Raw genomic sequence first — 57,671 nt, forward strand, 5'->3', positions numbered from 1 at the left:
GTAAATTTAAGCTTACATTAATACTTTTATCAAAATACAAAGCTTTTAAAGGAGCAAGAGCAAGATCATGATACATAGCTATTAAGCGATTGCAGTTTTTTAAACCAGCCTTGGTAAAAGCTGTATCAGCTACTAAAGGATAGGGCAGATAAATACCCTTGCCTTTAAAATTTAAAAGCAGTTCTTTTTGCAAATTTTCATCTTTTAAAGCTTTTTGAAAAAATTTCTCATCTTTTTTTGAATATAAAAAAGCATTAACAAAGGCTATGGCTTTTTCCATGATTTTTTCTTCTTCTCCGCCTATAACTCCATAATCTCCAGCATGAGGATTAAAACCTAAAAGTCCAATTTTCTTAAAATGTGTTTGTTCGTAAAAGTCTTTTAAAAAGATGCTTAAATTTTTAAAAGTGATTTTTTTACTCACTTTAGCTAGAGGCACATGTTCGCTAAAAAGTCCTACAAAAAGTTCTTTACAACCTAACATCATAATGGCATTTTTTTTAAAAAAATCCCTTAGAGCATCAGTGTGTCCTTTGTATTTAAGTCCCGCATCTTCCCAAGCTTTTTTATGTATGGGTAGGGTAAGTAAGGCATGAGCATGTTTTTCATAGACAAAATAACTTGCTGCTTTAAAACTCAAAAAGCTATAAAGCCCACTTTTTGAGTCTATTTTTCCAGCTTTGATTTCAAAATTTTCATCCACTTTAAAGCCTAAAGGAAGACAAAAAGAATAAATTTCAAGAGAATTTTCATTCTTAAGGAATTTAAACTCATAATCTTTACTATCCTTGAAAACTATGATTTTCGCATTAAAAAGTTTTAAATTTAAAAGTTTTAAAGCTTTATCAAGCAAGCTTTCGTGGATAAAATAAAAAGGTGTACAGATTTTACTTAGTTCTTCATGAGAACGCACTAAAATTTCAAGCCCTATGCCGTTTATATCGCCTATACTAATGGCTAGTTTTTTCATCTTTTAACAAGTTCTTTCATTTCTAAAATAGCGTTTTGAAGTCCTGTAAATACAGATCTTGCTACAATGCTTTGTCCTATATTTAGCTCACAAATTTCTTTAATTTTTACTATAGGTTTTACATTTTTATAATTTAAACCATGTCCTGCAGCTACTTTCAAGCCAAGCTCTATGCCTTTTTTAGCACAGAGTGTTAAATTTTGTAATTCTTTTTCAAATTGAGTTTGTAAGGTTTTTTTATCTTGATCAAGTTCTTTTAAGGCAAAAGCAGTATGAGAGATATTGCTAAAAAGTGTGTTGTGTAAATTTGCATAATGTCCTGTATGAAGCTCTATAAATTCGGCTTTTAAAATTTTTGATTTTTCTATATTTTCTAAACTAGGATTGATAAAAAGTGAAACTTCAATGTTTGCATTTTGAAGTTTTTCTATGCTTTGTTTTAATTTAGCATGATTTAAACAAAGCCCCCCTTCTGTAGTAAGCTCTTCTCTTTTTTCAGGCACTAAAGTAACGCGGTGGGGTTTGAGTTTAAGAGCTAAATTTAAAATTTCATCATTTAAGGCACATTCTAAATTGATAGGGCTTTTGCAAAATTTTATAATATTTTCCAAGTCAAAATCTTGAGCATGACGGCGATCTTCTCTTACGTGTAAAGTGATCTGATCACCCCATTTAGCCGCTATAAAAGCAGCCTCTAAAAGATCAGGATCATTTACCATTCTAGCTTGTCTTAACACTGCGATATGATCGATATTTACACCTAAAAGCATATTTTTCCTTTAGAACTTTTTTGGTATTATACTATAAAATCAAACAAGGAAAGTCATGTTAGGTATAGATCTTGGTTCAAATACTTTAAGAGCAGTGCAAATGGATGAAAAATTAAATAAATTAAAAGAATATGAATTTGTCATTACTGCAGCGAAAAATCTAAATCAAAGTGGAGAAATTTCTAAAGAAGCTATACAAAGATTAAAAAATGCTTTGAGTATTTTAGCTAAAGATCAAGATTTAAGCAAAGCAAGAGCTGTAGCGACTGCAGCTTTTAGAAAAGCAAGCAATACAAATGAAATTTTTGCCAATCTCAAAGAAGAGTTTGGGATCGATTTTAAGCTTATAGATGCCAAAAGTGAAGCTAAGATCAGTGTTTTAGGTATGCGAGCAGGCTTGATAAAGCTTGGAATTTTGGGAGAATTTGCATATTGCGATTTAGGGGGTGCTTCTTGTGAGCTTTCTTTTAAGAAGAGTTTTAAAAGTTTTGATTTTGGTATTATTAGTTTTTATGAAAAAAACTATCTTTCTTACTATAAGTCTTGCATTTCTTATAAAAAATTGATAAAAAAATATCCTAAGTTTATCATAAATATTAAAGATAAAAAACTTAAAATTCATTTTTTAATCACAAATCCTTCTTTAAAATATTTAGCTTTTAAGGCTTTTGATGAGGTAGTAAAGATTAAAAAAGAACTTCATTCTTTAGGGGTTAAAACAGTGGTTTTAAATTCCGGAGTTCCTACTACACTTAGCGCATTAAAACAAAATATAAGTTATGAAAAGTATGAAGCAACTAGAGTAAATGGTAAAAAACTTTGCCATAAGGATTTTTTAAATTATGCTATTAAACTTTTTCATATGGAAGAAAAAAAGGCTATAAAAGAAGTAGGTATGATGAGAAAAAATTATTTGAGTGCAGGTTGTTTGCTGTTTTATGCTTTGTTTGATAAACATAAACTTCTAGTCATTGATGAGGGTTTAAGAGAGGGGGTTTGTTTAGCGAGTATGAAAAATATAAAATTTTAGTTTTTTTGAAATTCGAAAAAATGAAATTTTTCATCAAAATTAAAAAATAAAATTTTAGCTTGAGATAAAAAGCTTTCATAAGTTTTAATGTTTTTATTTTTTGTGTATTCTAATAAATCTTCAAAATCAAAATCCATTAAAGCAAGACTTTGTTTTTTAAAAGCTAAAAGTTTAAAATCATATTCTTTGGTGAGTTTTTGAAAATGAGTAAAATTAACATTATAAGTTAGATCGCTTTTACCGAAAAAATCTTTTAAAGATACTTCAAAAGGGCTAAAAACTTCGTGCTTTTGATAGATTCTTAAGCTAAAATTTTGCGCATTGAAAATTCCATAGTCAAATCCCGCAAATATAAATCTCTCGCAAGCTTGATCTAAATCTTTAAAAAAATTTTCAAGCTCTAAACTTAATTCTCCTTTTTTAAGCCCTAAAGCTTTGCATTTTGTGATCAAATTTTCATCCATATTTTTAAAAATAAGTTTAAAATTTTCTACAAATGCCATTTTATCATGATCTATAAGTTCGCAAGTAAAACTATCAAAAAGTTCATTGCAAAAGAAAAAAGCGTTTTTAAAATGGCATTCTTTAAGACTATTTTTGTGAGTAAATTCCACTCCTTCTAAAGTCTTTTTCTGTAAAGTTCTTAATTTTTCATGCGGTTCTATGATGAAAAAAGAAATTTGAGAAAAAATTTCAGGTCTTAATTCAAGCAAAGCGGCTAAAAAATCACGACTTAAATAGCCTTCATTAGCTCCTATTTCTACAAGTTCTAAAGGGGGTTGTAAAATTTTTTTATCTATTAAATTTAAAAAATGCTTAGCTAAAAGTGTGCCAAAAAGATTTCCTACACTTACAGCAGTAAAAAAATCTCCGTTTTTTCCTATACTTATGGCATTTTTATAGTAGCTTTCATGTAGCCAAACATGGAAAAAGTCACTAAATTTCATTGAAAAATAGCATTAAATTTGGATACAAAATCCAAAGGATCGACTTGTTTGCCTCCAGCTGAAATTCCAAAATGCAAATGCGGCCCACTTACCCTACCACTAGCCCCGCTAAGTCCTATAAGATCACCTTTTTTTATCTTTTGTCCTACTGTAACATCGATTTTAGAAAGATGATAGTATTGTGAATAAATTCCAAAACCATGATCAATGACTACTGAATTTCCTGCAAAATAACGATCTTTTGCAATTTTTACTATGCCTGAATTGGCTGCATAAATAGGTGTTCCTATAGCGGCTCTAAAGTCTGTTCCGCTATGATAACTTGCTACTTTTTCATTAAAAGTTCTTGCTTTGCCAAAATCACTTGTGATAAAAGAATTTAAGGGCATATTAAAAGCACCATTAAATAAAGCTTTTGGAGTATAAGAACTATAAATCGCATTGGCTTCTTTTAATTCTTTAGCAATGCGTTCTTGTACGGTTTTTGGCGGAAAAATCTTTTTGTTTTCAACTTGCAATTTTTCACTTTTATAATTGCCTTCTAAAGTTTTTATGAAAATTTCTTCTTTTTTATCTTTATAAAATGCGATAAGTTTGGCGTTTTTCGGGGGATTCTTGTAAGGTAAGGAAAAAATAGCTAGAATTTTTTCTTGATTTTTAGGATGTGCAAAGGTGAGAATATTTTTATCATTATTTTTCAAAGATAAAAAATCTTTCTTATCTAGTTCCAAAAATAAAGCTTGACCTTTAATGAGCTCTAAATTTTGAGCTCCAAAAAGCCAAAGAGTAAGGCTTAAAAAAAGCCATAAGGCTTTCATAGGCTTAACTCTTTAAGATCAGCGATTTTTAAAAACTCCGCATAAATTTCATAAACTAAAGCTTGGCGATTATTTTTAAGTTTTTCATCTTCAGCATTAATCATCACTTGATTAAAAAACTCGTCGATAAAAGGCTTAAGTGCAAAAAGATTTTCAAGTTTTTCTTGTAAAGAATTGGCTTTAGTTTTTTCTTGAAAAGCTTTGTAAAGTTTGCTTTCTGCTTCTTGAACAAAAAGACTTTCATCAACTTTGTGAGGATTTTTAGTGGCAATATTGGCTAGTCTTTTAAAGGTTGCAAAATTTTCATTAAAATTATCTTTTTTGCTAAGTTTTATAAGAGTATTTACACTTTGATTGATATGGATCAGATCTGTATTTTGTGAGCTTAAAACCGCTTTTACAAAAGAAGCATTGACCGTATAAAAAGTATAAAGTCTTTCAAAAATAAAATCTTTTAAAATTTGCATATCAAAGCTTTTATAATGGCTTGAAAGTTTTTCTAATAAAATTTGGATATCAAATTCTTTATTTAAATTTAAAGCGATTTTGATAATCCCGTTAGCAGCACGCCTTAAAGCATAAGGATCTTTTGTTCCACTTGGGATTTTTCCTATACTAAAAAGCCCTACAAGAGCATCAAGCTTGTTTGCAAGGGCTACTATGCTTGAAAATTCTGTACTTGGAAGTGGAGCTTGTTCCGAATTAGGAAGATATTGTTCTTTGATGGCTAAGCAAATTTCATAATCTAAGCCCATTTTTTGTGCATAATAACTTCCCATAATGCCTTGCAAATCAGTAAATTCATAAACCATTTGTGTAGCTAAGTCTGCTTTAGCGTATTTTAGTGCTGTGCTGATATTTTCGATTTTATCATTATGAAGCATTTGACATAAAATTTCAGCAATTTTAATCTCTCTTAAACTTTTATCTTGCATTGTGCCCAAACCTTCAAGATAGGTCATTTTGGTAAGTTTTTCAGGTTTTAAGCCAATTTGTAAATCATTTTGATAAAAAAACATTGCATCGCTAAGTCTTGCACGCAAAACTCTTTCATTTCCATATACGATTTTTGAATAATCTTTACATACTGCATTGCTTACTACTATAAAATGATTGCTTAAGCCTTTATCGTTAAAAACTGCGAAATAACGTTGATTTTCTCTCATTGAAGTGATGATTACTTCGCTAGGAATTTCTAAAAAATTTTCTTCAAAGCTTCCTAAAAGTGCATTAGGGTATTCTGTGATAGCAACTACTTCAGCTAAAAGTTCTTCATCCTCTCCAATTTGTATATTTTTTTGACTTTCTATGAGTTTAAATTGCTCAAGTATTTTTTCTTTTCTTTTGATTGGATCAAGGATAACATAATTTTTTTCTAGTAGTTCAAAATATTCTTTTGCATTGTTAAAATCTTGCAAATCATAGCTTACACTTCTGTGAATGAAAGTTTTTTTAGTACTTTTTACCCCATAACTTTGAAAATTTACAAGCTTATCATTTAAAATGCAAGCTATAGAACGGATCGCACGGATGAATTCAAAAGAATTTGCACCCCAGCGCATACTTTTGCCAAAACTAAGACTTTTTAGAAATTTATTTATCATTTCTCCTAAAATTTCTTGACTTTGTAAACCTTTAATAGCTTTTTGATGATATAAAACTTCTTTGCCTTTGATTTCTTTGAAAGTGAGTTCATTTTCACTGATGTTTGCTTTTTGCAAAAAACTTTGTCCCGCAGGAGTTAAAACCCCATCTTTATAAGCGACATTTTTAGGTGCTCCTATAAATTCAGCAAAGCTATCTTCTTGTTTGTCTGCAAAATTTTCATGAAAAAAAACTAAACGACGTGGAGTATAATAAAATTTAAAATCACTCACTAAGTGGTATTCTTCTAAAACATTTTTCCATTTTTTTTCTATGTTGTTTAATTCTTTTAGTAAAGGAATAGCAGGTAATTCTTCTGTGCCAATTTCTATTAACAATTCACTCATAATTTACTCTTTTTAAAATTTATTTCTAATTTTAACTAAAATTTCATTAAAAAACTTATAAATACTTTTGCAAAAAGCCTTTAAGTTCATTTGCATTGCTAAATTCATTTTCTTTTAAATCTTTTTGATACCATTTGGCATGAAAATAAGGCAAATTAGCATTTTTAGCACATTCTTTATCTTTTTGACTATCTCCTATAAAAACGCTTGTTTTATATGGAGCCTCGCTTTTTAAAAGCTCTAGCATCATAGGATGAGGTTTGGGTTCTATGCCTAAACTTACGCCTAAAATTTTATCAAAATAAGGAATGATTTGATGTTTTTTAAGTATGTTTGAAAGTGAGCTTTGTGGAGCATTAGTAGCAATAGCTAAAAAACAATTTTTGCTTTTTAAAAATTCTAAAAGCTCTTTTACTCCTTCAAAAAGCACCACGCTTTGTTCATAGTGTTTGACAAAATATTTTTCATAGCCTTCTTTAAAACTAGAATGATGGAAATTTTCTATATTATAAAGTTCTTTTGCCCAGTCTATATTTGGAGTATTGATGGTTTGCATAATGATTTCTCTTGAAAGTGGGCCTAGGTTTAAATCCTGTCTTATTTCATTAACTGCACAAGAAATGGCGTTTGCGCTATCAATTAAAGTTCCATCCATATCAAAAAATACATTAATCATTCATAATCCTTTAAATAATTTTTATGTTTTTCTTTTTTCTCACCTTGTTTTTTTTGCTTATCCAAAGCATTGGCAAGATTTAAAAGTTCGCTTTTTTCTTTGGAAAAATCTAAACAAGCATTGACAAAAAATTCAAGATTTTTTGCATAGGTTGAGTTAAGATTTACCGCGGGATTTTTTTCAAAAAATTTAGCATTTTTTAACATTCTTTCTTCAAATTTAGTTTTATCAAAATCTTCTTTTTTAAGTGCAGATATAGCACCATTGAAAAATTTTTCAAGATTTCTTAGGTATTTTACGCGTAAGGCTTTTTCTTCATTTTTTGTCAAAATTCTTCCTTAGGTATTTTTGTGAATACGGCATTCTAGCGCTTCTTGAACTAAATTTCTAGCGATTACTTTTTCAGAGCGAATGATGCGTATATTTTCATCTATGCTTGAAAAAAGCATCTTTTTCAAAGTTCCATTTACATGAATGATGGTGTCTATAGGTTTTGGATAATTAGCTAGTACTTGACATAAAATTTCAAGTTTAGTTTCATTTGTAACTGTGATAATGGCTACGGCACATTCTTCTATGTTAGCAATTTTTAAGGTTTCTTCTTGAGCAGCATTAGCAAAAACGACATTTTCACCCCGACTAACTCCAAGTTCTACTAAATTTAAATCACTTTCTAAAACAAGATAAGGCACACCTGTGTTTTTGAGTTTTTGTACGACTTCTTGCCCCAAGCGTCCGTAGCCAAAAACAACAAGATGATTTTTAAGCTTGATATTACTGTCAATATTTTGCACAGCGTTGGTATTAAGTGCTATATCTTCTACAACATTAGTAATTTTTCTTATATTGTTTAAAATAAAAGGCGTGATAATCATGGTTAAAATAGAAACAACAATTAAAATTTGTGAAGTTTTGATATCAAGCATATTTTTTGCTTGCAAAAGAGAAAAAATTGCTAGTGCAAATTCGCCAATTTGTGCTATAGCAAAAGCTGTTTTAAGCGCTACTCTTTTTTTGGTGTAAAGAAATAAAAAGCCAAAAACTATACCAAATTTTAAAGCCATTACAAGAAGGGTTAAAACTACAATTAAAAACCAATTTTGCGCTACTACATCAAGTTGAATTTGCATACCTACAGTTATGAAAAAAAGTCCTAAAAGCAAATCTCTAAATGGGATTAAATCTGCTTCAATTTTATGCTTATATTTTGTTTCTGCTATTAAAGCTCCCGCTATAAAAGCTCCTAAAGAATAAGAAAATCCAAAATAATTTGCTAAAAAACTTGCTCCAATAATCATAAATAAAACAGTGCTAATAAAAATTTCTTGAGAAGAAGTGCGGATAATAAGTCTAAAAATTTTATCCACTAGATATTTACCTATGAAAAATAATAAAGCAATTAAGATAAGTGCTGAAATTAAAGTAGTAAAAAGGAGTTTTTCTATGTTTTGATTGTTGGATGAAAAAATATCTACAAGCAAAAGCAAAGGAATAACAGCTATATCTTGAAAAAGCAAAATTCCCAATGCTTTTCTGCCATATTGTTCATTTATATCGCCATTATCATTTAAAATTTTAAGTACCACTGCGGTTGAAGAAAGTGCTAGTGCAAAGCCTACTATGGTAGCGCTTTTATCTCCAAGTCCTAAAATTCCTATGACAAGTAGCATAAAAACAAAGCCACAAGTAAGCATCTGCAAAGATCCGTTTAAAAAAACTTCTTGTTTCATTGCCATTAAATGCTTAAAAGAAAATTCAAGCCCTATGGTAAACATTAAAAATACTATACCAAATTCGGCTATATGGGTAATTTCGCCTTTGCCACTTAAATGATAAATTTCAGAAATAATTTCTCCAGCAGCTATATATCCAATGATAGTTGGAATTTCAAATTTTTTAAATATGACATTTAAAACTATAGCTATAGCAACGGTAATTAAAAAAATTTCTAAAAAATTATCCATTGTTTTTTATTTTTTCTCATAAAAAATCAAATCAAAGCTATTTTTATGCTTGACAATGGCTTTGCTAGCCGCTTCTTTATCTTGTTGTTTACTTAATTCTAAGCGTAGTTCATCGATTAAATTTTCAAATTCGTGAAGCTGGTTTTTCAATTTTAAGATAACATCTACTCCAGCAAGATTGATTCCCATATCTCTTGTTAAACGCAATATAAGTTTAATACGGTCAATATCTCTTTGAGAATAAAGTCTTATTTTGCCATCAGTTCTACTTGGTTCTATCAATCCTTCTCTTTCGTATTGTCTTAAGGTTTGTGGATGTATGCTTAAAACTTTAGCCACAACACTGATTAAATATACAGGTTCATCATAATGGTGTTCCATATTTTATTCCTTTCTTTAAGGTAATTTTTCTTTTAAGAGTTCTATAAATTTTTCATCAAGAGTATCTAAATTTGGTAAAACAACATTTAAAATCAAATACATATCTCCATAAATATCACTTTTTCTATTTTGCACCCCATAACCTTTTAAACGAATTTTTTGGTTATTTTTTGAATTAGGCGTTATGTTAATTGTCGCTTCTTCCTTGCCTTCTTTGAGTGTTTTTATATTTATTTTTCCACCAAAAAGTGCAGTTTTTAAAGAAATATCAACCTTTTGATATAAATCATCATCTTCTCTTGTGTAGATAGGACTTTCTTCTATTTTTACAATAATGATTAAATCGCTTCTAGATCCATTTCTACTTTGTTTTCCTTTAGAGCGAATTCTTAGTTTCTCGCCTTCTTTTATACCGTGTGGAATTTTAAATTTAATGGTTTCGCCTTGAAAATTAAAACTATGTTCTCCGCCTTTAACAGCTTTTTCGAAAGGAATATGAAGTTCTAGATTGCTGTCTAAATTTTCTTCTTCAAATCCTCCAAATCCTCCAAAACCACTGCTAAAACCTTTTGAAGAAAAGCCGTTAAACCCCCCTCTTGAGCGTCCACCAAAACCTCCTCCAAAGAGATCTTTTAAAATATCGTCTAAATTTACCCCGCCAGCATTTCTTGAAAAATCATGAAAACTTTGTCCACCAAACATAGAATCGCCGTATTGGTCATACTGAGCTCGTTTTTTTTCGTCGCTTAAAATTTCATAAGCAGCATTAATTTCTTTAAATTTTTCTTCCGCACCTTTTTCTTTGTTGATGTCAGGATGATATTTTCTAGCTAGGCGACGGTAAGCTTTTTTTATTTCATCTGCACTAGCGTTTTTGCTAACTCCAAGAGTTTCGTATAAACTATTCATGTTATATTTCCTTAAAAATTTTTACTTGATTATATAAAGGATTAAATTATAACATAAACTTTAGCCTAAGTCAATCAAGTTTTATAAATTTTTATCACTCAAGGTTTTATTTACAATTTTGTAAATTTTCGGTTTTATACTATGAAGACAGTAAAATATTTTACGAGATAATTTATCTTTAAAAACAAAAGGAAATGAAAATGAAAAAGATTTTTTTATCATTAAGTTTAGCGAGTGCTTTATTTGCTGCAAGTATTAATTTTAACGAATCAACTACGATGGCTAATCGTGTGAATCCTGCTGCTGGAAATGCAGTGCTTTCTTATCATGATTCTATTAAAGATGCAAAAAAATCAGTGGTTAATATTTCCACTGCAAAAACTATTACAAGAGCGAATCGTCCAAGCCCTTTGGATGATTTTTTTAATGATCCTTATTTTAAACAATTTTTTGATTTTGATTTTCCTCAAAGAAAAGGAAAAAATGATAAAGAAGTAGTAAGTTCTTTAGGATCAGGAGTGATTATTTCAAAAGATGGTTATATAGTAACTAATAATCATGTTGTAGATGATGCTGATACGATTGCAGTAAATTTACCAGGAAGCGATACAGAATATAAAGCAAAACTTATAGGTAAAGATCCAAAAACAGATTTGGCTGTTATAAAAATAGAGGCTAATAATCTTTCAGCTATTACTTTTACAAATTCTGATGATTTAATGGAAGGAGATGTTGTTTTTGCACTTGGAAATCCTTTTGGAGTTGGTTTTAGCGTTACAAGTGGGATAATATCTGCTTTAAACAAAGACAATATAGGCTTAAATCAATATGAAAATTTTATACAAACAGATGCTTCTATTAATCCAGGAAATTCAGGCGGAGCTTTGGTGGATAGTCGTGGATATTTAGTAGGTATTAATTCAGCTATTCTTTCTCGTGGCGGTGGAAATAACGGCATAGGCTTTGCTATACCTTCAAATATGGTTAAAGATATAGCTAAAAAACTTATTGAAAAAGGCAAGATTGATAGAGGATTTTTGGGTGTGACTATTTCAGCTTTGCAAGGTGATACTAAAAAAGCTTACAAAAATCAAGAAGGAGCTTTAATCACTGATGTTCAAAAAGGTTCAAGTGCTGATGAAGCAGGGCTTAAGCGTGGAGATTTAGTTACTAAAGTTAATGATAAGGTTATAAAAAGTCCTATTGATCTTAAAAATTATATAGGAACTTTAGAGATTGGTCAAAAAATTTCATTAAATTATGAAAGAGATGGGGAAAATAAACAAACAAGTTTTACCCTTAAAGGTGAAAAAGAAAACCCTAAAGGTATGCAAAATGATCTGATTGATGGTCTGAGTTTGAGAAATTTAGATCCAAGACTTAAGGATCGTTTGCAAATTCCAAAAGATGTTAATGGTGTTTTGGTTGATAGTGTTAAAGAAAAGAGCAAAGGAAAAAATTCTGGTTTCCAAGAGGGTGATATTATCATAGGTATTGGACAAAGTGAAATTAAAAATCTAAAAGATTTAGAACAAGCCTTAAAACAAGTTAATAAAAAAGAATTTATTAAAGTTTGGGTATATCGCAATGGCTTTGCAACTTTACTTGTGCTTAAATAAAAATAACGGAAGGATTTTCCTTTCGTTATAAATTTTAGTTTAAAATTAAAATTAACTTTAAAATAAAGGAAAACTATGACAAATATCCTTATGATAGAAGATGATTTAGAATTAGCAGAAATTACAGCTGAATATTTGGAAAAATTTGATATGAAAGTTGATATAGCACATGAACCTTATATAGGCCTTTCTAAGCTCGCATTAAAAGAGTATCAGCTTATCATTTTAGACCTTTCTTTGCCAGGGCTTGATGGGCTTGAAGTGTGTGAAGAGATTCGTAAAAAGTATGATACGCCTATTATTATTTCAAGTGCAAGACATGATATTACAGATAAGGTTAATGCTTTAGAGCTTGGAGCAGATGATTATTTACCAAAACCTTATAATCCAAAAGAATTACAAGCACGTATTAAAAGTCATTTAAGACGTATTTCAAATACAAAAAGTGCTATAGCAAAAAGTGTAAAAGATCTTGTTTATGATCAATATAAACATATTATTACCATGAAAGGACAAGAACTTACTTTAACTAATGCTGAATTTGATATTTTAAGCTATTTGATTAAAAAAGAGGGTGGGGTAGTAAGTCGTGAAGAACTTGTTTATAATTGTTCTTCTATTAGTGAAGATTCTAGTAATAAAAGTATAGATGTTATTATTAGTAGAATTCGTCAAAAAATGGGAGATGATCCAAAAACTCCAAAATATATTCATTCTATCCGTGGAATAGGTTATAAACTTACTCAATGAACAAATCTTCAATTTTTTATACTATAACTTTTATTTTTATTTTTGCTGGAGTTAGTGTTATACTCGGTTTTTTGTGGCTTATAGAATACGATCAACAAAATTATACTAGAGAATTAAACACTAAATATTCTTTGATAGCTAATGCAAGGCTTTTAAATTTTGCAGGAGTTATCAGTGAAAAAGAATTTGAAGAGCAGACAAAAAATTATAATAAAATGGATGAAATAATAGAAGCAAAACAAATTCGTAGAATTCTTTTTAGGGGTGAAGTTTTGGCTAGAGTTGAGGTTAATAATGGCTTGATCGAGATTATTTCTTATAATAGACAAGTATATTTAAATATCATTTATGATGGAAAAGTCTATCTTTATAAAGATCAAGATTATCAAACCTATAGGTATTTTATTATCAAAGCTATAGCTGTAGCTGTGATTTGTATTCTTGTGTTGCTTTATATTTATATATTTAAAAAATTAAAACCACTTAAAAGACTTAAAAAACAAATTGATAAATTTGCCCAAGGAAAGCTTAATGATATAGAAGATGTAAGCACTGGAGTGGATGAAATTTCGCAAGTAAGTGAAGCTTTTTATCAAGCCATTGTTCAAATTCGGAAGTTAAACCAATCTCGTCAGTTTTTCTTAAGAAATATTATGCATGAACTCAAAACTCCTATTACCAAAGGTCTTTTAACCTTAGAAATGATAGAAGATAATAAATATAAAGAACGACTAAATGGAGTTTTTACTAGGCTTGAAATTTTAATTAATGAATTTGCTGCAATTGAACAAATTACTTCAGGTGCAGCTTTTATAAATAGAAAGAAATATAATATTTTGGATGTTTTGGATGAAGCCAAAGAAATTGCAATGCGAGATGATAGCAATATACGTATTTTTATGGAGGAAAGTTTTTTTGTAAATGTGGATTTTAAACTTTTTACTACAGCGATTAAAAATATGATAGATAATGGTATTAAACATTCTGAAGATGGGTTTGTGCAAATTGATATTATAGATGATTATATTTGTTTTAAAAATCGTGGTCCTGAGCTTAACAATACTTTAGAATACTATACTCAAGCTTTTACTCAAGGATCAAAACAAAAATCAAGTTTTGGATTAGGGCTTTATATTGTAAATACTATTTTAGAAACACATGGAATGAAGCTTGATTATTTATATGAAGATGGGGTAAATTTGTTTTATTTTAGAAATTTAAAAAGTGTTATTGTTAAGGAGTAAATTAATTTTTTGCATAAAAAATGCATTTTTGTGCAAAAACCCTTGACAAAGTTTTTTAATTTCACTATAATCACATTTTACTTTTAAATATTCCGGATTAGCTCAGCGGTAGAGTAGTCGGCTGTTAACCGATTGGTCGTAGGTTCGAATCCTACATCCGGAGCCACTTTTTTAACTCCATTTTTAATATTCATAAATGTATTTTAATATAAAAAATTAATAAGTCTTTATCACAAAAAATTGTGATAAAGTTTTTATTTTATTTGTTTAAGGTTTTTGACAATCTTGTCTATTTTTTTACTCGCCTTTTGATAATCCCCATCTTTAAGTTCTTCTAGGGCTTCAATAGCAAAATCAAAATCACCAAGTTCGTTATCGTTAGAATCTTCTTGGAGGTTTTTGACAATCTTGTCTATTTTTTTACTCGCCTTTTGATAATCCCCATCTTTAAGTTCTTCTAGGGCATTAACAGCAAAAGAAAAATCTTCAACTTCATTAAGATAAGCCTCTATGGCTTCTTTTACTATGGCTGATTTTGGCTTAGAAAGATTTTTACTTAAATTATCCAAACGCTCCTTAAGCTCTAAAGGCATTCTAAAAGAATAAGTTTTTACATTGTATTTCATTTTATCCTCCTTAAGAATGTTTTTTATAAAATTTTATAGCTTGTTTACAAGTTTTACAAGTAAATTTGTGACCTTGTAGTTCTATTTTTTGATGAATATTATAAGGAACATCATGAAATTTACTTGGACAATTACAAGTGTAAAGATAAAATTGTGGACGCTCATTATCTTCATCTTCTGCTGCTTCAAAGCTAACATCACCACCATCATCTGTAGATAAAGAAGAACTTCTCCATTTTTCAACTTTCATGTCTTCATATAGTATGTGCTCTAAAAGCCACTTTTTAGCGACTATATAAAGTTTTTCTTTAAGATCATTGGTTGATTTGATATCTTTGATTAAATTAATCATGGTTTGAATGATTTCTTTATGTGTTTTTCGATGTTCTTCTAAATTTGGATAGCCTATTAGCTGCATGTATTTTTCTTCATCATTAAAGTGATCTTTCATATAATTAAAAAATTCAGCTAGAAGCTCTTTGACTTCATTTTTACTTACAGATCTATCTGATACAACTTCAACTTTTGCAGCAAGTTCAAAAAGCTTTTTATGTTGCTCATCAATTTTAGCATTGTGCACACTATAGCTGTTATCCCATTTTGGAAGCATTTTAACTCCTTAAGGAAAAATTTATTTATATAAAAGGATTATAGATAAAAATAAATTAAATAAAAATGAAATTTTATTAAATAATTGATAAGAATTTTGATACAATGATATATATTTAAGAGATTTGAAGTTAGAAAGATTTAAATTATGGCTGCTAAAATTTTACTTTTAGAAGATGATTTGAGCTTGAGTGAGATCATTGAAGAGTTTTTAAACGATGAAGGATATGAAGTATTTTTATGCGATAATGCGCAAGAAGCTTTAGATATGGCTTATGAAAGATATTTTGATCTTTGGATTTTAGATGTAAAAGTTCCTTTAGGGGATGGATTTTCATTGCTTAAAGAATTGCGAAAAAGTGGAAAGCAGACCCCAGCAATTTTCATGACTTCTTTAAACACAACAAACGATTTAAAACAAGGCTTTGATGCAGGTTGTGATGATTATATAAAAAAACCTTTTGAACTTGCCGAATTATCTATTAGAGTTAAAGCTTTGCTTAAAAGAGCTTTTTCACATAAAAATGAAGATTTTGAAGATTTAGGGGACGGATTTAGATTTGAATTTACTGCACAAATTCTTTACCATAATAATAAAGCCTTGACTTTACCGAGTAAAGAAATTAAACTTTTGTCTTTATTGCTTAAAAATAAAAACAACTTTTTAAGCACAGAGAGAATTTTTGAAGAACTCTGGGATTATGATGAGGAGCCTAGTGAGTTAAGTTTAAGGGCTTATGTGAAAAATTTACGTAAAATTTTGGGAAAAGAAAAAATTATAAATCAAAGAGGCAGAGGATATTGCTATGGCTAAAAAAGTTATTAGGCAAATTTTATTAATCTACTTAACAACTACAGGTATTTTTTTAACTATTTTGTTTGCATTATGGTATCAAAAATTATATGAAGAATTGGTTGTTTTAAAGGGTGCCACTTTAAGAGAAAATCATAGAAATATTGTTATAAGCATCTTAAATTCTCGTTTCACCCCTATAGATATAAGTGCAAAAAATATTGCTCAAAGCACAGCATTAAAATTTGCTATATTTGATGCTAAAAAGATTATTTTTAGTAATATAGATTTTGATTTAAGAAAAGCAAAGATAGAGCTTAAAGGTAGAGGTATTTGCGATAATAAGGTTTTTTTCCTTGCTCCTATGAGTGCGGATCATTATTTTCTAAGACATGCTAGCAATGAAGAAGTAAATACTAACGATGGTTTGCAAATTTTAATACAGGGTGAAGATGTTGGCAAAGATCTTTTTTGGATTAGAACGAAAGTTTTTGGTTTTACTATTATGGCTTTTTGTATATTGGGCTTAATATCTTATATTTTAGTAAAAATTGCTCTAAAGCCTTTAGAGGATAAAATCAGCACACTAAATCGTTTTATTAAAGATTCAACTCATGAGCTCAATACCCCATTAAGTGTTATTTTGATGAGTATAGAACAACTTGAGCATCAAAATTTAGGAGATAATGCTAAATTTACAAGGATTAAGCTTGCTGCAAAAAGTTTGTCTCAAGTGTATTCTGATCTTGTTTTTTATAATTTCCCTAATACTTTAGAAACAGAAAAACAAAAATTTGATTTAAGAATACTACTTGAAGAAAGATTGGAATATTTTAAAGTATTTTTTGATCAAAAAAAAATTATGCTAAAGCTTGATTTAAATCAAGCAAATATTTTTGCTCCTAAAAGTCAAATTTCTAAATTGATTGATAATCTTATAAGCAATGCTATTAAATACAATAAAAAAGGTGGGGTAATTTCTATAATTTTAAAAGCCAATTTTTTAAGTATTGCGGATACAGGTTGTGGAATTTCAAAGTCAAATTTAAATCATATTTTTGATAGGTATACAAGATTTAATACCGATCAAGGAGGATTTGGCATAGGGCTTTCTTTGGTAAAAAAAGTTTGTGATGATAATAATATTAAGATTATTTGTAAATCTATAGAAAATCAAGGGAGTGTTTTTAAATTAAATTGGTAATCAGCAAGGATTTTCCTTGCTGATAAGAGATTAGAGCAGATATTACATCATTCCGCCCATGCCACCCATTCCTCCCATACCGCTCATATCTGGCATAGCAGGTTTATCTTCTTTAATTTCGCTAATTGTTGCTTCTGTGGTTAAAAGCATACTAGCTACAGAAACTGCATTGAGTAAAGCTACTCTTTCTACTTTAACAGGATCGATAATTCCACTTTCGAGCATATTAACATATTCACCTTTTGCAGCATCAAATCCTGTATTTTCATCTTTGGCATTTTCTACGCTATTTACAACCACACCTGCATCAAATCCTGCATTTTCAGCAATTTGTCTTAAAGGTGCTCTTAAAGCTCTTTCAACGATAGCTGCGCCGATTGCTTCATCACCTTTTAAATCAAGTTTGATTTTAGCTTTTGCTTTGATAAGCGCTGCACCACCACCGATTACTATACCTTCTTCAACTGCTGCTTTAGTAGCACTTAAAGCATCATCAACGCGATCTTTTTTCTCTTTCATTTCAGTTTCAGTTGCTGCACCTACTTTAATAACTGCAACACCGCCACTTAATTTTGCAAGTCTTTCTTGTAATTTTTCTCTATCATAATCTGAAGTTGTTTCAGCAATTTGTGCTTTGATTTGATTTATTCTTGCATCGATATTTGCTTTTTCACCTGCGCCATTTACTATGGTTGTATTGTCTTTATCGATGATTACACTAGAAGCTTGTCCAAGATCTTGTATAGTTGCACTTTCAAGAGTTCTTCCAAGTTCTTCAGAAATCACTTCTCCGCCTGTTAAAATCGCTATATCTTCAAGCATAGCTTTTCTTCTATCGCCAAAACCTGGAGCTTTTACTGCTGAAATATTAAGAACACCGCGAAGTTTATTTACAACCAAAGTTGCAAGTGCTTCACCTTCAATATCTTCAGCGATAATTAAAAGTGGCTTGCCTGTTTTTTGAATTTGTTCTAAAACCGGTAATAAATCTTTTAAATTTGCAATTTTTTTATCAAAAAGCAGGATATAAGGGCTTGAAAGTTCTACTGTCATTTTTTCTGCATTAGTGATAAAATAAGGGCTTAAATAACCTCTATCAAATTGCATACCTTCAACTACATTTAATTCATCATTGATTGATTTTGCCTCTTCAACAGTGATAACACCATCTTTACCCACTTTTTCCATAGCATCAGCGATTAAATTTCCGATTTTTTCATCAGAGTTGGCTGAAATTGTAGCAACTTGTGCAATTTCTTTTTTATCTTTTACTTCACGAGAAAGTTTTTTAAGTTCTGCTACTATAGCTTCGCAAGCTTTATCCATACCTCGTTTTACTTCGATAGGATTTGCACCTGCTGTGATATTTCTTAAACCTTCTTTGAAAATTGCATGAGCTAAAACCGTTGCAGTAGTTGTTCCATCGCCTGCTTGATCAGCTGTTTTACTCGCTACTTCTCTTACAAGTGAAGCACCCATATTTTGAAGACTATCTTTAAGTTCTACTTCTTTAGCAACACTTACGCCATCTTTAGTAATACTTGGAGCACCAAAGCTTTTTTGGATTAAAACATTGCGCCCACGTGGTCCCATTGTTACTTTTACTGCATCGTTAAGTTTTTTAACACCTTCGTAAAGTTTGTTTCTTGCTTCATCTGAAAAAATAATTTCTTTTGCCATTTTCTATCCTTTTATAAATTATTTTAAAATTCCTAAAATATCATCTAAATTTAAAACTAAATATTCACTATTGTCAAGTTTGATTTCTGTTCCGCCGTATTTGGCAAATACGATTTTATCACCATTTGCGATATCAGCAATTTCTTTGCTTACTGCTACTACTTCACCCATTAAAGGTTTTTCTTTAGCATTATCTGGTATAATTATGCCTGAGGCTGTTGTTTTAGTTTCTTCTACGCGTTTAACTAGAACACGCTTTCCTAAAGGTTGAAAATTCATTTTTGTCCATCCTTAAAAATATTGATTTTAGCACTCTTTTATTTAGAGTGATAATATCATACTATAAAAAATGAATTTTGTCAATACTTTAAATTAAAATATTTATAAAAGTTTAGTTTTATAGACTAAAGTTATTTTATAAAATAAACTAAAGGATAAAAATGAAAAAGATTTTTTATGGAGCTATAGCTTTTGTTGTTGTACTTTTAATTGTTATTTATACCATACTTTTCACAAGTTTTGGTAATAATATAATGGCAAATATAGCGCAAAAAAAGATCAAAGAAAGTGCAGGATTGGATGTAAATATCACGCATTTTAATTTGCGTTTTTCAAGTCTTGAATTGCAAGCAAATATCGCAAATATGGCAGATTTTAATCTTAAAGGAGCTTTGAGCCCTTTTAAACTTGGGTTTGATCTTGATTATATCATCTCTTTAAATCAAAATTATGCTAAAAATTTAGGTTTAAATTTAAATCAAAACCTTTCTTTTGGCGGTAAAATTCAAGGTAAAGCAAGTGATTTTACTTTAGATGGAAAGGGTTATTTGTTAGGTTCAAATGTACTTTTAAATGCAAGAATGTATAATTACAGCCCTATTGCTTTAAATTTAGATGCACAAAATCTTAAGATAGAAGAAATACTTCATCTTTTATCTTACCCTAGTTACGCTAAAGGTTTTTTAAATGCTCAAGCAAAAATTTCAGCACAGAATTTAAAACCTGATGGAAATATTATCATAAAACTTGATACAAATTATATAAACTATGAGGCGATAAAAAAAGATTTTTCTTTAGACTTGCCTTTAAATTCTAATCCTAAAGTAGAAATTTTGGCCAATGTTAAAGAAGATAAGATTTATGCTGTAAGTAAAATTTATAATGATTATCTTAACTTACAAATCCAAAAAACTCTTTATGATATTAGTAAGAATACTTTAAGTACGGATTTTAATTTAAGCATTCCTTCTCTTGCAAAGCTTGAAAAACTTACAAAAACTAGACTAAATGGTAGTTTGGGTGTGATAGGTCAAACAAGTGTTGTAAATAATGCCTTATCAAGTTTCAATGCTCAAGTTATCGGACTTGGTGGTGAGGTAAAGGCAAGTTTGAAAAATAATAAAATTTTTGCAGATATTAATGAAGCAAGCTTGGAAAAATTATTAGCTCTTGCAGGATATGGAGCTTTGGTTTCTGGAAATTTAAATGCTAAACTTCTAAATGCGGATTTGGATTTTTCTAATTTCGATCTTGAAGCAAAAATAAACAATGCAAAGATTAACACCAATGAGCTTAAAAAAATAGCTAAAATAGAACTTCCAAATGCAATTTTTAGTCTTGATGCTAAAGCAAATGCAAAAAATAGCAATATTTCTTACAATGCTTTACTTGCTTCAAATTTGCTTAATATCAAAAAACTTCAAGGAACTTATAATTTAAAAAACAGTGAGTTAAATACAGATTTAAATGCTTTTATTGATGACTTGTCTCAGTTTAGTGCTATAGCAGGGCAAAAATTACAAGGTAAGGCAAATCTTAATGCAAAAGCTCATATTGTAGGCACTCAAATACAAAATTTAAATGCAAATGCAAATTTGGCAGATGGTGTAATCAAGGTTGATTCAAATGGTAAAAAACTTGATTTAAACATTGATAAACTTGATTTATCTAAACTTTTTGTTATAGCAGGTATGCCAAATTACGCCAGTGGGATTATTAATGCAAAAGTTAATTTAGATAATATCGATTTTAACAACCTTAATGGTAAAGCAAATTTAGAAGCTAAAGGCATTTTAAATGCTGCAACTTTAAGTAAAATTTTAAATAAAAATTTTCCAAACAATACAAGCTATGATTTAAATACTAAAATTAATTTTAAAAACAATATCGCTCAATTTGATTCTGTTTTAAATTCATCTTTAGCTGATCTTACAAAACTACAAGGAAGTTTTGATATAAGCAAAATGCTTTTAAATTCGGATTTTAATCTAAAGATAAATGATTTTTCAAAACTAGGCTTTTTATTGGATAGAAAACTTAAAGGCAAGGCAGAATTTAATGGAAAGGTAGGTTTTGATAAGAATTTAAATTTTGTTGTAAATAGTCCAAATTTATTTGAAGGTAGGCTTCAAAGTACGCTTAAAGATAACCTTTTACTTGCCGATTTAAACGGAGTGGATTTAAGTAGTCTAGCTCAAGGTTTGGATTTTATGGATGTTTATCAAGGTAAAGCAGATGTGAAGGCAAATTACAATCTTTTAAGCGAAGAAGGCGAGGTTAATTTGGATATGAAAGAGGGTAAATTAAAACCAAGTCTTATTACTAATGCTTTAAAAATTTTAATGCTAAAAGATATTACAAATGATGTTTATCGCACTGCTAATGTTAAAACTTTGATTAAAAAAGAAAATATCAAGCTTGATCTTAATATGCAAGCAGATCGTTCTTATATTTTAGTACAATCAGGAGTTTTAAATTCTAAAAGTGGAGCTTTAAATTTGCCTTTTGATATTAAACTCGATAGGGCTAATTTTAAAGGAAGTATTACAGGAACTACGGAAAATCCTAAAGTAAATTTAAATGCAGGAAGTGTGTTAAATTCTATTAAAAATGTAGTAGGTGGCGGTGTGAGTGATGGTGCTAAAAGTACAGGTGATAAAGTAGATAAAGCGGTGAATAAATTATTAAATAAGATTTTTTAAGGTAAAAAATGTTTAATGGACTCATAAGAGAAATTGCTAAAGTTCAATCTTATCAAAACAATACTTTAAGCTTAAAAGCAAAATATCGCCCAAATCTTGGCGATAGTATAGCCGTAAATGGAGCTTGTTTGAGTGTGACAAAACTTTATGAAGGAGGTTTTGAAGTGGAACTTTCTCGTGAAAGTCGCACTCATATAGCTATAGAAAATTTAAAAGATAAAGTTCATATAGAACCTGCTTTAAGATATGGCGATAGAATTGATGGACATCTTATGCAAGGACATATTGATTTTATCGGCATACTTGAAAAAATTCAAAAAGATGAAAATGGAGTGGATTTTCATATATCTTTACCCAAAGAAGCTATGAAATTTATGGTAGTAAAAGGGAGTATAGCTGTTGATGGGGTAAGCCTTACCATCAATGAAATTTTAAAAAATGGTATTAGGCTTACTATTATTCCTATTACTTTTAAAGAAACGCTTTTTAAAGACTATCAAGTAAGTAGAAAAATAAATATAGAAAGCGATTTGCTTGCTCGTTATATTTATGCACAATTACAAGGTAAAAACAAAGGATTGTCATGGGAAGAAGTGGAAAGAATTTCTTATCTTTATTAGAAAATGATAAAGTCAGTATTTTTTGCGCTTTTGATAAGGATTATAATATTTTTAGAGCTAAGGTTTATAATGAGAATTTATTTTCTCATTTAGGTTTTAAAAATATTGAAAAATGTGTTTTTATGGATCAAATTCACTCTCATAAAGTTATTATTTATGATGAAAATTTAAAAAATCTTAGCTGCGATGGGCTTATAAGTAAAGAAAAAAATATCGCTCTTTGTGTTTTAAGTGCGGATTGTCTGCCTTTGATTTTATATCACGAAAATGGCATTATAGCAGCTTTGCATTCAGGTAGAAAAGGAAGCTTTGAAAATATCCTAAAAGAATGCGTTGATCAAATTACTATGCAAAATTCACATTTAGATAAGAATAAATTTCATCTTTTTATCCTACCTGGAATTTGTGCTAAAAATTATGAAATAGATGGAGAAATTTTAGAATTTGCCAAAAAAGAATTTAAAGAATTTGTTCAAGACAATAAACTTGATTTAAAAGCTTTAGTAAAATTTCAAGCGCAAAATTTAGGCATTGAAAATATTAAAGATTGTGGAATTTGTAGCTTTGGTGATAAGAGCTTTTTTTCTTATCGTCGTGATAAAACGACTAAGCGTTTTGTGAGTGTGGTTTATTTGAAGGATTAAAATGTATGAAAGAAAAGATTTAAGGGTGTTAAAAATCATTCAAAAAGCTAGAGAATTTGGCGATGGGGATTTGTTAAATGAAGCTTTGGTAAAACAATTGATTGATGCAGATTTTTGTGAAATTAATGAAAAAGAAAAAGAAGAGCTTGCAACTCTTCTAAATTCTTTAATCAATGCAAAAGATAAAGCGTTATTGAGTAATTAAAATTCTATATAGTTTTCAAAATCTTCTTCTTTTGGAGGATTAGGTTGATTCGAGGCTAGGGCTTCTTTAACAACCTGCTCGTATCCAGCTATAATATGTTTAAAATTCTCTTTTGCTTTTCCGTTAAGTTCTGATTTGGCGATTTTTACAACAGATGCAGGATTTATAGCTTTATTATTTAAATATACTCCAAAATGCAAATGAGGACCTGTGCTCATACCTGTTGAACCAACATATGCAATTACTTGTCCTTGATTTATTTTTTGTCCGTTTTTAATCTTTGCAAAACGACTAAGATGACCATATAAAGTCATATAACCTGAGTCATGCTTGATTTGAATTACATTTCCATAACCACCTTTTGTGCCTATAAAGGTTACTACTCCTTTGCCAGCACTTTTTACAGGTGTTCCAGTAGGCGCAGCATAGTCTATACCAAGATGGGCGCGATAGCGTTTTAATATAGGATGATATCTTGCTGTTGTAAAAGGAGAGGAAATTCTAGTGTAGTTCACAGGTTTTGTAAGTAAAAAAGATTCTAATTCTTTGCCATCGCGATCGTAGAATATATCATTATAAGAAAAGACTTCTCTAGCGCTTTTATTGATTTCTACTATTGCCATTTTTATATTTATATCACCCCAAAGTTTACCCATGCGTCTTTTTTGTTCATAATATAGGGTTACTTCATCACCTTTTTGGATATTGCGAAAATTTATACTTCTTCGAAAAGCACGAACCATAGCACGAGCTAAAGTACTGCTACCGCTTTCTTCATAGACATCTTGATAAGCAGAGCTTTTAATGGTTAAATGTAAAATTCTATCTTCTTTTTGATAAGATACAGGAGTAAAAGCAAGAGTGTATTGTCCATCTTTATCTTTATAGATATGAATTTGTAAATCATCACTAATTGGAATTAAAACTTGTTCTATATTGTTGTTTTCATCTTTTAAAACTTGATATTTTATTTTATAGGCTATATCAGAAGCAAGCTCTTGATCTTCTCTATCAAGTCCATAATAAAGCGACATAGGTATGGAATTTCTTTGTAAGAATTTAAGCAAGGTATCTCCATTGTCCCAAGTTAGCTCTTCAACATTTAAAGCTGCAAAACTTTGAATAACAAAAATAAATAAAAGTAATAATTTTTTCATGAGATAACCTTAATTTTTAAAAGAATTTTGAAATTTTGAAAGCTATATTTTACTTTATTTTTCTTACAATTGCTTAACAAAAAAGGATTATAATTCTATAAATTTTTATTTAAGGAGCAAATTTGTTTAAAACTATAGTGTGTTTTTTAGCTTTAAACCTTAGCCTCTTTGCGGTTGGATTTGATTTAAAGCCTATAAAAAGCGAACTTGTAAAAGTTGATGATATTTATGGTTATATTAAAGATAGTGATGATATAAAACTTTATTCAAGTGGCGTAGTAGTACAACATTTTAGCAATTCGCAAAGTATTATCGCTAGAGCAAGTGTTATAGATAAAAAAAATGGTTTGGCGAAATTAGAATTTAGTGTTTTTTCAGCTCTTAAGCAAGATGCCTTGCCTTTACCAAATGTTTTACCTAAAGTAGGTGATGAGGTTGTTTTAAATTTTCTTTATGATAGAGGATTGGTAATTGCTCCTGATGAACAAACTTATAATGAACTTGTTAGAGAATTTCCGCAGATATATTTTACCCATATTGATATTTTTGGAGCGCAATTAATTAGAACGGCCACTCTTTCACCTAAGCGTTCAGATTTTAGGCAATTTTGCGATGATAATGCAGTTGGTATTTTGGTTGTAGCTTTGGAAAATCAAGCAGAAGTTGTGGATTGTCAAGATTTTAATAAGCTTTATGAAGTGCCTATAAGCAAGCCAACTAGCGTTCAGGTTCCTTTTTATTCTCGTATAGGTGGATATAAAAGTAATTTTTTTGATTTTAACTCTCAAGAAATAGGAAATTATTATAGATATTATGATGCTTTGATTAATCTTCCTAAGGTGCAATAAATATGAAAAAAGAATTTGAACAATATTTTAAACGATTTTTAGGAGAAGAAAACGCTTATTTTGATGAAATTCACAAAAGAGCTTATAGCTATGATGCGACAAAAAAGCATTATTTACCCGATGGGGTTCTTTTTCCAAGAAATGAAGAAGATATTGCTCAAATTTTAAAATTTTGTAATGAAAATAATATCATAGTCATACCACGAGGTTCAGGATCTGGTTTTACAGGAGGAGCTTTAGCTATTAATGGCGGGGTGGTGCTTGCTTTTGAAAAGCATATGAATAAAATTTTAGAAATTGATCTTGAAAATTTAGTGGCTGTTGTGCAACCTGGGGTTATTAATATACATTTACAAAAAGAAGTAGCCAAATACGGGCTTTTTTATCCACCTGACCCTGCTAGCATGGAGTATTCTAGCTTAGGAGGCAATGTAAGTGAAAATGCTGGGGGAATGAGAGCTGCAAAATATGGCATTACAAAAGATTATGTGATGGCTTTAAGGGGTGTTTTGCCTAGTGGAGAAATCATTCGTGCAGGAAAACGCACCATTAAAGATGTAGCAGGTTATAATTTGGCAGGAATTTTAATCGCTAGCGAAGGTTCTTTGGCAGTTTTAAGTGAGCTTACTTTAAAATTAATACCTTTACCTAAATTCAAAAAAACCGCTTTTGCTATTTTTCCAAGTGTAAAAAGTGCTATGAATGCGGTTTATAAAAGTCTTGCTAGCGGTGTAAGTCCTGTATCTATGGAATTTTTAGACAATCTTAGCATTAGAGCGGTTGAGAGTAAATTTAATAAAGGCTTGCCTATAGAAGCTGGCGCTATTTTGATTGCTGATGTGGATGGTAATGTTAAAGAGGCTATTGATGAGGATTTGAGAAATTTAGAACATTATTTTTTAGAAGCTGGAGCTAGTGAATTTAAAGTAGCAGAAGATGAACAAGAAATCGCAGATATTTGGTTTGCTAGAAGAAATTGCTCTCAAAGCATTGCCATATATGGAACTTTAAAACTTAATGAAGATATTACAGTTCCGCGTTCTAAGCTACCTGCCTTGCTTGAAGGTATAGATGAGATTTCTAAAAAATATGGTTTTAAAATTCCTTGTTTTGGGCATACAGGGGATGGAAATGTGCATACCAATGTTATGGTTCCTGATAAAAATGATAAAGAGCAGGTAAAAAAAGGCTATGAAGCTGTGGAAGAGATTTTTAAATTAACAGTGAAACTTGGAGGAACTTTAAGCGGAGAGCATGGTATCGGACTCTCTAAAGCGCCTTTTATGAATTTGGCTTTTTCTGGAGCCGAAATGAATTTAATGAGAAACATTAAAAAAGCTTTTGATCCAAATAATATACTTAATCCTTTTAAAATGGGGCTTTAGAAGGTGAAAAATTTTTTTACTATTTTACTAAATTTGCGTGATAAGGAAATTTTAAATTATGCAGCAGCGCTTAGTTTTTATACTGTATTATCTTTAATACCTATTTTATTTGTATGTTTTTCTGTTTTTACGCAAATTTCCAGTTTTAAAGCTTATTATGAAAAAGCAAAGCAAGTAATTTTTGCTTTTTTAATACCAACGCAACAAGACGTTGTTGCTACTTACATCGATACTTTTTTAAAAAATAGTGTAAATTTGGGTATTGTAGGTCTTATTGCTATGGCATTTACTTCTTTAGCTTTTTTTTCAGGCTATGATTTTGTAATCAATCGCATTACTAAAAATGAGCCTAAAGGACTTTGGCAAAGCATTAGTTCTTATTGGACTCTTTTGACTCTTGTTCCTCTAGGACTTGGACTTAGTTTTTATATTTCAGGTTTTATCCAACAAACTTTAGATGATTATAAAATAGGGTTTAATTTTTTTGAAATTTTACCCTTTGTAATTATTTGGGGTTTATTTTTTATATCTTATTCAAGTTCTGTTCATAAGGGAACTCTTAAAAGTTTAGCTTTAGTATCTTTTGGAGCGGGTGCTATTTGGTATATAGGAAAAAATTTGTTTGTATATTATGTGGTATATAATAAAACATACGCTAGTGTTTATGGATCTTTTTCTACTATTTTATTCTTTTTTATTTGGATTTATATTTCTTGGATTATTTATCTTTTTGGGCTTAAACTCTATTATTTTCTAAATCACAATCATAATGAAGGGAATAAAATTCGCAAAAATACAAAGAAAAGCTAGATATTTAAATCGCACAGAGATTAAAGAAACAATAAGATAACTTATAAAAATCCAAAATGGGATATGGATATTGGTTCCATAAATTTTAAATTTAAAAAATTCATCTAAGATAAAATTGAGCAAATTTCCATAGTTTATAAGATGCAAAAATAATACTAAAGGATAAAATATTACAAAAATTCCACTCAAAATAATACCTAAAATTTGTTGGTAGCTTATAAGTGGAAAAAAATAAAGCACAGGTAAAACCATAGCAAAAAAAGTCCAAATATTAAGCAAAATAATATTTATAAGATTATTAAATTTATTTGTAAAATGATGCATATATAAAAAAATATAAAAAACACCTAAAATAGAAAATAAAAATCCAATGCTAAATAAAAGTCTAGGGTAAAGAGAAATGCACAATAAAATACTACAAAAAAGCGTAAAGAAATTAATAATTTTTATATTTTTACACAATAGATAAAAAACCCAAAAAGCCATAATCAAAGAGCGCACAAAAGAAGGGACAAATCCTATTAACAAGCATAAGCTAAAAGTAGTGTAAAAATTAAAATACTTAAATCTAAACGTAAATTTCTATAAGGAAAATATCTTTTTTGGAAAAAACTATAAATTGGAGCTAAAATAAAGAAAATTAAACTAAAAAGCAAGCCTATGCGATAACCGCTAATTGCTATAAGGTGTGCTATGCCGTAGTAATTTACATCGTTTCTAAGCTCTAAAGATACGGGCAGTGCAAAAAATAAAGCACCATAAAATTCTTTAATTTTTTCATTTGTATGTTGATTTAAGAAGTAAGATATAATGGGATTGTATTCTTTTTCTTTTAATTTTTCAAAATCATAAGAAGGTGCATAAAAACTTTTGCTTAGATAGTCTTTAAAATTAATATTATGGGTGATAATTCTAAGACTTAAAAGTTGATTCTTGCTTAAATTTAAATCCTTAAAACTTGTAGTATAAAAAATAAAGTTTTCAGTTTGTAACTTTAAAACCCAGTATTTTTTATTTTTTTTATTATATTTTGTATATTGGTGCGTTAATAGAGCGTTATCTATAAAGTAATATTTTTGGTTTTTAAAGTTTAAAAAATTATTATATTCTGAAAGGATATTAAAAATAAAAATAATAACAAGAGATAAAAATAAATAATGAAATTCTTTAAAAGAGTAAAAAAAAGAATTCCGCAGAGACATTATTTTTTGGAAAATTTACTTAAATAAAGCCAAATTATTCCAGCTAAAAATAATAAAAATAAAGGAGCAGTATAAGGATATAAACTCAGTTTATCAAAAATTGCTTCAATAACATACCCAAAAGTATAAGCAGTAAAACCTAGAACAATAGCCCATGCCAAACTAGCTAGAGTATTGATAATAAAAAATTTAATAAAATTATATTTTGCCATACCTGCAGCTATAGGAATGAAAGTTTTTAAACCATAAATAAATTTTTGAGTTACAAGTAAAATAATTCCGTGTTGTTTTGTTTTCATCATAGCAAGGGCTAGCTTGCGTCGGTGTTTTTTAAAATAAGGCATAATATCTTTTTTATAATATTTTCCAAGTATAAAAAGCAAAGTTGAACCTATGGTATTAGCAATAAAAGCAAGAGCAATGCAAAAACTAAGATCCATTTTTCCTTGAGAACTTAAAACTCCTGCAGCTAAAATTCCAACCATTCCACCCCCTAAAGAGTAAAAGAATAAAACAATATAACCATATTTTATTAAAGTTTCAATCATATCTTGCATAATAAACCTTTATCTAGCGTATTCTATAGCTCTAAGTTCACGTATAACATTGACTTTAATTTCGCCAGGATATTGCATTTTTTCTTGAATTTCAGCCGCTATTTCCTTAGCCAAAAGTACACTTTCATCATCATTAACAAGCTGAGCATTGGCTATGACGCGAATTTCTCTTCCGGCATTGATTGCATAGGCATTTTTAATCCCTTCTTTACTTTTAGCGATATCTTCTAACTCACTGACTCTTTTTAAGAAAGCTTCTAATACTTCTCTCCTAGCTCCTGGTCTTGCAGCACTTAAAGTGTCTGCTGCACAAACAGCTGCTGATTCTATGCTTGTAACTTCTTCGTGTCCATGATGCGCGTAAATAGCATTGATTACTACAGGATGCTCTTTATAGCGTTTGCAAAGTTCAGCACCTAAATCCACATGAGATCCTTCAAAATCATGAGTTAATGCTTTTCCAATATCGTGTAAAATTCCTGCACGGCGTGCTAAATTTTCATCTCCACCGCATTCAGCGGCAATAATTCCTGCAAGGTGAGCCACTTCTAAAGAGTGTGCTAGAGCGTTTTGTCCATAACTTGCACGATATTTGAGTTTTCCTATGAGTTTTATAATTTCAGGGTGTATTTTATTTAAACCCAAATCCATAACTATAGTTTCACCTTCTTCTAAAATAGCACTATCAAATTCTTTGCAAACTTTTTCGTGAATTTCTTCTATGCGTGCAGGTTGAATTCTGCCATCTTCAACTAAAAGTTCTATAACTTTTGTAGCAATAGCACGGCGATAGAGGTTAAAGCAACTCACTATGATAGCACCTGGTGTATCATCTATGATAATATCAACCCCTAAAACCATTTCTAAGGTTTTGACATTGCGTCCTTCTTTGCCAATGATACGTCCTTTAAGTTCATCGTTTTTAATGTTAATAACATTGATAAGTCTTTCAGCTGCAAATTCGCCTGCAAAACGAGAAGTAGCTTGAGCAATGATGAAATTAGCCTTTCTTTTGGCTTCATTTTTTGCTTCTTCTTCATATTTTCTTACTATATGTGCAATTTGCTCGCGAGAATTTTCTTCTACTTTTTTAAGAATGATTTCTTTGGCTTCATTTTGTGTAAGTCCTGTAGAATGTTCTAAAATTTTTAAAACATCATCAAGCTTTTTTTGATATTTATTTTTTAATTTATCAACATCAGATTGTAAGTCTTGAATGTGTTTTTGTGACTTGCAAAGGTATTCTTTATCTTCTTTTAGTTTTTCTTCTTCTTGCTGAAGCTTTTGTTCTTTTTTAGAAAGATCATCAAATTTTTGATTAAAATCTTTTTGAATTTTGTGAGTTTTTTCTTCGTATTTTTTTTTAACTTCTAATTCTGCATTAAGAATTGAATTTTTTGCATCTTTTAAAATAAGCTCCGCTTCGTATTCTATAGCTTTGGCTTTAGCTTTGGCTTGTTCTACGAAAATTTCATATTTGGCATCATTAATTTTTTTTGCAACTAAATATCCTATACCGAGTCCGACTATAGCGGCTATAAGTGCGATAAGTGATTCTATCATTTTTTCTTTCTTTCTTGTAATATTTTTTATAAGGGTTTATGTATAATTTTCCTGAAATATCATGCTTTTGTGTTAGATTATTTTGACTTAAAGCATCTATACTTTGGACAAATATTATATGAGGTTTGTAATTTAAATTTTCAAAAAATCTATCATAAAAACCTTGCCCATGTCCTATTCTTTTTAAATTTTTATCGACGCCAATTACAGGCACAATAGCTAAATCAATTTTTACTTTTAAAAAAGAATTCATAGGCTCTAAAACCCCAAACCTTTTTTTAATAAAAGGCAATCTTAATTTTACAATTTTTAAACTTTTATCTTGCATAAATGGAACAAAAAGTTTGTAATTTTTATTAAGAATATGGCGAAATTTTATTAAGTTTGGTTCATAATGTAAAGGAATAAAAATTAAAATATTTTTAGCTTTAAATAGTTTTATTATTTTAAGACATTCTTTAAATATTTTATAATCTTGTTTGAAATTTAGTTTTGAATGTTTGAAAAGGCGTATTTTTTGCAATGCCCTAAAATCTGTTTTTTCCATTAATATGCCTTTAAAGAAATATTATCTTATATGTGTTATAATTTTAACATTTCTATAAAAATAAAGGATTGATGAATAATGAGGATTGAAAAAATATTTTTGTTGTTAATAATATCTTGTTTGTTTGTTGCTTGTAGCAATGATAAAGAAAAGCAGCAAAATGATGTAAATTTAAGCACCGAGGCAAGTATAAATCAAAGTGATGATATGAATTTTAAACTTAATTTGATTGATGGAGGAACAATTTTAGTTAAAAAAGAAAATGCCGCTTTAAATTTCAACGATGAAGATAAGGCAACTTTGTTTGTATTTTTTACCACTTGGTGCGCCCCTTGCATTGCTGAAATCCCTCATCTTAATAAATTACAAGAAAAGTATAATAATGATTTTAATATAGTTGGGGTTTTGTTAGAAGATAAATCAAATGATGAGATTGAAAAATTTATAAAACAGCATAAAATATCTTATAAAGTTGCCAATGGTGAAAATAACTATCTTTTGGCCAAAGTTTTAGGAGGGGTAAATGGAATTCCTACTATGTTTCTTTACAACAAGCATTCTAAATTGATTAATCAATATTTAGGGCTTATTCCTGAAGAAATGTTAGAAATTGATATACAAAAGGCTATACTTTAATGTTTGATTTTTTTAAAAAAGGACTTGCAAAAACTCTTGAAAATATTATTGGAGTTAAAGGAGAGAATAAAAAAATAACCAAAGATTTGCTTGAAGAAATTTTGCTTGAAGCAGATGTAAGTTATGAAATAGTTGAAGAAATAATTTATTATCTACCGCCGCAAAATGAAGTAAAAAAAGAAGATTTAAAACGAGTAATGGGTTCTTATTTTCTTTACGAAAAGAAAGAGATTAGCCAAGAAAAACCTTTTGTTGAGCTTATTTTAGGAGTAAATGGTGCGGGAAAAACTACAAGTATTGCTAAACTTGCTTACCTTTATAAAAATCAAAATCAAAAAGTCATTTTAGGAGCTTGTGATACTTTTAGAGCAGGGGCAATTGAGCAGTTAAAGCTTTGGGCACAAAAAGTTGGTGTAGATATAGTTTTAACTGCACAAGGGCATGATCCTTCAGCGGTTGCTTTTGATACCATTTCTAAAGCAAAAGCAAAGGATTTTGATAGAGTTATTATCGATACAGCAGGACGTTTGCAAAATCAAAAAAATTTAGCTCATGAGCTTGAAAAGATTGTGAGAATTTCAAACAAAGCTTTAGAAGGTGCACCCCATAGAAAAATTTTAGTTCTAGATGGAACACAAGGAAATGCTGGAATTTTACAAGCTAAAGCTTTTAATGAGCTTGTAAAACTTGATGGTGTGATTATCACAAAGCTTGATGGAACGGCTAAAGGTGGTGCACTTTTTAGTATAGCAAGAGAGCTTGAACTTCCTATTTTTTATGTGGGTGTGGGTGAGCAAATGATAGATTTGCAGGAATTTGATGCAAATATTTATTTAGATGCTTTATTGGATCCTATTTTTAAGTGATGGCAAAAAATAAAGTTCTTTTTGAATGTCAAGCTTGCGGAAATCAACAAAGTAAATGGCTTGGAAAATGTCCTGATTGTGGAGCTTGGGATAGTTTTGTAGAATTAAAAGCTAATCAAATTAAAGTTTTAAAGGAGATTGCACAAGTTAGTACAAAAGCAAGTGAAGCTATTTGCATAGAAGATGTAGAGCTAGAACACTTTACAAGATATAGCACAGATGATGATGAGCTTGATTTGGTTTTAGGTGGAGGTTTGGTCGAAGGTTCTTTAGTGCTTATAGGTGGAAGTCCTGGTGTGGGAAAATCTACACTTTTATTAAAGATTGCTTCAAATTTGGCTAAACAGAATAAAAAAGTACTTTATGTTAGTGGAGAGGAAAGTAAAGCACAAATTAAATTAAGAGCAGATCGTCTTGAAGCTAACGCACCAAATTTATTTTTACTTACTGAACTTTGTCTTGAAAATATTTTAGAAGAATTGTATAAAAAGGATTATAGTATTCTTATTATTGATTCTATACAAACTTTATATTCAAATAAATTTACTTCGGCAGCAGGAAGTATTACTCAAGTACGTGAGATCACTTTTGAGCTTATGCGTGTAAGTAAGGCTTGCAATATCAGCACTTTTATCATAGGACATATTACTAAAGAAGGTGCTATAGCAGGACCTAGAGTGCTTGAGCATATGGTAGATGTGGTACTTTATTTTGAAGGAGATGCTACCAAAGAGATTAGGCTTTTAAGGGGTTTTAAAAATCGTTTTGGCGGAACAAATGAAGTGGGTATTTTTGAAATGACCGCTAAGGGTTTGATAAGTGCAAAAGATTTGGCTAGTCGCTTTTTTACCCGTGGAAAAGCTATTTCAGGGAGTGCTTTGGGGGTTGTAATGGAAGGATCTCGCGCTTTAGTTTTAGAAGTTCAAGCTTTAGTATGTGAAAGTTCTTACCCAAAACGCAGTGCCACAGGTTATGAAAAAAATCGTTTAGATATGCTTTTGGCTTTACTTGAAAGAAAGCTTGAAATTCCTTTAGGACATTATGATGTGTTTGTAAATATTAGCGGTGGAGTAAAGATAAGTGAAACTGCTGCGGATTTAGCTGTGGTTGCAGCTATTATTTCAAGCTTTAAAAATCGTCCTTTAAGTAAGGATAGCATTTTTATAGGAGAGCTTGGTTTAAATGGGGAAATTAGAGAAGTTTTTAGTCTTGATGTTCGTTTAAAAGAAGCTAAGATGCAAAAATTTAAAAATGCTATCATCCCTTCTAAACCATTAGAAGATATAGGACTTAAGTGTTTTGTTGCCAAAGAACTTTCGCAAGTTTTAGAATGGATGTAAATTTCATTAAAATATAAGTAAGATTTTGCTAGAATTACAGATTTAGAATAAAAATTTTGAGGAAGCCATGAAAGATTTATTTTTATTTAGTTCTTTGCTTGATACAAGTCATACCTTTTCTTATTTTTTTCATATAGGTTTAGTAGCTTTAATTGCTGTTATAATAGCTATGATGGCTACTCGTTCTATGCAACTTGTTCCACGCGGTATGCAAAATTTAGGTGAGGCTTTTTTAGAAGGAGTTTTGTCTATGGGTAGAGATACTATGGGAAGCGAAAAAAGTGCAAGAAAATACCTTCCTTTAGTTGCGACTTTAGGGATTATAGTATTTTTGAGCAATGTTATAGGTATAATACCTGGTTTTCATGCTCCAACTGCAAGCTTGAATTTAACTTTATCTTTAGCTATTATAGTTTTTGTATATTATCATTTTGAAGGTATTAGAACGCAAGGTTTTATAAAGTATTTTGCTCATTTTATGGGGCCTATCAAACTTCTAGCTCCTTTGATGTTTCCTATAGAGATAGTTTCTCATCTTTCTCGTGTGGTTTCTTTATCTTTTCGTCTTTTTGGAAATATTAAAGGTGACGATTTATTTTTAATGGTAATTTTAGCTCTTATTCCCTATATTGCTCCACTTCCTGCTTATGTTCTTTTAACTTTTATGGCATTTTTACAAGCTTTTATTTTTATGATTTTAACTTATGTGTATTTAGCGGGTGCAACTATTGTTGAGGAAGGTCATTGATTTATATTTTAGAATTTTTTAAAGGCACTTCTTTTGCATTAGTATTTTTTGGTGCTTTTTGGTGCTTTGTAAAATTTCATTCTTTTTTCTTATTTTGCTTGGGTTTAATCCCAGGTTTACTTTTAAGCTTAGTTTTTATTTTGCTCATTGAAAATTATGAACTTAAAGAAAAAAGCAAAATTTAACTTTTGCTTTTTAAAAATTTTATTCTTTTAAAAATTCTTTAATAGTTTGATAAATTCTAATTGGCAGCTTTAGCTTTGTTCATAGTATAAATATGAATTCCATCTACACCACTGGTAATTAAATCAACAATTTGATCAATAGCATAAGCAATTCCCGCTTCTTCTAAGTCTAAAGCGTTATTTTCATATTTTTCTAAAATTTTAATAAATTTAGGTGGAATTTTAGCTCCACAAAGTTGTGAAATCTTTAAAATTTGTCTTTTATTTGTAATCGGCATGATACCTGCGTAAATAGGTGCATTAATATTTGCTAAGGCACAATTTTGTTTGAAAGTGTAAAAATCTTCATTATTATAAAAAAGTTGAGTGATGAGTTTGTTTGTTCCTATTTTGACTTTAGTTTTAAGATGATGTATGTCTTCTATAAAATTTTTAGCTTCATTGTGTTTTTCAGGATAACAAGCAGCATAAATTTCAAAATCTCCTTGCTGTTGAATATAAGCAATTAAATCGCTAGCATAAGAAAAATCTTTACTTTTTACTATACCCTTGCAAATACCACCCCTAAGAGCTAAAATTTTATTTAGTTTCCTTTTTTTACACTCTTTTAAAATTTGTGCAATTTTTTCGTAATTTGAATGTATGCAGGGTAAATGCACTATACTAGGGATATTATAATCATTTTGTATAAGACTTGCTACTTCTAAGGTGTGTTTAGAATCTACAAAACCACCTGCACCGAAAGTAATACTGATAAAATTAGGGCTTAATTGTCCTAAATCATTTAAAATACCATAAAGATTTTTGATATTTTCATCTTTTCTTGGTGGGAAAACTTCAAAAGAAAGATTGCACATCTAAGCTCCTTATAATTTCTCTCTTATTTTTTGTATGGCATTGACTAAATTTTTAAGAGCAGTAATGACTTCTTCATAGGATCTAGTTTTAAGTCCATCTTTTGGAGCTCTAGGGCTGTGTATATTATACACTCCAGGTCCTACTTGGGTTTTGAAATTTACAGCTTTTAATGTATTTAAAAGACTTAATTTGATCTTGAGACTTCAAAGGAAATTACATCAGCATCCATAGCATCAATTTCTTTTAAAATATCACTAAATTCGCTATAACACATATGCTTTTTCAAGATCTAAAACTTCATCCCTTATATAGCCAAAGCAATTTGTTCTGTGCTTTCTTTAAAGGAAATATCTTCTCTAGGAAAAGACTAATTAAGTATAGTTACTGGGCCCGTTAGCATGCCCTTAACGATTTTTTGGCTTAAATTTTGAGCAAATTTAGTCCAAGCTAGGGTAATAGGTTTAGCACGGCTAACATCACCTAAAATTATAGGCGGCTTCACGCATCTTGTTCCATAACTTTGCACCCAGCCATTTTGAGTAAATAAAAAGCCTTTTAAATTTTCTCCAAAATACTCTACCATATCATTTCTTTCAAATTTTCCATGTACTAAAACATCTAATCCTATTTCTTCTTGGATTTTAATACACTCTTTGATTTTAGCTTGATTAAATTCTGTGTAATTTTGAGCTGAGATTTTTGCCTGTTTAAAGGTTAGACGCGTCGATCTAACATCTGCACTTTGAGGAAAAGATCCTATGGTTGTAGTAGGCAATGGAGGTAAATTCAAGACTTTATTTTGAATTTTAATACGATCTTTAAATTTGAGTTTTCTTATAAAATCTTCTTTTTTAAGCCTTTTAATCTTTCTTGTATGTTTTTATCTTTACGTTGAGGTATATTTTTTAAAAGATCTTGATTGGCGTGAAAGAGAGGATTATTTTCATTGGTATTTAGGATTTCTTTTAGATCTTTAAGTTTTTCTTTGGTAAAGGCAAAAAGTTTAAGATAGGTTTTGTCTAATTTACTTTCAAATTCAGCACTATAGGGTACATGCAAAAGTGAACAAAAAGTATTTAAAACGATATTTTGGGTATATTTTTGAAGCTCTTTGATGAGTTTTAAACTCTTAGCGTAATCATTAGCATAAATATTTTTACTATTGATTATACCTGCAAAAAGGATTTTATTTTCATCAAAACCATATTTTTTGATTAAATTTAAACTTTCTTTACCTTCGATAAAATCAAGTCCTAAGCCGTCAAAATCACTTTTTAATAGTTGAGTATAAACATCTCTTAAATCTCCAAAATAACTTTGAAGTAAAATTTTAACACTTCCTTTATGTTTTAAAAGATCTTTGTAAAATTTCTCAAATAAAGCTAGTTCTTTTTTATCTAAGTCATAAACTAAATAAGGCTCATCAAGTTGCAACCATTTTACTCCTAAATTATTTAATTTTTCTAAGAGTTTTATATAAGCCTTAAGTAGCTTTTCTTTAGCGATTGTTTTTGTGTCATTATCTTTAAAATGTATCAATTTAAATAAAGTAAAAATACCTATTAAAACAGGTTTAGTTTCTATACCTTGATTTTTAGCTTCTTGATATTCTTTAAAGATTTTATTCCCTTTTAAAGCTATAGTATCAGCATTATCACATTTTGGTGTGAGATAGTGGCAATTAGTGTTAAACCATTTTTTCATAGCTAGAGCTGTAACATCGCCGTTTTGCCCTTGATAGCCACGACTTTGAGCAAAATACTCATCTAAGGGTTCTAAAGTAAGATTTTTATATCTACTATGAACTATATTAAAAAGCACTGCAGCATCTAAGACATTATCATAAAAAGAAAAATCATTGCTAGGGATAAAATCAATCCCTGTATTTTTTATGCCAGTGTTTAGTTCTTAGATTTTACCTAATTCTAAAAGCTCTTTTTTAGAGCTTTGAGCTTTAAAATATTTTTCAATAGCGAATTTAAGTTCTCTATTCGTACCTATTCTTGGGTAAGAAATGATTGAATTTTTCATATTTATTCTCCTTAAAATGTAGGGATTAAAACACCCTGATATTTTTCTTTTATAAATTTTTTAACTTCATCGCTACTTCTATAAGTCATTTGCTTGCTACAATGCGTAAAGCACGACTTTCATTTGTAGGATTATTGGGTATAGAAATGCTTTCTCCTTCTTTAGGAGCAAAGTTTTTATACCTTTTAGAATACACTGCCGTAGGCTCTATATAAATACTAGCGACTTTTACAAGATGAGTACCTTGTCTTTGATTAAATTCCTTCAAATAGGGTTTATGCTGAAAATAATTAGCATCTAGCTCACCATGTTCAACCATAACATTAGGAATTATTCCATCATTAAATTCGTAAATTTTTAAATCATAACCTTGTTTTTGAAACGCTGATTTTATAAATCTTAAAATATCTGCATGAGGTGTTATAGAAGAACCTACTTTGAGTTCTTCATTTGCCCATACAAAACCGGTAAAAAGAGTAGCGATGCAAAAAGCTTTAGAAATAAAGTCATTTTTTCTCTTTATGTAAAATTAAATTTTTCTATTAAGTCACTATGATAAATGCGTGCCACATCTGGATGTGATCATATCATTCTTTTAAAATAATTACTCGCAATATCTCTCAAAAGTGGATTTTTTAGGATCAGTATCCACACCTTTGCTTTTTTAGTAAGTTCTTCATTTAACTTAAAAATAGGTATGTCTTTATCAAGTTGCATCTCAAAAAATAAGCTGTGTTAAAGCATTCTTTAGGACTTAAATTTATGCGATGTATAGTAGCTTTTAAATAACCATTGGTAGTTAGTTCTAAAAATTTTCTTATATTAACAACAATGTTATTTTCAACTGAAGGTATGCTAATCCACTTACCATTTATAAAGCCTTCAAGCCTACTTTGTTCTTTTTGAAAGATAAAAGTAATAAGTTTTCCATCTTTATGTAATCCTACACCTTGGGTAATATTTTTTGAACTTTTTGGATAATATATGATTTTGCAATGTTCGTAAGATTTTTTTCCATAGAGTTTATTAAAAATATTACTAGGCAAATCAAAGCATTGAGCAAAACTTTTAAAAGTGTTAACAAGCTTTTTTAGTTTGTTTATGCCAAGCTAAAAAGGTTTTTTAAGTTCTGGTGCTTTGCTAGGCCAAAGATTAGAAGGTTCTAATCTTTGCCATAATAGCGAGTTTAAGTTCCATTTTAAAGCATTTCTTTCTGTATCTATATCAAGTTACTCTTTATTCCCTGCTGTATATTTAAAGCCTTCGCTTGTATAATCTCTAAATTGAGCGGAATGTACCATAGAAATAAGCTCTTTCGAACTTCTAGGAAGATTAAAAAATCTTTACCAAGTTTGAATAATTTTTCATTTAAATTTTTATCTATACCGGAATTGATAAGATAAAAAAATCCTATTTTTGAAGTTACTTCTTTTAAATTTTTTAAGAAAAGTATTTTTATCTTTTTTATAATTTCGTAAATCAAGTATAGGTAAATTCATTTTTACTCCTTAAATTATATTAAGGATAAGAAGATAATTTAGTTTAAATTTTGTTAGGGAAATTTTTGCAAATCAAGACTTTAAATGAGTATATCAGAAAAATATTTTTTGACTTTTTACACATTATATCTCCTTATCCGTTTTGGACCTTTGGAAACATAATGTTAAGCCAAAGGACGCACTAGATACTACACACCTCGCACATCAGTTTCATTTTTTCTCCTTTTAAAATAATAAAATTTCAAAGTCATATATAAAAATATATTAATTAAAGCTTAATCATTTAAAAAATAAAGATTCTTTTTAAGCATTCTCGAGTTTTAATTCTTTGTTGTTCATTATACTAATACCTAGATTTAAAACCTTTTGGGCAATTTGTTTGGCTTCATCTAAAGAATGCATTACACAAGTTCCGCATCGATAGATATTAAGTTCAGGAGTTTTGCTTTGATCGCTTACACTTAAAACATCTTTCATAGCTGCTTCCCAAGCTTTAATACTTTTTTCATCATGGGTTTCAATTAAACTCATATAAAAACCCGTGTGACAACCCATAGGTGAAATATCAATAATTTCAACTGAAATTGAATTTAAATGATCTCTCATAAATCCTGCGAATAAATGTTCTAAGGTATGAGTACTTTTTTCGCTTATAATGTTTTTATTTGGTACACAAAAACGCAAATCAAATACACTAATATCATCACCTTAGGTATTTTTCATAACTTTAGCTAAACGCACAGCAGGATCTGGCATTTTAGTATGGTCAACTTTAAAGCTATCTAATAATGCATTTTAACTCCTTAAATATAAATTGCCTAAGGATTACAGCATTTAAAGTTAATATTTAAAGCCTTTCTAAAAGAAAAAAAGATAAAATAAAACATTTAAAAATTCAAGGAAATTTTATGTTCGAAGTAGTTATAGGTCTTGAAGTTCATACTCAGTTAAATACAAAAACAAAAATTTTTTGCTCATGCGCAACTTCTTTTGGAGAAGCTCCAAATACTAATGTTTGCCCCACTTGTTTGGCCTTACCAGGATCTTTGCCTGTTTTAAATGAAGAAGCTGTAAAAAAAGCTGTAGCTTTTGGAAAGGCTGTCAATGCAACAATTAATAAAAAAAGTGTTTTTAATCGTAAGAATTATTTTTATCCAGATTTACCTAAGGCTTATCAAATTTCACAATTTGATATTCCTATAGTTGAAAAGGGTGAGCTTTTTATCAATGTAAATGGCGAAAATAAACGTATAGGTATTACAAGAGCACATTTAGAAGAAGATGCAGGTAAAAATATCCATGAAAATAATTTTTCTAAAGTGGATTTAAATCGTGCAGGAACTCCTTTGCTTGAGATTGTCAGTGAACCTGAGCTTAGAAGTAGTGATGAGGCAGTAGCTTATCTTAAAAAACTTCATTCTATTATACGCTTTTTAGACATTTCAGATGCAAATATGCAAGAAGGAAGTTTTAGATGTGATGCAAATGTTAGTATAAGACCTAAGGGTGATACAAAACTTTATACTAGGGTAGAGATTAAAAATCTTAATTCTTTTCGTTTTATCCAAAAAGCTATAGAATATGAGGTAAAAAGACAAAGTGAGGCTTGGGAAGATGGAACTTATGAACAAGAAGTAGTTCAAGAAACCAGACTTTTTGATACATCAAATTTAGTTACAAGAAGTATGCGTGGTAAAGAAGAAGCGGCAGAATATCGCTATTTTCCTGATCCTGATTTATTGCCTGTTTTATTAAAAGATGAATTTTTGGATATTAAAATCCCTGAACTTCCTGATGAGAAGAAAGCACGCTTTATAGACGAACTTGGTATAAAAGAAAGTGATGCTGAAGTTTTAATCAGTTCTTTAGAAATGAGTCGTTTTTTTGAAAGTCTTATTTCTCAAAATTTAAATCCTAAACTTTGTGTAAATTGGTTAAATACTGAACTTATGGGACTTTTAAAAGGAGAATTAACTATAGAAAATTCTCCTGTAGATGCTCAAAAGCTTGGAGTTTTAGTTAAACGCATAGAAGATGGCACTATCAGTGCAAAGGCGGCTAAAGATGTTTTGGCTTTTGTATTTGAAAATACTAGTATGGAAATTGATGAAGCTATAGAAAAGCTAGGACTTAAGCAAGTAAGTGATGACTCAGCTATAGAAGCGGTGATTGAACAAATTTTAAATGCAAATGCCGATAAGGTTGCAGAATATAAAAGCGGTAAAGAGAAGCTTTTTGGATTTTTTGTGGGTCAAACCATGAAAGAAGGCAAAGGAGCTTTTAATCCTGCAAAAGTGAATGAAATTTTAAAAGCAAAGCTTAACTGATGAGTATAGCGGTTATTGGTGCTGGAAAATGGGGTAGTGCTTTACATTTAGCTTTAAAAGAAAATCATACTTGCTTTATCAGTTCTTTGCATCAGCGTAATTTGGAAGATTTTATCAGTATAGAAGAAGCTTTAAAATGCCAATATCTTGTTTTTGCTTTAAGTTCTCAAGGAATACGTACATGGCTTAAAGAAAATTTCATCAACAAGGGACAAAAAATTTTAATTGCTTCAAAAGGTATAGAAGATCAAAGTTGTCAGTTTTTAGATGAAATTTTTTTAAATTTTGTATCAAAGGAAAATTTTTGTGTTTTAAGTGGTCCTTCTTTTGCAGCTGAAGTTATGCAAAAACTCCCTACAGCTTTAATGATTAGTGGTGTAAATTTGGAACTTTGCAAAACATTTGCAAGTTTTTTTCCTAATTTTATTAAAACCTATATTGATGATGATGTGCGTGGTGCTGAAATTTGTGGTGCTTATAAAAATGTTTTAGCTATTGCAAGTGGGATTAGCGATGGTTTGAAATTGGGTAACAACGCAAGAGCAGCACTGATTTCAAGAGGACTTATAGAAATGCATCGTTTTGGTAAATTTTTTGGTGCTAAAGAAGAAACTTTTTTAGGATTGAGTGGAGCGGGAGATTTGTTTTTAACTGCAACGAGTGTTTTATCGAGAAATTATAGAGTGGGTTTAAAACTGGCACAAAATCAAAAATTAGATAGTATTTTAGCCGAACTTAATGAAGTAGCAGAAGGTGTAAAAACTGCTTATGCTATAGAAAAATTAGCAAAAATGAAGGGAATTTATACACCTATTGTAAATGAGATTGTGGCAATTTTTAAGGGTAAAAGTGTGCAAGAAGCAACGCAAAATTTACTAAAGCAAGATGATTTAAGGAAAAATCATGATAATTAAAAATGCAAAAATTTATGGAGATTCTTTACAAGATATAGAGATTAAAGAAGGAAAAATTACCAATATTGATTCTAATTTACAAGGTGAAGAAATTTTAGATGCTAAAGGTATGACTTTACTCCCATCTTTTGTAGATTTGTGTGTGAGTTTAAAAAATGATAAATTTTCTTTAGCTAATTTAGAGCTTTTAGAAAATGAGTGTTTAAAAGGAGGGATTTCTAGTATAGTTTTGCGTGATTGCATGGATTTTGATGAAGAAAGTTTTGCTTTATTTTTACAAAATTTAGCCCAAAGAAAGATGCAAATTTTTTCAAGTGTTCGGGTTAAGGATGCAAACGGCAAGCTTAAAAATTTAGCCACTCTTTTAAATAAAGGTGCTTGTGCTTTAGAGCTTGATAGTTCTTTAGATGCAAATACTTTAAAAGTAAGTTCACAATATGCTTTTATGAAAGACTCTCCAATTTTTGTGCGTTGTTATGATAAGGATTTTGATGATAATGGAGTGATGAATGATTGTGAAATGAGTTTTAAACTAGGACTTATAGGCATGAGCAAAATCGCTGAAACTAGCCAGATAGCTAAAATGAAAGAATTGGCTAAATTTTATAAAAATAAAGTGGTTTTTGAACTTTTAAGTTTAAAAGATTCTTTAGTATTATTAGATGAAAAGGATTTAAAACTTGTAAGCATTCATCATCTTATCAAAGATGATAGTGCTTGTGAAGATTTTAATACTGCTGCAAAACTTATGCCACCTTTAAGAAGTAAAGAAGATGTTTTGGTTTTAAGAGAGGCTTTGAAAGAAGGAAAAATTAGCTTTTTAACTTCTTTACATAGTGCAAAATCAATTTCTTTAAAAGATTTGGCTTTTGATGAAGCGGCCTTTGGAATCCACAGTGTATGCGAATTTATAAGTCTTTGCTATACTTTTTTAATCAAAGAAGGATTTTTAAATTGGCAAGAGCTTTGTCAATTTACAAGTAAAAACCCTAGTGAATTTTTAGGCTTAAATAGTGGAATTATAGAAGTTGGCAAAGAAGCTAATCTAGTTCTTTTTGATGAGAATGAAGAAGTTTTTGCTCCAAAAAGTTCTCTTTATTCTGGAGATAAGCTTTTTGGAAAGATTAAAATGCATTTAATTAAAGGAAAAAATATTTTAGAAAAATAAGCTTTGCTTAAATTCCTAAAGATAGTTTAAATCCTAAAAATACAAGTGCTGCCATAATACCAGCAACTGGTAAAGTGATAATCCAAGCCAATCCTATAGGCTTCATCATAATCCAATTTGCGTTTTTATTATACACTCCTATGCCTAAAATTGCTCCTATAAGTATATGTGTTGAGCTAACAGGAATTCCAAATTGTGTAGCCAAGAGTATAACTATGCTTGCACCAAGTTCTGCAGAAAATCCAGTAGTAGGGCGTATGGTTGCAAGTTTTGAACCCACTGTAGTAATCACTTCTTTACCTAAAAACCAAAGTCCTACAACTAGAGCAACTCCAAACATAGCTAAAGCAGCAAAAGGTACAGGAGAAGTCGCGTTAATTGTACCATTTTTTAAGACATCTAAAATCGCTGCAAAAGGACCTATAGCATTGGCTATATCATTAGCTCCGTGTGAAAATGCAAAACTAGAGGCTGTAAATATTTGAAACCATGAGAAAATTCTATCAGTAGTTTTATTAAGTTCTGTTTTTTTAACGATTTTTACTATAGCAAATGTTACGACATAACTTATAGTTCCTATAATTCCGATAATCCAAAAGTTTTGTAAAATATCCAAAGTGCTAACATTATTTAAACCTTTAAATAAAAACATTGCCGAAATGATAGCAGCAGCAATACAAGCAATGATTGGCATATGAGTTTTTAAAATAGAGTAAATATCTATATCTTTTTCTTGATCCTTAAATTTCTTCATTTTATTTCTATAGAAATTATTTTCTTGTCCTTCCTCATCTAAAGCTATAGCGGAAAGTTCTTTAATTTGTTCTTCTTGGGATTTTGTTTTTAAATTTAAAAAATATTCTTCTTTGAATTTTTTTCTTTCTTTTTTGATATTTTTCAAATCATTATTTAATTTTTCTGATGGTTTTAAAATTTTCTTATCAATGTATGAATAAATAATATAAGCTACAATACCTCCTAAAAGAGGCGAAGCTATCCAAGAAATAGCTATTCTTAAAATTTCACTCCATTTAACCATAGAGAGTGTTTGGATTCCATCAAATTTTAAAAGCCCCATCATAATGCTAGCACCTACAATCCCACCAACTATACTATGTGTGGTTGATACAGGTAAGCCTTTCTTGGTCGCAATAAAAATCCAAACTCCAGAGCTTAAAAGTGCAGCAAGCATGATAATCACAAAAAGCATGGGATCAAGAGAATTTGGGAAAATAACAATACCACTGCGTATGGTCTTAGTAACTTCTGCACCTGCAAAAATCGCTCCACTTAGTTCAAAGACAGCCGCTATAATTAAAGCTTGTTTAATGGTTACTGTTTTTGCACCTACGCTTGTCCCAAAAGAATTAGCTACATCATTTCCGCCTATATTAAATGCCATAAAAATTCCAAATATAGAAGCAAGAATAAAAAGTATCAGTTGATGTTGTGAAATATAACCGAATCCCCAAATAACAAATGCGATAGTACTGATAATAAAAATAACAAAAGCTATGAGGTTGTCTTTTTGCATTAATAACCCTTTTTTATTTTAATTATACACTTATTTACTTTAAAGTTGCTAATTTTATTTTTTAGTCTTTGTGGAATTTTTATTTATATTATTTTTTTATAATAAATACCCAAACAAGAAATAATAAGGAATGTAAGAATAATGAGGGGTATTTTTTATATATTAGCATTGTTTTCTTTACTTAATGCCGATGAACTTACAGAGGCTTTAGCAAAAAATAATAATCAAAATTCTTGGGAGCACTTTGATTATAAAAATACCAAAGAAGCTCCAAAAATTCAAGAAGAGAATGTGGATTTTAAAAGTACTTTTGATAGCTTACTTTCAAAAACTTTAGAAAATAATAATGGTATAGATAAAACAGATGGGAATTTAGATTTTCAAAATGAAAATGTGCAAGTTAAAAATCTAAGTTCTCTTTATGAGGGAGAGAATAATTCTTTGCTTTTTCAAAAAGAACTTTTTGTGGCTCAAGATAATTATAATTACTCAGGGGGTTTAATCAATCGTTATGAAAAAGATGATTTTTTATTTGGAGTTAATGGTTTTATTGATAAACAAAAAGAACAAAAAGATACTAAAAGCTTTGGTGCAGAGTTTGGTTATAGTAAATTTATAAAGGCTTATAGTAATTATTACATACCCAATGAAGAGGAAAAAAATTTACAGCTTGGAATGAGCTTTGTAATTCCAACTTATACCGCTTTTGCTTTTGATATAAGTAAGGATAATGATAAAACTAATTATCAAGTATCTTACTCTCCTTATAGTGTATTTAGTTTAAATTTATTGCGTCGTGATTATAGTGCAAGAGAGACTGTTGATGATACTGTTGTTCAAGTTGGATTTAGTTTTAATTTCAATGAAAGTTTCTTAAAACAATTTAGGAAAAAAGATAATACTTTAGAGGAGGTTAATCGATATGATTTCCTCCAAAGAACCCATTAGTTCATTCCAGCATTATGGAATTTTTCTGGATTATCCATAGCATAGCGAAATTTTTCCCAATCGATTTGTTTATCCCAGATTGCAACGATTAAGGCTGCGACTGAATTTCCGCAAAGATTTCCAACCGCCCTCATTTCAGACATAAATTTATCAACTCCCAAAAGAATACCTATAGCAGCTACTGGTAAAACCTGTGTTAAAGTTGCATTTGCTTCAGCAATTTCCATATTTCCTAAAGCTGCAAGAGTACTTCCAAGTACTATAAAACCAGATCCAGTTACACCTACTGCACCTTTTGAAGCTATCATTAATACAATTAAAATACTGATTTCATGTGTTAGGCTTAAATTTACATTAAAAGCTTGTGCTAAAAAAATTAAACTCATAGCTAGATAAATGTTTGTACAATCAAGATTAAAACTATATCCTGTAGGCAAAACAAGTCCAACTGTCGCTTTAGAAAGTCCTGCTTTTTCTAGTTTTCTCATTAAAGGGGCAAGTGCGGACTCGCTCGAACTGGTTGCAAAAACAATTAATACTTCTCTTGAGATAAATCTCATAAATTTAAAGATATTTACTTTTGCAAAATAACAAATAAGACCTAAAATTCCAAATATAAAAACAAGACATGAAATCAGCATTACTAAAAGTAAATATGCCAAGTTGATCAAAGATCCAATTCCGTATTGAGCTATGAGTACAGCCATTGCTGAAAAGGCAGCAATAGGACTAAAATACATAATGATTTGTAGAATTTTAAAAACAAAATTTTGTACCACTTCAAAAACTCTTTGAATAGCTTGTTTGTCTTCTATTCTCATTAAAGAAATAATCAAAGCAGTAATTATAGCAATAACTAAAACTTGTATGGTTTTTCCTTCTGTAAAAGGCGTGATGATATCAGTAGGCATAGCATCTTTTAAAATATGTATAATCTCAGAGCTTGCACTTACTTCTGTGGTTTGAGAAATGTATTTTTGAACGTTTTTTGTATCAAGTTGGCTTGGATCAAGATTCATTCCATGGCCTGGTTGCATAACATTTGCCATAAAAATACCTATAGCAAGCGCTAAAGTACTTACAACTTCAAAGTAAATAACCGCTTTAGCACCAATACTACCTACTTTTTTTAAACTTTCAAGACTAATGATCCCTAAAACTAAGGTAACAAAAATAATAGGGCCTATAAGAACCTTTAAAGCGCCTATAAAATAATCAACTCCTGGTTTGCTAGCAATGGCTAATCCTTTATCTGTATAGCCAAGTGCAATACCTGCAATAATGCCTATAATCACCCAAAATCCAAGACTTTTGATAATACGTTTATATAAAGGCGGTTTTCTTTCAGCTAAAGTTTGACTTAAAGTTTCCAAGTTTATTCACTCCTTTTGATCTTTGTAAAATATAATTTTAACAATGCGTATTGTAAATTTTAACAAAAAAACAAATCTAGAAATACTTTCTTTTATATGATATGATAATTTTTTATATAAATGTTACAAAATTTCTCATTATTTACATTATAAAATTTAAAATATTTTTGAAAATTTTATAATTTTGTAATTCAGTTTACTTTTTGTTATTTATTATTGGTAATAATTCTATTTTTGATTTATTTGTTTTATTAGGATGTTTTAAATTATGAAAGAAATAGTTTTGTCTGAAAATGCTTTAATTACTTCTAAAACAGATCTTAAGGGGAATATCATTTATGCCAATAATGACTTTTTAAAATATGCAGGTTATAAAGTCGATGAGCTTTTGTATAAATCTCATAATATAGTAAGACATGAAGATATGCCACGCACTGTATTTAAATGTCTTTGGGATTATATTCAAAAAGGAGAAGAAATTTTTGCATTTGTAAAAAATAAAGCTAAGGATGGTAGTTTTTACTGGGTTTTTGCAAATGTAAGCGCTTCATTTGATGCCAATGGAAATATCATCAATTATTATTCTGTTCGTCGTGCACCCAATAGAAAATCTCTTCCTATAATTGAAGAAGTTTATAAAATTTTACTTGAAAAAGAGCAAAAATCAGGCATTAATGCTGGAGTTTCAGCTTTAGTGGATATTGTAAGTTCTTATAAAATGACTTATAATGAACTTATTTTTAACTTACAAGAAGATAACTAAATAAGATATGTTTAATCTTTTTATTGTATAATTTTCGCCTAAAAATTAAAGTAATATATATTATAAAAGTATTACTTTAATTTATGATTTCAAAAATCTTTAATAAAGGGGTAAATTTATGATGAAAAATGGATTATTATTGGCTATTTTTCTAAGTGTTATTGGTGTTTTAGGTGCCATTTTTATTCATATTTATATTGGAGCGATAATTTTTATTTTAATCACTATTTTAATGATTTATTTGCTTAGACAACACAAAGATGAGCAAATAATGATTGATAAACTTTTGGTTCTTTGTAGAGAGTTAAAAGAGGGTAATTTTAACAATAGAATTATCTATGCAAAAACGAAAAGCAAAAAATTAGCCGAAATAGCAGATAATCTTAACAATACTATCGATGGGCTAGAAGCTTACTTAAGGGAAATTAATACTTCTATTTCTTGTTCTCAAAAAGGTGAATTTTATCGCAAGGCTTTGCCTGAAGGTTTAAAAGGAATTTTTGCTCATAATATCGAATTTATAAATAAAGCTTTAGCAAACATAGAAGTGACAGCAAAATCTACTTTTAAAAATGCTTTATCAAGAACTTTAATGGATTTAAGTCTTGGAAATCAAAATAAAGATATGTCTCAAATTTCTAGCTCATTAAATCAAGATATTAACATGATGAAAAATGTATATGATACAGTTGATGCCATTACTCATACAGCTACAGAAAATGGCTCAGAAGTAGATTCTTTACAAAGTGCTATGGGTTCTTTAATGGATGTTGTAAATTCGAGCAAGGAAACAGTGCAAACTTTTGTGGCTAATTCTCAAAATATTACTTCAGTGGTTGAAGTAATACGCGATATAGCTGATCAAACCAATCTTCTAGCTTTAAATGCAGCTATTGAAGCTGCACGTGCAGGAGAGCATGGTAGAGGATTTGCGGTTGTGGCTGATGAAGTTAGAAAGTTAGCAGAAAGAACTCAAAGATCTACAAGCGAAATTTCTATTGCAATTCAGACTATGCAACAAGATTTTATAAATATCCAAAGTGGCAGTGAGCAAGTTTTTAATATTGTTAGTGAATCTGAGGAAAGAATTAATAAATTTTCTCAAGCTTTTAAACGTCTAGAAGAAAATAGTAGTGCTCTTGGTATTAATTTTGAATCCTTTGCAAAGAGATTGATTTTATCTGTGGTTAAAATCGATCATATTCTTTATAAATCAAATATATATTTAAATTTAAATGGAGCTCAAAATTTTAATCTTGAAAGCGTAGATCCAATTTCTAGCCTTTGTCAAGATGAGAGAGCTAGGGATGTTATCAATGAGCTTAGTTCTGAAGCTGATTTGAATTTAGCAAAAGAATTTATAAAAAATAAAGCTAAGAGAGCAATAGAAGAATCAAATCAAGATTATATTGATCAAAAAGCTTATGATGTAATTGTAAGTGATATTAAATCACTAGAACAAAGAAGTGCTGAAATTTTAGATAAATTAAAAATATAAATAAGGACAAAAAATGTCAAAAGAAATTGTTTTACGAAAAGATAGTTTAATTGCTTCTAAAACAGATTTAAAAGGTAGGATAGTTTATGCAAATCATGACTTTTTAAAATATGCAGGTTATACTATGGGTGAAATTTTAAATAAACCTCATAATATAGTAAGACATGAAGATATGCCAAAAACTGTTTTTAAATATTTATGGGATTATATAAGAGAGGGTAAGGAAATTTTTGCTTATGTAAAAAACAAAACCAAAGATAACAATTACTACTGGGTTTTTGCAAATGTAACTCCATCAGTAGATATTAATAATAATATCATAGGCTATTATTCCGTTCGTCGTATGCCAAATAAAAGTGCTATTTCTACAATAGAAAGGCTTTATAGCGATCTTTTAAGAGTAGAACAGCAACAAGGTTTAAATAAGGGTGTTGAAATGCTTAAAAATTTCTGTAAAGATGCAAATAAAACTTATAATGAGTTGATTTTTTCTCTTCAAGAAACTAAATAAAATTTTATTAGACTTAAAGCAATTTTTGTTTTAAGTCTAAATATTATATAATCTTTCTTTCGAAATTTACATTTTTCAAGGCAAAGTATGTTTGATGTTATTGTTATAGGTGGTGGTCATGCAGGCATTGAAGCAAGTGCAGCTACTGCTAGAATGGGTAAAAAAACCTTACTTTTAACTACATTGATTGAGCAAATAGGAGCAGCAAGTTGTAACCCAGCTATAGGCGGACTTGCTAAAGGGCATTTGGTAAAAGAACTTGATGCTATGGGCGGTCTTATGGGTGAAATTACTGATGAGGCTGGGATACAATTTCGTATTTTAAATGAAAGCAAAGGAGTAGCCGTTCAAGGAAGTAGGGCACAAATTGATATGGATAAATATCGCATCATTGCACGTAATAAACTTTTAAAACTTCCAAATTTAGAAATCTCTCAAGAACAAGCGAGTGCTTTAATCGTAGAAAATGATGAAGTTAAAGGCGTAAAAACAAATTTAGAAAATACTTACTTTGCTAAAAAAGTAATACTTACAACAGGAACTTTTTTAAATGGTCTTATTCATGTAGGAGAAAATAAACTTCAAGCAGGAAGAGTAGGGGAGCTTGCTTCAGTAAATTTAGGAAACTATTTACAGACTTTGGGTTTAAAAATGGGACGTTTAAAAACAGGAACTTGCCCAAGAGTTGATGCAAAAAGTATTGATTTTAGCGTACTTGAAATTCAAAATGGCGATGTAAATCCTAAAGCTTTTAGCTTTCGTTCAAGAAATTTTAATCCTACTCAACTTCCTTGTTACATTGCACGCACCAATGCAATTACACATGAGATTATTAAAAGTAATTTTTATCGCGCCCCGCTTTTTACTGGACAGATTGAAGGTGTGGGACCAAGGTATTGTCCTTCTATAGAAGATAAAATTAATCGTTTTAGTGATAAAGAAAGTCACCATCTTTTTATAGAACCTCAAACTATTGATATGACAGAGTATTATATCAATGGTTTTTCTACATCTTTACCTTATGAAGTACAAATTCAAATGTTACATTCTATAAAAGGTTTTGAAAATGCCAAAATTACGCGTTTTGGTTATGCTATAGAATATGATTATATAGAACCAACTGAACTTAAGCATACTTTAGAACTTAAAAAGATTAAAAATCTTTATTGTGCAGGACAGATTAATGGAACTACAGGCTATGAAGAGGCTGCAGCACAAGGCTTTATGGCAGGAGTTAATGCAAGTTTAAGCATAGATATGAAAGAGCCTTTGATTTTAAGGCGTGATGAAGCTTATATAGGAGTTTTAATCGATGATTTAGTGATAAAAGGTACAAAAGAACCTTATAGAATGTTTACTTCAAGAGCGGAATTTAGACTGCTTTTAAGGGAAGAAAATGCTATACTTAGACTTGGAAAATATGGCTATGATTTAGGGCTTCTAAGCGAGCAAGATTTTACTTATATACAAAATATTGCAAATAACCTTCAAAAAGGACTTGAATTTTTACTTTCTAAAGAATTTACGCCTAATAACCAAAATAATGCTTTTTTAGAGAGTTTAGGTGAGGATAAAATTTCTTCTATAGTCAATCTTCAAAAAATTGTTGCAAGAGCAAGTTTTGATATAGAAAAATTAAAAAAACTTGACCCTATGTTTGAAACTATGGATCATTACTCCTTAAGAGAGATTTTAAATGAGGCAAAGTATTATCATTACATTAGTATGCAAAAAGCTCAAGTAGAAAAAATGAAAAATCTTAGCGAGCTTAAAATTCCTGAAAATTTTGATTTTAAAAGTGTAAGCGGTTTGAGTAATGAAGTTGTAGAAAAGCTTAATCATCATAAACCTCCAACTATTTTTGCTGCAAGTCAAATCAGTGGAATCACTCCTGCAGCATTAGATATTTTACAAATTTATATTAAAATGCAAAAGAAAAAAGCTTAAATGCTTGCTTTTTTTATTTTTTTATCTACTTTAATTTTGCTTTTTTGGCGTCCATGGAATTTGCCTATTTGGGTATTTTCTAGTTTGGGAGCTTTTTTTGTTTTTATTTTCCAATTGGTAGATTTTAAAGACGCTTATTTTGTTTTTTCTTTAGTTTGGGATAGTTCTTTAACTTTGGTTGGGTTGATTATTCTTTCTTTTAGCTTGGAAGCTTTGGGATTTTTTGATTTTATTGTGAGTAAAATTTTGCATTTTTCTAGAGAGAAAAATCAAGAAAGAATTTATATCAGCACAAAAAAATTGATGTTATTTTTGTTGATTTTTGTCTTTTTTCTTTCTGCATTTTTTGCTAACGATGGAGCGATTTTGATCATTACACCTATTATTATAGCTTTATTTTCAACTCTTAAAGATTGTAAAAATCATGCTTTTATTTTAAGTTCTTTTTTGCTTAGTCTTTCTTTTTTATGTGATGCAAGTTCAAACGCTTTGGTTGTTTCAAATTTAACCAATATCATCACAGCAAATTATTTTAAGATAGAATTTTTAGAATTTGCTAAAAATATGTTTTTGCCAAATTTTTTTGTTTTGCTTTCTACTATAGTTATGGTTTTTGTGCTTTATGTGAGAGTTTTACCTAAAAGGCTTGAATTTAAATTAGTCAAAAAAGAGCAAATTTCATTGAAGTTGTTTTTTCTTTGCGTAGTGTTTTTATTTCTTTTTGTGATCAGTTTTTTTATAGGTGAAATTTTTAATATTAAAATAAGTTTTTTTGCTTTGCTTTGGGCGGGAATTTTTTGGCTTATTGTTTTAAAAATTCAAGGTAAAAAAAGTATTAAAATTCTTTTTGAAGCACCTTATGGAGTTTTGCTTTTTAGTTTTGGGCTTTATATGGTAGTTTTTGCTTTACATAAAATAGGTGTGAGTGAAATTTTGGTTAAAAGTTATGCTTTTTTGATGCAAGATAAGAGTGGAATTTTTGGCGCGGCTTTGATTTCAGCTTTTGGATCTTCTGTGTTTAATAATTTGCCTATGGTTTTAATTGGAGATTTGGCATTAAAAGAATATTTTGAGAATTTTTCTTTTGATTCTTTGATGATTTATGCACATCTTTTAGGTGTAAATATAGGCCCAAAACTTACACCAATAGGTTCTTTAGCAACTTTGCTTTGGCTTGGAGTTTTAGTTAGAAAAGGCATTAATATTTCTTTTTGGCAATATTGTAAATTTAGCTTTTTAATAACTTTACCCGTACTTGTTTTTTCTCTTTTTGGTCTTATTGTCTAAATATCAAAACTTATTAAACAAAGAAAAAATTTATTTTAATTTCGATAAACTTTTAACTTGGTTAAAAAATAAAATCGAAAGGACAAGTTATGGCTACATCTGAGAGTAGACGAAGCTTTATGGGCTTTGCATTTGGAAGCGTAGCTGCTGTAGGCGGTGTTTTCTCGCTTGTTGCGATGAAAAAAACTTGGGATCCGCTCCCAAGTGTCAAAGCTGCAGGTTTTACTACAGTGGATTTATCAGGAATGCAAGATGGAGAGCTTAGAACTATAGAATGGCGTAAAAAGCCTATTTTTATATTAAAAAAAGATGCGAGTATGCCAAAAGATGAAAAACGTGATGTTGTGGTAGATAATGCAGCTTATACTGTGGTTATAGGACTTTGTACGCATTTAGGTTGTATACCTGCTTACCAACCAAGCGAGCAATTGTTTAAATGTGCCTGTCATGGTGGAGAATTTGACGCAAGTGGAAAAAATGTCTTTGGACCTCCTCCAAAGCCTCTTGAAATTCCTCCTTTTAAAATTGATGGAACCAAACTTGTTTTAGGTGAAGAGGGTCCTGAATATAAAAAAATAATAGCGGAGGCTTAAGATGGCACAAATTAGAAAAGCTAATGGCCTTGTAGATTGGCTTGATCAAAGACTTGCGGTACATAAACTGCTTGATGTTTTAATGGTAAAGTATTGGATACCAAAGCAAATTAACTTTCTTTGGGCAATGGGGGTTATTTTAACCACTCTTTTTGCAGTGCTTTTTGTTACAGGACTTTTACTTGTAATGTATTATAAACCAGATACCGCACTTGCTTTTGATAGTGTGAATAAGACTATTATGCAAGAGGTGGATTATGGATGGCTTTGGCGTCACATGCATGGTGTTGCTGCTTCTGTTGTATTTTTGATTATATACATACATATGCTAACAGGAATTTATTACGGTTCTTATAAGAAAGGTCGTGAGATGATTTGGGTTAGTGGTATGCTTTTGTTTGTTGTATTTTCTGCCGAAGCTTTTAGTGGCTATATGCTTCCTTGGGGGCAAATGAGTTATTGGGCAGCCCAAGTAATCACTAATCTTTTTGGAGGGATACCATTTATTGGCCCTGAACTTGTGATTTGGATTCGTGGGGATTATGCGGTTTCTGATCCAACTTTAACAAGATTTTTTATGCTTCATGTATGCTTGCTTCCTATAGTTATCATTGCTATTATAGCATTTCACTTTTATTCTTTAAGAATTCCTCATGTTAATAATGAAATTTCTGAAGAGCTTGATTTTGACTTAGAAGCTGAAAAATATATAGCAGGTGATACAAAAGGTTCTAAAGTAATTCCTTTTTGGCCAGGATTTTTATCAAAAGATTTTATGTATATAAGCTTTTTTATGATTTTCTTTTTTTATTTGGTATGTTTTAAATTTGAATTTGCAATGGATCCAATTAATTTTGATCCAGCTAATGCGCTTAAAACACCAGCTCATATTTATCCTGAGTGGTATTTCTTATGGAGTTATGAAGTTTTAAGAGGATTTTTCTTTGATATTGCAGGTATTAAAGCTTTTGATATAGGTTTGGCTGCATTTGGTATTGCTCAAGTGATTTTCTTCTTACTTCCTTGGCTTGATAGAAGTGATGTTGTAAAACCCGCTCATGAAAGACCTTTATTTTTCATTTGGTTTTGGATTTTGCTTATCGATTTAATTGTTTTAACAGTTTATGGAAAATTACCTCCAACAGGTGTAAATGCTTGGGTAGGATTTTATGCTTCTATAGTATTTTTACTTTTACTTATTGTGGTTTTACCGGTTATTACTATTATGGAGAGAAAAGGAGCTAAACAATGAGAGAAATAAAAATATTTTTAGTTGTAGTAGTTTTTACTGCGCTTGTATATTGGGGGGTAGAGCCTTATGCTCATTCAGTGATGAAGCCTCATGTTGCTCCTGCAAATTTTGATTTTGCTGTAGAAGATACTACTTTTGCAAAAGGTATAGTTGAAGCTAAGGAATTAGCTCTAAAAGATGCACAAGCTTCAGGAGACGCTAAAAGAATAGAGAGTGCAAACAAAGAACTTGAAAAAGCAAAAGAAGAATTAAGCAAGGTTGAAACACTTTGGGCAGATGTTGCAAAGATCGATTTTGCTAAGGGTGATGCAAAAAAAGGTAAAGAATTTTTTGAAAATAACTGTTTTGCATGTCATGGTGTAAAAGAAGATGGAATAGCAGCTAATATTACTGATTCTTCTATGGGGGTAATACCACCTGATCTTAGTGCAGCTGGTGCTATTTTTGATGAAAAATTTTTAGCAGCTTTGATTATGCATCCTGCACTTGCTTTAAAAGTAGATCATAAATTTGGTGATGCTTTTATTATGACAGCTTACAATAAAGATACTTCAGGAGAGAGTGAAGAAGCTACAAATGCAAATATAGCCAATGTAATTGCTTATCTTAAAGATGTGAGTGTTAAATTTGAAGCCAATGAAGATGCTACCATTAAGAAAGATGTTGAGGCAAAATATGCTAAAATGGAAAATAGTGCTCAAAAAGTGGCTTTAATAGAAAAAGATATAAAATTTGCTAAAGATAAAGCAACTTTTATTGAGGCTTGTGGACGTTGTCATGATATGAAATACGATAGCTTTTTTACTCCATCAAATCAAAATGATTTAAAAACTTATTTAGGTTCTGTTCCGCCTGATCTTTCTATGATGATAAGATCTCGTGGTGAGCAATATTTACATGATTTTATTAATAACACTCAAAAACTTCTTCCAGGAACTGCTATGCCAAGAGTAGGTTTAACAGAAGCTGCACAGGCTAAGGTTGTATCTTATATTGATCAAGTGGGTGATAGCAAAAAAGAAGAAAGAAAAACTACAGGAATTTATGTAATGATATTCTTTGTAATTTTAAGTATTTTTGCTATAGGTTGGAAGCGTTCTGTTTGGTCTAAATTACATTAATATTACATTTTTTGCTATTATTTAATAATAATGGCAAAAATCTTATTTTTTCTTCATTTTTATTAACTTTTAACATTTAAAGAGAGATACTCTAAAATATAATTATTTTAGAATTTAGGAGTATTTTATGTTAGAAAAAACTTTAATCAAATCTATTTTAAAAAAGTGGAATTATGGGGATTTTAGAGTTGTTTTTTGGGATAAAGAAGAATTTCTTATCGGAAATAAACCTGCTAAATTTTCTTTAATTTTTAAAGAAAAAATTCCTTTTTTGGAGTTGTTTGGCGATACAAGTTTGGTTTTTGCAAGACATTATATGCAGGCAAAACTTGATATAGAAGGTGATTATGATGAAATAGCTAGAGTATTGTATTATTTTTCTAACCAGCAATTTTTTAAAACCAAAAAAGATGTATTGAGTAAAATAACTCAAAAGCAAGAAAGTAAAAATATTAAAAGTCATTATGATATAGGTAATGATTTTTATAAGCTTTGGCTTGATGATACTATGAGTTATTCTTGCGCTTATTTTAAAGAGCCTAACAATACTCTTTATGAAGCTCAAATTAACAAAATAGAACATACCCTTAAAAAACTTGATTTAAAGGAAGGAGAAAAGCTTTTAGATATAGGTTGTGGCTGGGGTTGGCTTTCTATTATGGCGGCTCAAAAGTATGGAGTTAAGGTTGTTGGAATTACTATTTCAGAGGAGCAGTGTAAAAAAGCTAAGGAAAGAGTAAAAGAACTTGGTTTTGAAGATAAAATAGAAATA

53 protein-coding genes, 1 tRNA gene and 8 pseudogenes (2 of these 62 running past the window's edge) are annotated in these 57,671 nt (G+C 29.7%); 32 read left to right on the forward strand and 30 right to left on the reverse strand.

Annotated features, from left to right (window positions below):
* Window positions 1-970, reverse strand: the 5' portion of a protein-coding gene (pdxA, locus tag ACOTU8_RS00550; RefSeq protein ID WP_422341334.1) for a 4-hydroxythreonine-4-phosphate dehydrogenase. Its footprint begins 128 nt before the window's first position; the window shows 970 of its 1,098 coding nt (coding positions 1-970); the start codon lies at window positions 968-970; its stop codon lies beyond the left edge, outside the window.
* The gene (gene pdxJ, locus ACOTU8_RS00555) at window positions 967-1,740 is read right to left on the reverse strand and encodes a pyridoxine 5'-phosphate synthase (protein ID WP_422341335.1); all 774 of its coding nucleotides are present in this window, start codon (window positions 1,738-1,740) and stop codon (window positions 967-969) included. Before pdxJ ends, pdxA begins: the two co-directional genes overlap by 4 nt.
* A 55-nt stretch (window positions 1,741-1,795) precedes the next feature.
* Here pdxJ and ACOTU8_RS00560 point away from each other — a divergent pair, with 55 nt between their 5' ends.
* Window positions 1,796-2,770, forward strand: coding sequence for a Ppx/GppA family phosphatase (locus ACOTU8_RS00560; RefSeq protein ID WP_422341336.1), 975 nt, complete (start codon window positions 1,796-1,798; stop codon window positions 2,768-2,770).
* On the opposite strand, the gene ACOTU8_RS00565 is transcribed toward ACOTU8_RS00560, so the two are convergent.
* The 8 genes from ACOTU8_RS00565 to cbpA are packed head-to-tail and all read right to left on the reverse strand — an operon-like array spanning window position 2,767 to window position 10,456.
* Window positions 2,767-3,717 (reverse strand): SAM-dependent methyltransferase, encoded by a 951-nt coding sequence (locus ACOTU8_RS00565; protein WP_422341337.1) that lies wholly within the window; start codon window positions 3,715-3,717, stop codon window positions 2,767-2,769. The genes ACOTU8_RS00560 and ACOTU8_RS00565 overlap by 4 nt on opposite strands.
* On the reverse strand, window positions 3,714-4,535 hold the full coding sequence (locus ACOTU8_RS00570) for a M23 family metallopeptidase (protein WP_422341338.1): 822 nt from the start codon (window positions 4,533-4,535) through the stop codon (window positions 3,714-3,716). Before ACOTU8_RS00570 ends, ACOTU8_RS00565 begins: the two co-directional genes overlap by 4 nt.
* Complete coding sequence (gene glyS / locus ACOTU8_RS00575) at window positions 4,532-6,526, reverse strand: glycine--tRNA ligase subunit beta (protein WP_422341339.1); 1,995 nt, start codon at window positions 6,524-6,526, stop codon at window positions 4,532-4,534. Before glyS ends, ACOTU8_RS00570 begins: the two co-directional genes overlap by 4 nt.
* A gap of 55 nt (window positions 6,527-6,581) precedes the next feature.
* Entirely contained in the window at window positions 6,582-7,202 is a 621-nt protein-coding gene (locus ACOTU8_RS00580; RefSeq protein WP_422341340.1) for an HAD family hydrolase, read from the reverse strand.
* The gene (locus ACOTU8_RS00585) at window positions 7,199-7,531 is read right to left on the reverse strand and encodes a hypothetical protein (RefSeq protein WP_002853180.1); all 333 of its coding nucleotides are present in this window, start codon (window positions 7,529-7,531) and stop codon (window positions 7,199-7,201) included. The genes ACOTU8_RS00580 and ACOTU8_RS00585 overlap by 4 nt, the downstream gene beginning before the upstream one ends.
* 9 nt (window positions 7,532-7,540) lie before the next feature.
* Complete coding sequence (kefB, locus tag ACOTU8_RS00590) at window positions 7,541-9,166, reverse strand: cation:proton antiporter (RefSeq protein ID WP_422341341.1); 1,626 nt, start codon at window positions 9,164-9,166, stop codon at window positions 7,541-7,543.
* 6 nt (window positions 9,167-9,172) lie between these two features.
* Window positions 9,173-9,547 (reverse strand): heat shock protein transcriptional repressor HspR, encoded by a 375-nt coding sequence (hspR, locus tag ACOTU8_RS00595; protein ID WP_038817227.1) that lies wholly within the window; start codon window positions 9,545-9,547, stop codon window positions 9,173-9,175.
* 15 nt (window positions 9,548-9,562) lie between these two features.
* Window positions 9,563-10,456, reverse strand: a complete 894-nt coding sequence (cbpA, locus tag ACOTU8_RS00600; RefSeq protein WP_422341342.1) for a DnaJ C-terminal domain-containing protein — start codon at window positions 10,454-10,456, stop codon at window positions 9,563-9,565.
* Between the two features lie 200 nt (window positions 10,457-10,656).
* Here cbpA and htrA point away from each other — a divergent pair, with 200 nt between their 5' ends.
* The 4 genes from htrA to ACOTU8_RS00620 all read left to right on the forward strand — a co-directional run bounded on the left by htrA (window position 10,657) and on the right by ACOTU8_RS00620 (window position 14,235).
* Window positions 10,657-12,075 carry a serine protease HtrA gene (gene htrA / locus ACOTU8_RS00605; protein ID WP_422341343.1) on the forward strand — a complete coding sequence of 473 codons (1,419 nt, stop codon included), beginning with the start codon at window positions 10,657-10,659 and terminating at the stop codon, window positions 12,073-12,075.
* A gap of 75 nt (window positions 12,076-12,150) precedes the next feature.
* Window positions 12,151-12,825 carry a response regulator transcription factor gene (locus tag ACOTU8_RS00610; RefSeq protein ID WP_002777451.1) on the forward strand — a complete coding sequence of 225 codons (675 nt, stop codon included), beginning with the start codon at window positions 12,151-12,153 and terminating at the stop codon, window positions 12,823-12,825.
* A complete protein-coding gene (locus tag ACOTU8_RS00615) occupies window positions 12,822-14,069 on the forward strand; it encodes an ArsS family sensor histidine kinase (protein WP_422341344.1) in 1,248 nt (415 codons plus the stop codon). The genes ACOTU8_RS00610 and ACOTU8_RS00615 overlap by 4 nt, the downstream gene beginning before the upstream one ends.
* Before the next feature lie 91 nt (window positions 14,070-14,160).
* Window positions 14,161-14,235 (forward strand) — tRNA-Asn (locus ACOTU8_RS00620).
* Window positions 14,236-14,455: 220 nt separating this feature from the next.
* Here ACOTU8_RS00620 and ACOTU8_RS00625 read toward each other — a convergent pair.
* Together ACOTU8_RS00625 and ACOTU8_RS00630 are read right to left on the reverse strand one after the other, a co-directional pair.
* Window positions 14,456-14,695 (reverse strand): annotated as a pseudogene (locus ACOTU8_RS00625) (ribbon-helix-helix domain-containing protein); the annotation flags it as partial.
* A gap of 10 nt (window positions 14,696-14,705) precedes the next feature.
* Window positions 14,706-15,305 carry a bacteriohemerythrin gene (locus ACOTU8_RS00630; protein ID WP_422341345.1) on the reverse strand — a complete coding sequence of 200 codons (600 nt, stop codon included), beginning with the start codon at window positions 15,303-15,305 and terminating at the stop codon, window positions 14,706-14,708.
* A gap of 147 nt (window positions 15,306-15,452) precedes the next feature.
* Between ACOTU8_RS00630 and dccR the strand changes: the two genes are divergently transcribed.
* Together dccR and dccS are read left to right on the forward strand one after the other, a co-directional pair.
* The gene (gene dccR, locus ACOTU8_RS00635; RefSeq protein WP_422341346.1) at window positions 15,453-16,118 is read left to right on the forward strand and encodes a two-component system response regulator DccR; all 666 of its coding nucleotides are present in this window, start codon (window positions 15,453-15,455) and stop codon (window positions 16,116-16,118) included.
* The gene (gene dccS, locus ACOTU8_RS00640; RefSeq protein WP_422341347.1) at window positions 16,111-17,301 is read left to right on the forward strand and encodes a two-component system sensor histidine kinase DccS; all 1,191 of its coding nucleotides are present in this window, start codon (window positions 16,111-16,113) and stop codon (window positions 17,299-17,301) included. Before dccR ends, dccS begins: the two co-directional genes overlap by 8 nt.
* Before the next feature lie 42 nt (window positions 17,302-17,343).
* Here the strand turns inward: dccS and groL are convergent, their stop codons facing one another.
* Together groL and groES are read right to left on the reverse strand one after the other, a co-directional pair.
* Window positions 17,344-18,981, reverse strand: a complete 1,638-nt coding sequence (gene groL, locus ACOTU8_RS00645; RefSeq protein ID WP_422341348.1) for a chaperonin GroEL — start codon at window positions 18,979-18,981, stop codon at window positions 17,344-17,346.
* An 18-nt stretch (window positions 18,982-18,999) separates the two neighbouring features.
* Window positions 19,000-19,260 (reverse strand): co-chaperone GroES, encoded by a 261-nt coding sequence (gene groES / locus ACOTU8_RS00650; protein ID WP_422341349.1) that lies wholly within the window; start codon window positions 19,258-19,260, stop codon window positions 19,000-19,002.
* Between the two features lie 161 nt (window positions 19,261-19,421).
* Here groES and ACOTU8_RS00655 point away from each other — a divergent pair, with 161 nt between their 5' ends.
* The 4 genes from ACOTU8_RS00655 to ACOTU8_RS00670 are packed head-to-tail and all read left to right on the forward strand — an operon-like array spanning window position 19,422 to window position 23,431.
* Window positions 19,422-21,962, forward strand: a complete 2,541-nt coding sequence (locus tag ACOTU8_RS00655) for a hypothetical protein (protein ID WP_422341350.1) — start codon at window positions 19,422-19,424, stop codon at window positions 21,960-21,962.
* 8 nt (window positions 21,963-21,970) lie between these two features.
* A complete protein-coding gene (locus tag ACOTU8_RS00660) occupies window positions 21,971-22,582 on the forward strand; it encodes a riboflavin synthase (RefSeq protein ID WP_422341351.1) in 612 nt (203 codons plus the stop codon).
* On the forward strand, window positions 22,546-23,226 hold the full coding sequence (locus tag ACOTU8_RS00665) for a polyphenol oxidase family protein (RefSeq protein WP_422341352.1): 681 nt from the start codon (window positions 22,546-22,548) through the stop codon (window positions 23,224-23,226). Before ACOTU8_RS00660 ends, ACOTU8_RS00665 begins: the two co-directional genes overlap by 37 nt.
* A gap of 1 nt (window position 23,227) precedes the next feature.
* The gene (locus ACOTU8_RS00670; protein WP_002853612.1) at window positions 23,228-23,431 is read left to right on the forward strand and encodes a hypothetical protein; all 204 of its coding nucleotides are present in this window, start codon (window positions 23,228-23,230) and stop codon (window positions 23,429-23,431) included.
* On the opposite strand, the gene ACOTU8_RS00675 is transcribed toward ACOTU8_RS00670, so the two are convergent.
* Entirely contained in the window at window positions 23,428-24,588 is a 1,161-nt protein-coding gene (locus ACOTU8_RS00675) for a peptidoglycan DD-metalloendopeptidase family protein (protein WP_422341353.1), read from the reverse strand. The genes ACOTU8_RS00670 and ACOTU8_RS00675 overlap by 4 nt on opposite strands.
* A 122-nt stretch (window positions 24,589-24,710) precedes the next feature.
* Between ACOTU8_RS00675 and ACOTU8_RS00680 the strand changes: the two genes are divergently transcribed.
* Genes ACOTU8_RS00680 through rbn form a run of 3 tightly spaced genes read left to right on the forward strand, consistent with a single transcriptional unit; the run spans window position 24,711 to window position 27,631 of the window.
* Entirely contained in the window at window positions 24,711-25,436 is a 726-nt protein-coding gene (locus ACOTU8_RS00680; protein ID WP_002853792.1) for a plasminogen-binding N-terminal domain-containing protein, read from the forward strand.
* Window positions 25,437-25,438: 2 nt separating this feature from the next.
* Window positions 25,439-26,821, forward strand: a complete 1,383-nt coding sequence (glcD, locus tag ACOTU8_RS00685) for an FAD-linked oxidase C-terminal domain-containing protein (protein WP_422341354.1) — start codon at window positions 25,439-25,441, stop codon at window positions 26,819-26,821.
* 3 nt (window positions 26,822-26,824) lie between these two features.
* Window positions 26,825-27,631, forward strand: a complete 807-nt coding sequence (gene rbn, locus ACOTU8_RS00690; protein WP_002933815.1) for a YihY/virulence factor BrkB family protein — start codon at window positions 26,825-26,827, stop codon at window positions 27,629-27,631.
* Here the strand turns inward: rbn and ACOTU8_RS00695 are convergent.
* The 4 genes and pseudogenes from ACOTU8_RS00695 to ACOTU8_RS00710 form a co-directional block, all read right to left on the reverse strand.
* Window positions 27,575-28,833 (reverse strand): annotated as a pseudogene (locus ACOTU8_RS00695) (ComEC/Rec2 family competence protein). The gene rbn and the pseudogene ACOTU8_RS00695 overlap by 57 nt on opposite strands.
* On the reverse strand, window positions 28,833-29,390 hold the full coding sequence (locus ACOTU8_RS00700) for a DedA family protein (RefSeq protein WP_422341355.1): 558 nt from the start codon (window positions 29,388-29,390) through the stop codon (window positions 28,833-28,835). The pseudogene ACOTU8_RS00695 and the gene ACOTU8_RS00700 overlap by 1 nt, the downstream one beginning before the upstream one ends.
* Before the next feature lie 9 nt (window positions 29,391-29,399).
* Window positions 29,400-30,953, reverse strand: coding sequence for a ribonuclease Y (gene rny / locus ACOTU8_RS00705; protein WP_422341356.1), 1,554 nt, complete (start codon window positions 30,951-30,953; stop codon window positions 29,400-29,402).
* Window positions 30,877-31,500: a 5-formyltetrahydrofolate cyclo-ligase gene (locus ACOTU8_RS00710; RefSeq protein WP_422341357.1), complete on the reverse strand. Its 624-nt coding sequence runs from the start codon at window positions 31,498-31,500 to the stop codon at window positions 30,877-30,879. Before ACOTU8_RS00710 ends, rny begins: the two co-directional genes overlap by 77 nt.
* A 78-nt stretch (window positions 31,501-31,578) precedes the next feature.
* Here ACOTU8_RS00710 and ACOTU8_RS00715 point away from each other — a divergent pair, with 78 nt between their 5' ends.
* The 5 genes from ACOTU8_RS00715 (at window position 31,579) to ACOTU8_RS00735 (ending at window position 35,275) form a co-directional block, all read left to right on the forward strand.
* Complete coding sequence (locus ACOTU8_RS00715; RefSeq protein ID WP_422341358.1) at window positions 31,579-32,136, forward strand: TlpA family protein disulfide reductase; 558 nt, start codon at window positions 31,579-31,581, stop codon at window positions 32,134-32,136.
* Entirely contained in the window at window positions 32,136-33,002 is an 867-nt protein-coding gene (ftsY, locus tag ACOTU8_RS00720) for a signal recognition particle-docking protein FtsY (protein ID WP_422341359.1), read from the forward strand. The genes ACOTU8_RS00715 and ftsY overlap by 1 nt, the downstream gene beginning before the upstream one ends.
* Window positions 33,002-34,342, forward strand: a complete 1,341-nt coding sequence (radA, locus tag ACOTU8_RS00725) for a DNA repair protein RadA (protein WP_422341360.1) — start codon at window positions 33,002-33,004, stop codon at window positions 34,340-34,342. The genes ftsY and radA overlap by 1 nt, the downstream gene beginning before the upstream one ends.
* A gap of 67 nt (window positions 34,343-34,409) precedes the next feature.
* Window positions 34,410-35,090: a F0F1 ATP synthase subunit A gene (atpB, locus tag ACOTU8_RS00730; RefSeq protein ID WP_422341361.1), complete on the forward strand. Its 681-nt coding sequence runs from the start codon at window positions 34,410-34,412 to the stop codon at window positions 35,088-35,090.
* A complete protein-coding gene (locus ACOTU8_RS00735) occupies window positions 35,087-35,275 on the forward strand; it encodes a hypothetical protein (RefSeq protein ID WP_422341362.1) in 189 nt (62 codons plus the stop codon). Before atpB ends, ACOTU8_RS00735 begins: the two co-directional genes overlap by 4 nt.
* Before the next feature lie 19 nt (window positions 35,276-35,294).
* Here ACOTU8_RS00735 and metF read toward each other — a convergent pair.
* The 9 genes and pseudogenes from metF to luxS form a co-directional block, all read right to left on the reverse strand.
* Window positions 35,295-36,132 (reverse strand): annotated as a pseudogene (gene metF, locus ACOTU8_RS00740) (methylenetetrahydrofolate reductase [NAD(P)H]).
* Between the two features lie 9 nt (window positions 36,133-36,141).
* The gene (locus ACOTU8_RS00745) at window positions 36,142-36,264 is read right to left on the reverse strand and encodes a hypothetical protein (protein WP_422341363.1); all 123 of its coding nucleotides are present in this window, start codon (window positions 36,262-36,264) and stop codon (window positions 36,142-36,144) included.
* Between the two features lie 9 nt (window positions 36,265-36,273).
* Window positions 36,274-36,327, reverse strand: a pseudogene (locus tag ACOTU8_RS00750) (hypothetical protein); the annotation flags it as partial.
* Window positions 36,318-36,419 (reverse strand): hypothetical protein, encoded by a 102-nt coding sequence (locus ACOTU8_RS00755; RefSeq protein ID WP_422341364.1) that lies wholly within the window; start codon window positions 36,417-36,419, stop codon window positions 36,318-36,320. The gene ACOTU8_RS00755 and the pseudogene ACOTU8_RS00750, both read right to left, overlap by 10 nt.
* A gap of 81 nt (window positions 36,420-36,500) precedes the next feature.
* Window positions 36,501-36,923: a hypothetical protein gene (locus ACOTU8_RS00760; protein ID WP_422341365.1), complete on the reverse strand. Its 423-nt coding sequence runs from the start codon at window positions 36,921-36,923 to the stop codon at window positions 36,501-36,503.
* 44 nt (window positions 36,924-36,967) lie between these two features.
* Window positions 36,968-38,164, reverse strand: a pseudogene (locus ACOTU8_RS00765) (hypothetical protein).
* Between the two features lie 88 nt (window positions 38,165-38,252).
* Window positions 38,253-38,666, reverse strand: a pseudogene (locus ACOTU8_RS00770) (MetQ/NlpA family ABC transporter substrate-binding protein); the annotation flags it as partial.
* A gap of 83 nt (window positions 38,667-38,749) precedes the next feature.
* Window positions 38,750-39,663, reverse strand: a pseudogene (locus ACOTU8_RS00775) (2-oxoglutarate and iron-dependent oxygenase domain-containing protein); the annotation flags it as partial.
* A gap of 303 nt (window positions 39,664-39,966) precedes the next feature.
* A pseudogene (luxS, locus tag ACOTU8_RS00780) lies at window positions 39,967-40,419 on the reverse strand (S-ribosylhomocysteine lyase).
* Window positions 40,420-40,571: 152 nt separating this feature from the next.
* Here luxS and gatB point away from each other — a divergent pair.
* The 3 genes from gatB to ACOTU8_RS00795 are packed head-to-tail and all read left to right on the forward strand — an operon-like array spanning window position 40,572 to window position 44,072.
* On the forward strand, window positions 40,572-41,990 hold the full coding sequence (gene gatB, locus ACOTU8_RS00785) for an Asp-tRNA(Asn)/Glu-tRNA(Gln) amidotransferase subunit GatB (RefSeq protein ID WP_115786717.1): 1,419 nt from the start codon (window positions 40,572-40,574) through the stop codon (window positions 41,988-41,990).
* Window positions 41,987-42,904, forward strand: a complete 918-nt coding sequence (gene gpsA, locus ACOTU8_RS00790; RefSeq protein WP_115786716.1) for an NAD(P)H-dependent glycerol-3-phosphate dehydrogenase — start codon at window positions 41,987-41,989, stop codon at window positions 42,902-42,904. The genes gatB and gpsA overlap by 4 nt, the downstream gene beginning before the upstream one ends.
* Window positions 42,894-44,072: a metal-dependent hydrolase gene (locus ACOTU8_RS00795; RefSeq protein WP_422341366.1), complete on the forward strand. Its 1,179-nt coding sequence runs from the start codon at window positions 42,894-42,896 to the stop codon at window positions 44,070-44,072. The genes gpsA and ACOTU8_RS00795 overlap by 11 nt, the downstream gene beginning before the upstream one ends.
* Window positions 44,073-44,079: 7 nt before the next feature.
* Here the strand turns inward: ACOTU8_RS00795 and ACOTU8_RS00800 are convergent, their stop codons facing one another.
* Window positions 44,080-45,606: an inorganic phosphate transporter gene (locus ACOTU8_RS00800; RefSeq protein ID WP_115786714.1), complete on the reverse strand. Its 1,527-nt coding sequence runs from the start codon at window positions 45,604-45,606 to the stop codon at window positions 44,080-44,082.
* A 141-nt stretch (window positions 45,607-45,747) separates the two neighbouring features.
* On the opposite strand from ACOTU8_RS00800, the gene ACOTU8_RS00805 reads away from it, so the two are divergent.
* Window positions 45,748-46,554, forward strand: coding sequence for an inverse autotransporter beta domain-containing protein (locus ACOTU8_RS00805; RefSeq protein WP_115786713.1), 807 nt, complete (start codon window positions 45,748-45,750; stop codon window positions 46,552-46,554).
* Here ACOTU8_RS00805 and dctA read toward each other — a convergent pair.
* Window positions 46,551-47,927: a cation:dicarboxylate symporter family transporter gene (gene dctA / locus ACOTU8_RS00810; RefSeq protein WP_422341367.1), complete on the reverse strand. Its 1,377-nt coding sequence runs from the start codon at window positions 47,925-47,927 to the stop codon at window positions 46,551-46,553. The two genes, ACOTU8_RS00805 and dctA, sit on opposite strands and share 4 nt — an antisense overlap.
* A 268-nt stretch (window positions 47,928-48,195) precedes the next feature.
* Between dctA and cetC the strand changes: the two genes are divergently transcribed.
* The 9 genes from cetC to cfa form a co-directional block, all read left to right on the forward strand.
* The gene (gene cetC / locus ACOTU8_RS00815) at window positions 48,196-48,690 is read left to right on the forward strand and encodes an energy taxis response protein CetC (protein ID WP_422341368.1); all 495 of its coding nucleotides are present in this window, start codon (window positions 48,196-48,198) and stop codon (window positions 48,688-48,690) included.
* A gap of 751 nt (window positions 48,691-49,441) precedes the next feature.
* On the forward strand, window positions 49,442-50,188 hold the full coding sequence (locus ACOTU8_RS00820) for a methyl-accepting chemotaxis protein (RefSeq protein WP_422341658.1): 747 nt from the start codon (window positions 49,442-49,444) through the stop codon (window positions 50,186-50,188).
* A gap of 13 nt (window positions 50,189-50,201) precedes the next feature.
* A complete protein-coding gene (cetB, locus tag ACOTU8_RS00825; RefSeq protein WP_422341369.1) occupies window positions 50,202-50,699 on the forward strand; it encodes a PAS domain-containing protein in 498 nt (165 codons plus the stop codon).
* Between the two features lie 87 nt (window positions 50,700-50,786).
* On the forward strand, window positions 50,787-52,646 hold the full coding sequence (gene mnmG / locus ACOTU8_RS00830) for a tRNA uridine-5-carboxymethylaminomethyl(34) synthesis enzyme MnmG (protein WP_422341370.1): 1,860 nt from the start codon (window positions 50,787-50,789) through the stop codon (window positions 52,644-52,646).
* Window positions 52,647-53,933 carry an arsenic transporter gene (arsB, locus tag ACOTU8_RS00835; protein ID WP_422341371.1) on the forward strand — a complete coding sequence of 429 codons (1,287 nt, stop codon included), beginning with the start codon at window positions 52,647-52,649 and terminating at the stop codon, window positions 53,931-53,933.
* Between the two features lie 89 nt (window positions 53,934-54,022).
* Entirely contained in the window at window positions 54,023-54,526 is a 504-nt protein-coding gene (petA, locus tag ACOTU8_RS00840; protein ID WP_422341372.1) for a ubiquinol-cytochrome c reductase iron-sulfur subunit, read from the forward strand.
* A gap of 1 nt (window position 54,527) precedes the next feature.
* Window positions 54,528-55,778 (forward strand): cytochrome b, encoded by a 1,251-nt coding sequence (petB, locus tag ACOTU8_RS00845; RefSeq protein ID WP_057031469.1) that lies wholly within the window; start codon window positions 54,528-54,530, stop codon window positions 55,776-55,778.
* Window positions 55,775-56,899, forward strand: a complete 1,125-nt coding sequence (gene petC, locus ACOTU8_RS00850; protein WP_422341373.1) for a c-type cytochrome — start codon at window positions 55,775-55,777, stop codon at window positions 56,897-56,899. The genes petB and petC overlap by 4 nt, the downstream gene beginning before the upstream one ends.
* A gap of 127 nt (window positions 56,900-57,026) precedes the next feature.
* Window positions 57,027-57,671: the 5' portion of a class I SAM-dependent methyltransferase gene (cfa, locus tag ACOTU8_RS00855; RefSeq protein ID WP_422341374.1), read on the forward strand. Its footprint extends 519 nt past the window's final position; 645 of the gene's 1,164 nt are visible here — the first part of the coding sequence; its start codon is at window positions 57,027-57,029; the stop codon falls past the right edge of the window.

Source organism: Campylobacter jejuni (assembly GCF_049221745.1).
Classification (GTDB): Bacteria; Campylobacterota; Campylobacteria; order Campylobacterales; family Campylobacteraceae; genus Campylobacter_D; species Campylobacter_D jejuni_E.

What these genes read in the sequence shown, in the direction of transcription:
- pdxJ (WP_422341335.1), bottom strand. Translation starts at nt 1,740, where the DNA reads ATGCTTTTAGGTGTAAATATCGATCATATCGCAGTGTTAAGACAAGCT.
- ACOTU8_RS00560 (WP_422341336.1), top strand. Translation starts at nt 1,796, where the DNA reads ATGTTAGGTATAGATCTTGGTTCAAATACTTTAAGAGCAGTGCAAATG.
- ACOTU8_RS00565 (WP_422341337.1), bottom strand. Translation starts at nt 3,717, where the DNA reads ATGAAATTTAGTGACTTTTTCCATGTTTGGCTACATGAAAGCTACTAT.
- ACOTU8_RS00570 (WP_422341338.1), bottom strand. Translation starts at nt 4,535, where the DNA reads ATGAAAGCCTTATGGCTTTTTTTAAGCCTTACTCTTTGGCTTTTTGGA.
- glyS (WP_422341339.1), bottom strand. Translation starts at nt 6,526, where the DNA reads ATGAGTGAATTGTTAATAGAAATTGGCACAGAAGAATTACCTGCTATT.
- ACOTU8_RS00580 (WP_422341340.1), bottom strand. Translation starts at nt 7,202, where the DNA reads ATGATTAATGTATTTTTTGATATGGATGGAACTTTAATTGATAGCGCA.
- kefB (WP_422341341.1), bottom strand. Translation starts at nt 9,166, where the DNA reads ATGGATAATTTTTTAGAAATTTTTTTAATTACCGTTGCTATAGCTATA.
- hspR (WP_038817227.1), bottom strand. Translation starts at nt 9,547, where the DNA reads ATGGAACACCATTATGATGAACCTGTATATTTAATCAGTGTTGTGGCT.
- cbpA (WP_422341342.1), bottom strand. Translation starts at nt 10,456, where the DNA reads ATGAATAGTTTATACGAAACTCTTGGAGTTAGCAAAAACGCTAGTGCA.
- htrA (WP_422341343.1), top strand. Translation starts at nt 10,657, where the DNA reads ATGAAAAAGATTTTTTTATCATTAAGTTTAGCGAGTGCTTTATTTGCT.
- ACOTU8_RS00610 (WP_002777451.1), top strand. Translation starts at nt 12,151, where the DNA reads ATGACAAATATCCTTATGATAGAAGATGATTTAGAATTAGCAGAAATT.
- ACOTU8_RS00615 (WP_422341344.1), top strand. Translation starts at nt 12,822, where the DNA reads ATGAACAAATCTTCAATTTTTTATACTATAACTTTTATTTTTATTTTT.
- ACOTU8_RS00630 (WP_422341345.1), bottom strand. Translation starts at nt 15,305, where the DNA reads ATGCTTCCAAAATGGGATAACAGCTATAGTGTGCACAATGCTAAAATT.
- dccR (WP_422341346.1), top strand. Translation starts at nt 15,453, where the DNA reads ATGGCTGCTAAAATTTTACTTTTAGAAGATGATTTGAGCTTGAGTGAG.
- dccS (WP_422341347.1), top strand. Translation starts at nt 16,111, where the DNA reads ATGGCTAAAAAAGTTATTAGGCAAATTTTATTAATCTACTTAACAACT.
- groL (WP_422341348.1), bottom strand. Translation starts at nt 18,981, where the DNA reads ATGGCAAAAGAAATTATTTTTTCAGATGAAGCAAGAAACAAACTTTAC.
- groES (WP_422341349.1), bottom strand. Translation starts at nt 19,260, where the DNA reads ATGAATTTTCAACCTTTAGGAAAGCGTGTTCTAGTTAAACGCGTAGAA.
- ACOTU8_RS00655 (WP_422341350.1), top strand. Translation starts at nt 19,422, where the DNA reads ATGAAAAAGATTTTTTATGGAGCTATAGCTTTTGTTGTTGTACTTTTA.
- ACOTU8_RS00660 (WP_422341351.1), top strand. Translation starts at nt 21,971, where the DNA reads ATGTTTAATGGACTCATAAGAGAAATTGCTAAAGTTCAATCTTATCAA.
- ACOTU8_RS00665 (WP_422341352.1), top strand. Translation starts at nt 22,546, where the DNA reads ATGGGAAGAAGTGGAAAGAATTTCTTATCTTTATTAGAAAATGATAAA.
- ACOTU8_RS00670 (WP_002853612.1), top strand. Translation starts at nt 23,228, where the DNA reads ATGTATGAAAGAAAAGATTTAAGGGTGTTAAAAATCATTCAAAAAGCT.
- ACOTU8_RS00675 (WP_422341353.1), bottom strand. Translation starts at nt 24,588, where the DNA reads ATGAAAAAATTATTACTTTTATTTATTTTTGTTATTCAAAGTTTTGCA.
- glcD (WP_422341354.1), top strand. Translation starts at nt 25,439, where the DNA reads ATGAAAAAAGAATTTGAACAATATTTTAAACGATTTTTAGGAGAAGAA.
- ACOTU8_RS00700 (WP_422341355.1), bottom strand. Translation starts at nt 29,390, where the DNA reads ATGCAAGATATGATTGAAACTTTAATAAAATATGGTTATATTGTTTTA.
- rny (WP_422341356.1), bottom strand. Translation starts at nt 30,953, where the DNA reads ATGATAGAATCACTTATCGCACTTATAGCCGCTATAGTCGGACTCGGT.
- ACOTU8_RS00710 (WP_422341357.1), bottom strand. Translation starts at nt 31,500, where the DNA reads ATGGAAAAAACAGATTTTAGGGCATTGCAAAAAATACGCCTTTTCAAA.
- ACOTU8_RS00715 (WP_422341358.1), top strand. Translation starts at nt 31,579, where the DNA reads ATGAGGATTGAAAAAATATTTTTGTTGTTAATAATATCTTGTTTGTTT.
- ftsY (WP_422341359.1), top strand. Translation starts at nt 32,136, where the DNA reads ATGTTTGATTTTTTTAAAAAAGGACTTGCAAAAACTCTTGAAAATATT.
- radA (WP_422341360.1), top strand. Translation starts at nt 33,002, where the DNA reads ATGGCAAAAAATAAAGTTCTTTTTGAATGTCAAGCTTGCGGAAATCAA.
- atpB (WP_422341361.1), top strand. Translation starts at nt 34,410, where the DNA reads ATGAAAGATTTATTTTTATTTAGTTCTTTGCTTGATACAAGTCATACC.
- gatB (WP_115786717.1), top strand. Translation starts at nt 40,572, where the DNA reads ATGTTCGAAGTAGTTATAGGTCTTGAAGTTCATACTCAGTTAAATACA.
- ACOTU8_RS00795 (WP_422341366.1), top strand. Translation starts at nt 42,894, where the DNA reads ATGATAATTAAAAATGCAAAAATTTATGGAGATTCTTTACAAGATATA.
- ACOTU8_RS00800 (WP_115786714.1), bottom strand. Translation starts at nt 45,606, where the DNA reads ATGCAAAAAGACAACCTCATAGCTTTTGTTATTTTTATTATCAGTACT.
- ACOTU8_RS00805 (WP_115786713.1), top strand. Translation starts at nt 45,748, where the DNA reads ATGAGGGGTATTTTTTATATATTAGCATTGTTTTCTTTACTTAATGCC.
- cetC (WP_422341368.1), top strand. Translation starts at nt 48,196, where the DNA reads ATGAAAGAAATAGTTTTGTCTGAAAATGCTTTAATTACTTCTAAAACA.
- ACOTU8_RS00820 (WP_422341658.1), top strand. Translation starts at nt 49,442, where the DNA reads ATGGGTTCTTTAATGGATGTTGTAAATTCGAGCAAGGAAACAGTGCAA.
- cetB (WP_422341369.1), top strand. Translation starts at nt 50,202, where the DNA reads ATGTCAAAAGAAATTGTTTTACGAAAAGATAGTTTAATTGCTTCTAAA.
- mnmG (WP_422341370.1), top strand. Translation starts at nt 50,787, where the DNA reads ATGTTTGATGTTATTGTTATAGGTGGTGGTCATGCAGGCATTGAAGCA.
- arsB (WP_422341371.1), top strand. Translation starts at nt 52,647, where the DNA reads ATGCTTGCTTTTTTTATTTTTTTATCTACTTTAATTTTGCTTTTTTGG.
- petA (WP_422341372.1), top strand. Translation starts at nt 54,023, where the DNA reads ATGGCTACATCTGAGAGTAGACGAAGCTTTATGGGCTTTGCATTTGGA.
- petB (WP_057031469.1), top strand. Translation starts at nt 54,528, where the DNA reads ATGGCACAAATTAGAAAAGCTAATGGCCTTGTAGATTGGCTTGATCAA.
- petC (WP_422341373.1), top strand. Translation starts at nt 55,775, where the DNA reads ATGAGAGAAATAAAAATATTTTTAGTTGTAGTAGTTTTTACTGCGCTT.